The sequence below is a fragment of the Micromonospora sp. CA-249363 genome (assembly GCF_050950185.1).
Lineage (GTDB): Bacteria > Actinomycetota > Actinomycetes > Mycobacteriales > Micromonosporaceae > Micromonospora.
Genome location: NZ_CP192020.1, coordinates 733,338 through 791,008, shown reverse-complemented (window position 1 = coordinate 791,008; position 57,671 = coordinate 733,338). Strand labels below are relative to the sequence as shown.

52 protein-coding genes, 1 tRNA gene and 1 pseudogene (2 of these 54 cut by a window edge) are annotated in these 57,671 nt (G+C 71.4%); 23 read left to right on the top strand and 31 right to left on the bottom strand.

Going from position 1 to position 57,671, the window contains the following annotated elements; genetic code table 11:
- The 6 genes from ACQPZK_RS03825 to ACQPZK_RS03800 form a co-directional block, all read right to left on the bottom strand.
- A protein-coding gene (locus ACQPZK_RS03825; protein ID WP_433536966.1) for an ABC transporter ATP-binding protein crosses the window boundary here: on the bottom strand, positions 1–982 show its 5' portion. 593 nt of this gene lie to the left of the window's left edge; 982 of the gene's 1,575 nt are visible here — the first part of the coding sequence; its start codon is at positions 980–982; its stop codon lies beyond the left edge, outside the window.
- 262 nt (positions 983–1,244) lie between these two features.
- A complete protein-coding gene (locus ACQPZK_RS03820) occupies positions 1,245–2,312 on the bottom strand; it encodes a BMP family lipoprotein (protein ID WP_433539100.1) in 1,068 nt (355 codons plus the stop codon).
- Between the two features lie 277 nt (positions 2,313–2,589).
- Complete coding sequence (locus ACQPZK_RS03815; protein WP_405427415.1) at positions 2,590–2,937, bottom strand: hypothetical protein; 348 nt, start codon at positions 2,935–2,937, stop codon at positions 2,590–2,592.
- Positions 2,938–3,004: 67 nt separating this feature from the next.
- Positions 3,005–3,916, bottom strand: a complete 912-nt coding sequence (locus ACQPZK_RS03810; RefSeq protein WP_433536965.1) for a sugar ABC transporter permease — start codon at positions 3,914–3,916, stop codon at positions 3,005–3,007.
- Positions 3,913–5,553 carry an ABC transporter permease subunit gene (locus ACQPZK_RS03805; RefSeq protein WP_433536964.1) on the bottom strand — a complete coding sequence of 547 codons (1,641 nt, stop codon included), beginning with the start codon at positions 5,551–5,553 and terminating at the stop codon, positions 3,913–3,915. Before ACQPZK_RS03805 ends, ACQPZK_RS03810 begins: the two co-directional genes overlap by 4 nt.
- Entirely contained in the window at positions 5,553–6,803 is a 1,251-nt protein-coding gene (locus ACQPZK_RS03800) for a sugar ABC transporter substrate-binding protein (protein WP_433536963.1), read from the bottom strand. The genes ACQPZK_RS03805 and ACQPZK_RS03800 overlap by 1 nt, the downstream gene beginning before the upstream one ends.
- 178 nt (positions 6,804–6,981) lie before the next feature.
- On the opposite strand from ACQPZK_RS03800, the gene ACQPZK_RS03795 reads away from it, so the two are divergent.
- The 3 genes from ACQPZK_RS03795 to ACQPZK_RS03785 all read left to right on the top strand — a co-directional run bounded on the left by ACQPZK_RS03795 (position 6,982) and on the right by ACQPZK_RS03785 (position 10,298).
- Complete coding sequence (locus tag ACQPZK_RS03795; RefSeq protein WP_433536962.1) at positions 6,982–8,046, top strand: LacI family DNA-binding transcriptional regulator; 1,065 nt, start codon at positions 6,982–6,984, stop codon at positions 8,044–8,046.
- A gap of 73 nt (positions 8,047–8,119) precedes the next feature.
- A complete protein-coding gene (locus ACQPZK_RS03790) occupies positions 8,120–9,742 on the top strand; it encodes a glycoside hydrolase family 13 protein (protein WP_433536961.1) in 1,623 nt (540 codons plus the stop codon).
- Positions 9,743–9,926: 184 nt separating this feature from the next.
- On the top strand, positions 9,927–10,298 hold the full coding sequence (locus ACQPZK_RS03785; protein ID WP_433536960.1) for a VOC family protein: 372 nt from the start codon (positions 9,927–9,929) through the stop codon (positions 10,296–10,298).
- Positions 10,299–10,336: 38 nt separating this feature from the next.
- Here the strand turns inward: ACQPZK_RS03785 and ACQPZK_RS03780 are convergent, their stop codons facing one another.
- From ACQPZK_RS03780 to ACQPZK_RS03755, 6 genes and pseudogenes are all read right to left on the bottom strand, one after another.
- The gene (locus tag ACQPZK_RS03780; RefSeq protein WP_089017805.1) at positions 10,337–10,774 is read right to left on the bottom strand and encodes a hypothetical protein; all 438 of its coding nucleotides are present in this window, start codon (positions 10,772–10,774) and stop codon (positions 10,337–10,339) included.
- An 86-nt stretch (positions 10,775–10,860) separates the two neighbouring features.
- Positions 10,861–11,238, bottom strand: a complete 378-nt coding sequence (locus tag ACQPZK_RS03775) for a GntR family transcriptional regulator (RefSeq protein WP_433536959.1) — start codon at positions 11,236–11,238, stop codon at positions 10,861–10,863.
- An 8-nt stretch (positions 11,239–11,246) separates the two neighbouring features.
- Positions 11,247–12,170 carry a YhjD/YihY/BrkB family envelope integrity protein gene (locus ACQPZK_RS03770; RefSeq protein WP_433536958.1) on the bottom strand — a complete coding sequence of 308 codons (924 nt, stop codon included), beginning with the start codon at positions 12,168–12,170 and terminating at the stop codon, positions 11,247–11,249.
- 79 nt (positions 12,171–12,249) lie between these two features.
- Entirely contained in the window at positions 12,250–12,831 is a 582-nt protein-coding gene (locus ACQPZK_RS03765; protein ID WP_433536957.1) for a 2'-5' RNA ligase family protein, read from the bottom strand.
- 14 nt (positions 12,832–12,845) lie between these two features.
- Entirely contained in the window at positions 12,846–13,871 is a 1,026-nt protein-coding gene (trpS, locus tag ACQPZK_RS03760) for a tryptophan--tRNA ligase (RefSeq protein ID WP_433536956.1), read from the bottom strand.
- Between the two features lie 189 nt (positions 13,872–14,060).
- Positions 14,061–15,032: pseudogene (locus ACQPZK_RS03755) on the bottom strand (hemolysin family protein); the annotation flags it as partial.
- Positions 15,033–15,257: 225 nt separating this feature from the next.
- Here ACQPZK_RS03755 and galE point away from each other — a divergent pair.
- A complete protein-coding gene (galE, locus tag ACQPZK_RS03750; RefSeq protein WP_433539099.1) occupies positions 15,258–16,187 on the top strand; it encodes a UDP-glucose 4-epimerase GalE in 930 nt (309 codons plus the stop codon).
- A 54-nt stretch (positions 16,188–16,241) separates the two neighbouring features.
- Positions 16,242–17,411 (top strand): galactokinase, encoded by a 1,170-nt coding sequence (gene galK / locus ACQPZK_RS03745; protein ID WP_433536955.1) that lies wholly within the window; start codon positions 16,242–16,244, stop codon positions 17,409–17,411.
- A gap of 229 nt (positions 17,412–17,640) precedes the next feature.
- Here galK and ACQPZK_RS03740 read toward each other — a convergent pair whose 3' ends face one another.
- The 8 genes from ACQPZK_RS03740 to ACQPZK_RS03705 form a co-directional block, all read right to left on the bottom strand.
- Complete coding sequence (locus ACQPZK_RS03740) at positions 17,641–18,954, bottom strand: sulfate adenylyltransferase subunit 1 (protein ID WP_433536954.1); 1,314 nt, start codon at positions 18,952–18,954, stop codon at positions 17,641–17,643.
- Entirely contained in the window at positions 18,954–19,865 is a 912-nt protein-coding gene (gene cysD / locus ACQPZK_RS03735) for a sulfate adenylyltransferase subunit CysD (protein ID WP_433536953.1), read from the bottom strand. The genes ACQPZK_RS03740 and cysD overlap by 1 nt, the downstream gene beginning before the upstream one ends.
- A gap of 65 nt (positions 19,866–19,930) precedes the next feature.
- Positions 19,931–20,761: an inositol monophosphatase family protein gene (locus ACQPZK_RS03730; protein WP_433536952.1), complete on the bottom strand. Its 831-nt coding sequence runs from the start codon at positions 20,759–20,761 to the stop codon at positions 19,931–19,933.
- 135 nt (positions 20,762–20,896) lie between these two features.
- Positions 20,897–21,487 carry an aminoacyl-tRNA hydrolase gene (gene pth, locus ACQPZK_RS03725; RefSeq protein ID WP_433536951.1) on the bottom strand — a complete coding sequence of 197 codons (591 nt, stop codon included), beginning with the start codon at positions 21,485–21,487 and terminating at the stop codon, positions 20,897–20,899.
- Between the two features lie 88 nt (positions 21,488–21,575).
- Entirely contained in the window at positions 21,576–22,274 is a 699-nt protein-coding gene (locus tag ACQPZK_RS03720) for a 50S ribosomal protein L25/general stress protein Ctc (RefSeq protein ID WP_433536950.1), read from the bottom strand.
- Between the two features lie 311 nt (positions 22,275–22,585).
- A complete protein-coding gene (locus ACQPZK_RS03715; RefSeq protein WP_433536949.1) occupies positions 22,586–23,566 on the bottom strand; it encodes a ribose-phosphate diphosphokinase in 981 nt (326 codons plus the stop codon).
- Positions 23,567–23,623: 57 nt separating this feature from the next.
- Positions 23,624–25,186, bottom strand: a complete 1,563-nt coding sequence (glmU, locus tag ACQPZK_RS03710) for a bifunctional UDP-N-acetylglucosamine diphosphorylase/glucosamine-1-phosphate N-acetyltransferase GlmU (RefSeq protein ID WP_433539098.1) — start codon at positions 25,184–25,186, stop codon at positions 23,624–23,626.
- A gap of 107 nt (positions 25,187–25,293) precedes the next feature.
- A tRNA-Gln gene (locus ACQPZK_RS03705) sits at positions 25,294–25,365 on the bottom strand.
- A 343-nt stretch (positions 25,366–25,708) separates the two neighbouring features.
- On the opposite strand from ACQPZK_RS03705, the gene ACQPZK_RS03700 reads away from it, so the two are divergent.
- Complete coding sequence (locus ACQPZK_RS03700) at positions 25,709–26,674, top strand: acyl-CoA desaturase (protein ID WP_433536948.1); 966 nt, start codon at positions 25,709–25,711, stop codon at positions 26,672–26,674.
- Positions 26,675–26,896: 222 nt separating this feature from the next.
- A complete protein-coding gene (locus tag ACQPZK_RS03695) occupies positions 26,897–27,583 on the top strand; it encodes a TetR family transcriptional regulator (RefSeq protein ID WP_433539097.1) in 687 nt (228 codons plus the stop codon).
- 4 nt (positions 27,584–27,587) lie between these two features.
- Here the strand turns inward: ACQPZK_RS03695 and ACQPZK_RS03690 are convergent, their stop codons facing one another.
- From ACQPZK_RS03690 to ACQPZK_RS03665, 6 genes are all read right to left on the bottom strand, one after another.
- The gene (locus ACQPZK_RS03690) at positions 27,588–28,064 is read right to left on the bottom strand and encodes a DUF4383 domain-containing protein (RefSeq protein ID WP_433536947.1); all 477 of its coding nucleotides are present in this window, start codon (positions 28,062–28,064) and stop codon (positions 27,588–27,590) included.
- Between the two features lie 207 nt (positions 28,065–28,271).
- Positions 28,272–28,727 (bottom strand): DUF4383 domain-containing protein, encoded by a 456-nt coding sequence (locus ACQPZK_RS03685; RefSeq protein WP_433536946.1) that lies wholly within the window; start codon positions 28,725–28,727, stop codon positions 28,272–28,274.
- A 102-nt stretch (positions 28,728–28,829) separates the two neighbouring features.
- Positions 28,830–30,635 (bottom strand): ABC-F family ATP-binding cassette domain-containing protein, encoded by a 1,806-nt coding sequence (locus ACQPZK_RS03680; RefSeq protein WP_433536945.1) that lies wholly within the window; start codon positions 30,633–30,635, stop codon positions 28,830–28,832.
- Positions 30,636–30,753: 118 nt separating this feature from the next.
- Entirely contained in the window at positions 30,754–31,704 is a 951-nt protein-coding gene (locus tag ACQPZK_RS03675) for a 4-(cytidine 5'-diphospho)-2-C-methyl-D-erythritol kinase (protein WP_433536944.1), read from the bottom strand.
- An 86-nt stretch (positions 31,705–31,790) separates the two neighbouring features.
- On the bottom strand, positions 31,791–32,660 hold the full coding sequence (gene rsmA / locus ACQPZK_RS03670) for a 16S rRNA (adenine(1518)-N(6)/adenine(1519)-N(6))-dimethyltransferase RsmA (RefSeq protein ID WP_433536943.1): 870 nt from the start codon (positions 32,658–32,660) through the stop codon (positions 31,791–31,793).
- Positions 32,654–33,553, bottom strand: coding sequence for a TatD family hydrolase (locus tag ACQPZK_RS03665; protein ID WP_433536942.1), 900 nt, complete (start codon positions 33,551–33,553; stop codon positions 32,654–32,656). Before ACQPZK_RS03665 ends, rsmA begins: the two co-directional genes overlap by 7 nt.
- A 76-nt stretch (positions 33,554–33,629) precedes the next feature.
- Here ACQPZK_RS03665 and ACQPZK_RS03660 point away from each other — a divergent pair, with 76 nt between their 5' ends.
- Positions 33,630–34,877 (top strand): hypothetical protein, encoded by a 1,248-nt coding sequence (locus ACQPZK_RS03660; RefSeq protein ID WP_433536941.1) that lies wholly within the window; start codon positions 33,630–33,632, stop codon positions 34,875–34,877.
- A 45-nt stretch (positions 34,878–34,922) separates the two neighbouring features.
- On the opposite strand, the gene metG is transcribed toward ACQPZK_RS03660, so the two are convergent.
- Complete coding sequence (gene metG, locus ACQPZK_RS03655) at positions 34,923–36,725, bottom strand: methionine--tRNA ligase (RefSeq protein WP_433536940.1); 1,803 nt, start codon at positions 36,723–36,725, stop codon at positions 34,923–34,925.
- Between the two features lie 158 nt (positions 36,726–36,883).
- Between metG and ACQPZK_RS03650 the strand changes: the two genes are divergently transcribed.
- Positions 36,884–38,131 (top strand): hypothetical protein, encoded by a 1,248-nt coding sequence (locus ACQPZK_RS03650; protein WP_433536939.1) that lies wholly within the window; start codon positions 36,884–36,886, stop codon positions 38,129–38,131.
- A gap of 5 nt (positions 38,132–38,136) precedes the next feature.
- Here ACQPZK_RS03650 and rsmI read toward each other — a convergent pair whose 3' ends face one another.
- Entirely contained in the window at positions 38,137–38,976 is an 840-nt protein-coding gene (gene rsmI, locus ACQPZK_RS03645) for a 16S rRNA (cytidine(1402)-2'-O)-methyltransferase (RefSeq protein WP_433536938.1), read from the bottom strand.
- 210 nt (positions 38,977–39,186) lie between these two features.
- On the opposite strand from rsmI, the gene ACQPZK_RS03640 reads away from it, so the two are divergent.
- The 3 genes from ACQPZK_RS03640 (at position 39,187) to ACQPZK_RS03630 (ending at position 43,223) form a co-directional block, all read left to right on the top strand.
- Complete coding sequence (locus tag ACQPZK_RS03640) at positions 39,187–40,785, top strand: dolichyl-phosphate-mannose--protein mannosyltransferase (RefSeq protein WP_433539096.1); 1,599 nt, start codon at positions 39,187–39,189, stop codon at positions 40,783–40,785.
- Positions 40,786–41,145: 360 nt separating this feature from the next.
- Positions 41,146–42,441: a VWA domain-containing protein gene (locus ACQPZK_RS03635; RefSeq protein WP_433536937.1), complete on the top strand. Its 1,296-nt coding sequence runs from the start codon at positions 41,146–41,148 to the stop codon at positions 42,439–42,441.
- Positions 42,441–43,223: a peptidase gene (locus tag ACQPZK_RS03630; RefSeq protein WP_433536936.1), complete on the top strand. Its 783-nt coding sequence runs from the start codon at positions 42,441–42,443 to the stop codon at positions 43,221–43,223. The genes ACQPZK_RS03635 and ACQPZK_RS03630 overlap by 1 nt, the downstream gene beginning before the upstream one ends.
- Before the next feature lie 53 nt (positions 43,224–43,276).
- Here the strand turns inward: ACQPZK_RS03630 and ACQPZK_RS03625 are convergent, their stop codons facing one another.
- On the bottom strand, positions 43,277–43,546 hold the full coding sequence (locus ACQPZK_RS03625; protein ID WP_433536935.1) for a hypothetical protein: 270 nt from the start codon (positions 43,544–43,546) through the stop codon (positions 43,277–43,279).
- Between the two features lie 182 nt (positions 43,547–43,728).
- Between ACQPZK_RS03625 and ACQPZK_RS03620 the strand changes: the two genes are divergently transcribed.
- Both ACQPZK_RS03620 and ACQPZK_RS03615 read left to right on the top strand, forming a co-directional pair.
- Complete coding sequence (locus ACQPZK_RS03620; RefSeq protein ID WP_433536934.1) at positions 43,729–44,385, top strand: 4'-phosphopantetheinyl transferase family protein; 657 nt, start codon at positions 43,729–43,731, stop codon at positions 44,383–44,385.
- A gap of 139 nt (positions 44,386–44,524) precedes the next feature.
- A complete protein-coding gene (locus ACQPZK_RS03615; protein WP_433536933.1) occupies positions 44,525–45,367 on the top strand; it encodes a DUF4352 domain-containing protein in 843 nt (280 codons plus the stop codon).
- A 53-nt stretch (positions 45,368–45,420) separates the two neighbouring features.
- On the opposite strand, the gene ACQPZK_RS03610 is transcribed toward ACQPZK_RS03615, so the two are convergent.
- Positions 45,421–46,422, bottom strand: a complete 1,002-nt coding sequence (locus tag ACQPZK_RS03610) for a hypothetical protein (RefSeq protein WP_433536932.1) — start codon at positions 46,420–46,422, stop codon at positions 45,421–45,423.
- A gap of 199 nt (positions 46,423–46,621) precedes the next feature.
- On the opposite strand from ACQPZK_RS03610, the gene ACQPZK_RS03605 reads away from it, so the two are divergent.
- From ACQPZK_RS03605 to ACQPZK_RS03565, 9 genes are all read left to right on the top strand, one after another.
- Positions 46,622–47,317 (top strand): hypothetical protein, encoded by a 696-nt coding sequence (locus ACQPZK_RS03605; RefSeq protein WP_433536931.1) that lies wholly within the window; start codon positions 46,622–46,624, stop codon positions 47,315–47,317.
- 345 nt (positions 47,318–47,662) lie between these two features.
- On the top strand, positions 47,663–48,241 hold the full coding sequence (locus ACQPZK_RS03600) for a hypothetical protein (RefSeq protein ID WP_433536930.1): 579 nt from the start codon (positions 47,663–47,665) through the stop codon (positions 48,239–48,241).
- A gap of 145 nt (positions 48,242–48,386) precedes the next feature.
- A complete protein-coding gene (locus ACQPZK_RS03595; RefSeq protein ID WP_433536929.1) occupies positions 48,387–49,070 on the top strand; it encodes a lytic polysaccharide monooxygenase auxiliary activity family 9 protein in 684 nt (227 codons plus the stop codon).
- 766 nt (positions 49,071–49,836) lie between these two features.
- Complete coding sequence (locus tag ACQPZK_RS03590) at positions 49,837–50,877, top strand: iron-containing redox enzyme family protein (protein WP_433536928.1); 1,041 nt, start codon at positions 49,837–49,839, stop codon at positions 50,875–50,877.
- Positions 50,878–50,956: 79 nt separating this feature from the next.
- Positions 50,957–51,664, top strand: coding sequence for a 2OG-Fe dioxygenase family protein (locus ACQPZK_RS03585; RefSeq protein ID WP_433536927.1), 708 nt, complete (start codon positions 50,957–50,959; stop codon positions 51,662–51,664).
- Positions 51,665–51,822: 158 nt separating this feature from the next.
- Positions 51,823–52,722, top strand: coding sequence for a diaminopimelate epimerase (gene dapF / locus ACQPZK_RS03580; protein WP_433536926.1), 900 nt, complete (start codon positions 51,823–51,825; stop codon positions 52,720–52,722).
- The gene (locus tag ACQPZK_RS03575) at positions 52,719–54,800 is read left to right on the top strand and encodes a molybdopterin-containing oxidoreductase family protein (RefSeq protein ID WP_433536925.1); all 2,082 of its coding nucleotides are present in this window, start codon (positions 52,719–52,721) and stop codon (positions 54,798–54,800) included. Before dapF ends, ACQPZK_RS03575 begins: the two co-directional genes overlap by 4 nt.
- A 21-nt stretch (positions 54,801–54,821) precedes the next feature.
- Positions 54,822–55,811 (top strand): aldo/keto reductase family protein, encoded by a 990-nt coding sequence (locus tag ACQPZK_RS03570; protein WP_433536924.1) that lies wholly within the window; start codon positions 54,822–54,824, stop codon positions 55,809–55,811.
- A gap of 27 nt (positions 55,812–55,838) precedes the next feature.
- A complete protein-coding gene (locus ACQPZK_RS03565) occupies positions 55,839–56,984 on the top strand; it encodes an aminotransferase class I/II-fold pyridoxal phosphate-dependent enzyme (protein ID WP_433536923.1) in 1,146 nt (381 codons plus the stop codon).
- 69 nt (positions 56,985–57,053) lie between these two features.
- On the opposite strand, the gene ACQPZK_RS03560 is transcribed toward ACQPZK_RS03565, so the two are convergent.
- Positions 57,054–57,671, bottom strand: the 3' portion of a protein-coding gene (locus ACQPZK_RS03560) for a DMT family transporter (RefSeq protein ID WP_433536922.1). 357 nt of this gene lie beyond the right edge of the window; the window shows 618 of its 975 coding nt (coding positions 358–975); its start codon lies off the right edge, out of view — the gene reads right to left on this strand; its stop codon occupies positions 57,054–57,056.

Genomic DNA, 57,671 nt, shown 5'->3' with positions numbered 1-57,671 from the left:
CGCTGAACTCCTTGACCAGGCCGTCGACGCTGCGGTCCTCGGGCACGTAGCCGACCCCTGCGCGCAGGACCCGCTTGGTCGTCCAGCCGTCGATCCGGTCGCCGCCGAGGCTGACCGTGCCGGCGAGCACCGGGCGCAGACCCATGATCGCCTCGATCAGCTCCGTCTGGCCGTTGCCCTGCACGCCCGCCACGCCGAGCACCTCGCCCGCCCGTACGGTCAGGTCCACGCCGTCGACCGCCCGGATCTGCCGGTCGTCGTCGACGACCAGGCCGGCCACCTCGAGTACCGGCTCGCCCGGCGTGGCCGGCGACTTGTCGACCGTGAGCCGCACACTGCGGCCGACCATCAGCGCGGCCAACTCGTCGCGGGTGGTCTCCGGCGCGGCGGTGCCGACCGTCTTTCCGCGCCGGATCACCGTGATCCGGTCGGCGATCGCCTTGACCTCGCCCAGCTTGTGGGTGATGAAGACGATCGACTTACCGGCCGCCTTGAGCGACCGCATGACCGTCAACAGCTCGTCGGTCTCCTGCGGGGTGAGCACCGCGGTCGGCTCGTCCAGGATGAGCAGGTCGACGTCCCGGGTGAGGGCCTTGACGATCTCCACACGCTGCTGGATGCCGACCGGCAGGTCCTCGATCACCGCGTCCGGGTCGACCCGCAGGTTGTAGCGCTCGGACACCTCCGTGACCTCGCGTCGGGCCCGCCGCCGGTCCAGGAAGCCGGCGATGCCGCCCCGTACCTGCTCGGCGCCGAGCATGATGTTCTCGGCGACGGTGAACACCGGCACCAGCATGAAGTGCTGGTGCACCATGCCGATCCCGGCCGCGATGGCGTCCGACGGCCCCTTCAGGCGCAGCGGCGTGCCGTCCACCAGGATCTCGCCCTCGTCGGGCTGGTAGAGCCCGTAGAGCACGTTCATCAGGGTCGACTTGCCCGCGCCGTTCTCGCCGAGCAGGGCGTGAATCTCTCCAGGCTCCACCGTCAGGTCGATGTGGTCGTTGGCGACCAGATCACCGAACCGCTTGGTGATGCCGCGCAGTTCGAGTCTCAGCGCAACCTCCTGGAGTGTGAGCGATGGTGCAGCCTAGCTGCCGTCGAGCGGGCCGGAGCGGCCTGGCCGACGCGGTGCGCGATCGGCCGCTCCGACCCCCACGGTCACCCGCGGGGCCGAAGCGGCCGATCGGTCGTACCTGTGCCCCGTCGACCCTTCCGATGATCTCATCGGAGGAGCCGAGCGGTCGTCACTTGGTCGGCTGGGCCTTCGAGGTGACGGTGATGGTGCCGGCGGCGATGTCCGCCTTGATCTTGTCGACCTCGGTCTTCAGCTCGGCCGGAACCTTGCCGTCGAAGTCGTGGTACGGGGCGATCGAGACACCGGTGTTGGCCAGGGTGCCGACGAAGCCCGGGCTGGCCTGCAGCTTCTCGCCACCGGCAGCCTTGACCACGGCCTCCTTGACGGCCTCCGGGATGTTCTTGACCACGGTCGTGATGATCGCGGAGCAGTCCGGGGTGCTCTCGCAGCCGTCGACGTCCACCCAGATGGTGTTGTACTTGCCGCCCGAGGCCTTGGCCGCCGCGGTGGTGCCGAGGCCGGAGCCGCCGGCGACCGGCATGATGATGTCCGCGCCCTGGGCGACCAGCGCGTCGGAGACCTTCTTGCCCTCGTCCTGCTTGGCGAAGTCGTTGGTGAAGGAGCCCTTCTGGGTCTCCTTGTTCCAGCCGAGCGCCTGGACGTTCTTGCTCTTGGTCTTGTTGTAGTACGCCACGCCGTCGACGAAGCCGTCCATGAAGATCGTCACCGGCGGGATCGGCAGACCACCGTAGGTGCCCACCTTGCCGGACTTGCTCATCCCGGCGGCGAGGTAGCCGGCCTGGAAGGCAGCCTGGGCGGTGTCGAACTGCATCGGGTAGATGTTGGCGTCACCCGGGTTGGCGTCGACGATGCCGAACTGCTGGTTCGGGTTCGCCTTGGCGATCTTGGAGGTGGCGTTGGCCATCAGACCGCCGACGGCCAGGATGAAGTCGCACTTCTGGTTGACGTACTGCGTCAGGTTGGGCTCGTAGTCAGCCTCGGCCTTCGACGCGACGTACTTGATGTCGATGTTGTCGTTGGCGGCCTTGGCCTCCTGGAGGCCCTTCCAGGCCGAGGTGTTGAACGACTTGTCGTCGATGCCGCCGACGTCGGTCACCATGCAGGCGCTGAACTTCTTGGCACCGCTGCCGGCGTTGTTGTCATCATCGGGGGCCTCGCCACACGCGGCGGCGCTGAGCGCGAGCCCACCCACCGCGACGATCGAAGCGATCCGCATCCCACGCACCGAGCGCAAGACGTCTCCTTCCCATTGCACACCGCGCATAGTGCGGTGGCAGCCCATCAGCCGACCTGCGGGTGTGCCGCCGGCTGTCCCACGTTACGGACGGGAGCGTACGCCCGCGCCCACCCACCGGCCGACAATCGTGCACGACTGTTGAGTGCCTGTTACCCGGGTGTAACCCTTGCGTGGGGCACATCACTCTTCGTGCTGCTAATCGAGCGCCGAGGTGTCGTCGAAGTCCGGTTTCCGAGGAGCATCTCCCCCTCGGACGCTACCGCCAAAAGACCGCCACCGCCGCGTTGACCAGGGTCAGGCCGACGATCGCGAGGAAGTGGCCCCGGTTGACCACGTCCCGCTTCCGGGAGAAGAAGACCATGACGAAGATCAGCAGGGCGATCACCAACTTCGTCACAAGTTTTGCCGGGTTCGGCTCGTCGTCACCGCCGCCGCGCAGGGGCGCGGAGAGTCCGAGGCCGGTCAGCAACTGGATCACGGCGCCCCAGAGCATGGCGGAGTTGATCCGCAGCTTCCCGCTGACGTACTGGGCGATCGAACCGCCGAGCAGCAGGGCGAAGCCGATCAGATGGACATAGAGGAGGATGAGTCGCAGCGCTTCCACGCCGCCCATCCTCCCCCATCAACGACCGTTCGTAGTAGTGGGCCCGTCGATCGGCGCGCCGAAGGGCTCACCCCTTGACCGCTCCGGAGGTGAGGCCCGAGACGATGAAGCGCTGAAGGAACTGGAACACCAGCACGGTGGGGATCGCGGTGAGCAGGGTGCCGGCCGCGAAGATTCCGAAGTTGGTGTTCCGCTCGCCGCCCTGCAACATGCCCCGCATGCCGACCGCGAGGGTCTTGGCGTCCGTGTCGGTGAGGAAGACGCTCGCCATCAGGAACTCGTTGATGGTGTTGATGAAGGCGAGCAGTCCGGTCACCGCGAGGATCGGCGCCACCAACGGCAGCATGATCCGGAAGAAGACCTGGGCGTGTGAGGCGCCGTCCATGGTCGCGGACTCGTCCAACTCCCGGGGCAGGGTGTCGAAGAAGCCCTTCATCAGCCAGGTGTTCACGCCCAGCGCACCGCCCAGGTAGAGCAGCAGCAGACCCCACGGGGTGTTGAAGCCGACGGCCGGCCACAGGTCGGTGATCGTGCCGAAGATCAGGAAGATCGCCACGATCGCCAGGAACTGCGGAAACATCTGGATCAACAGCAACGACAGCAACCCCACCCGTCGACCCTGGAACCGCATCCGCGAGAAGGCGTACGCCGCGAGCGCCGAGAGGAACACCGAGGCGAACGAGGCGCCTCCGGCGATGAGCAGCGAGTTCAGGAACCAGTGCCCGAATCCGGTACGCGCGAACAGGTCCCCGAAGTTCTCGAACGACACCCCGCCGGTCGGCACCAACCCGGTGGACGAGAGGGTGCCGAGCGGGTTGAGCGCCGCCGAGACGACGAACACGAGCGGGAAGAGGCTGAACAGCACGCCGAGCAGGCCGACCAGGTGCCGCCAACCGACCTGGGCGAGCCAGCGGTTCCTCCGCCCTCTCGCCGGGCGGTCGACCGCGGTCGGGCGGTTCGGGTCGATGAGCGTGGTCACGCGTACACCTCCTCCTGTTGACGGGTCCGCCGGAAGCTGACCGCCGACACCACCGCCACGATCGCGAAGATGAACAGCGAGATCGCCGCGGCGAAGCCGAACTGTGCCGCCTGCCCACCGAACGCCAGCCGATAGGTGTAGGTGATCAGCAGGTCGGTGGCGCCGTTGCCGGGGTTGTCCGCCGGGAACGGCGCACCCTCGGTGGTCAGGTAGATCGCGTTGAAGTTGTTGAAGTTGAACGCGAACGACGAGATCAGCAGCGGCGACAGCGCGACCAGCAGCAGCGGCAGGGTGACCGCGCGGAAGGACTGCCAGGGCGAGGCCCCGTCGACCGAGGTGGCCTCGGTCAACTCTCGCGGGATGGCCTGGAGCGCGCCGGTGGCCACGAGGAACATGTACGGATAGCCGAGCCAGAGTTGCACCAGGATCACCGCGGCGCGGGCCGTCCAGTCCTGGCCGAACCAGTCGACGCCGAGCCCGAACAGGTTGTTGATCAGCCCGAAGTCGGTGTTGAACATGTCCCGCCAGACCAGCAGCATCGCGAACGACGGCATGGCGTACGGCAGGATCAGCAACATCCGGTAGAGGTTGGTGCCCCGCATCCGGGGCGAGTGCAGTGCCAGGGCGATCAGCAGACCGAGGATGAACGTGCCGCCGGTGGAGCCGATCGCGAAGGCGACGTTCCAGACCAGCGTGCCGAGGAACGGCCCGGAGATCCGCTCGTCGGTGAGTATCCGGGTGAAGTTGGCCAGCCCCACGTTCACCTTCCACCCCTGGGCCAGGCGCTCGCCGTCGGCGGCGACGAACGCGCCGGCCTCGCCGTCCGCCGTCCAGGTCCGGCCGCTGTCGCTGTCCCGGACGCAGTCGCAACCCGCGTCGTACGCCCGCACGGCCCTGCCCTCGTACGCCCGCGACAGGCCGGACGAGCGCAGCGCGCCGACGGCGGTCGGCACCACCAGATCGGTGATGTCCCTGCTGCGGGCGCTGGCCTGACCGACGTTGAGCACGGTGTAGCCGTCGGCCGCGGTGACCCTCCCGCCGGGGGCGACGGTGACCGTGCCGGGGTCGAGCGGACGCAGGCCGCCCCGGTCGCCGACGGAGACGGTGGCGGTCGCCGGGTCGGTGATCAGGAAGACCAGTGCGCCGGTGGCGGGATCGCCAGTGGTGGCGACGGACAGCGGGTACTGGGCGGAACCCGCGACCTGTCGCACCGAGCTGCTCTGGATCGCGACGATCGCGTCGTCCTTGCTGCCCCGATGGCCGTCACCGAAGTTGGTGAAGGCCGTGCTCGCGGTGTAGAGGACCGGCACGACCTGGAAGGCGATGAGGAAGAGCGTGCCCGGGACGAGGTACTTGGCCGGAACGTGCCGACGGCCCGCGTACAGGTAGAACAGCCCGGCGGTGGTCAGCGCCAGCACCGCCAGCCCGGTCCACTGCTCGGCCTCCACGAGCGGGAATGCCGCCCAGATCGGGATGCCGGCCACCAGACCGAGCAGGATCACCTTCGCGGCGAGGCCGGCCGCGGTGATCGGCGCGTGGTTCCGCGCGGTACGGGACGTGCGGGGGGACCCGGTGTCCACGGGCCCCCGGCCCGGGGTCTGCTGACCAGTCCCCGGGCCGGACAGCGGCGTACTCATTACTTGATCGAACCGGCGATCGTCCGGCCGGCCGCGGTGACCGTGCTGGTCGGGTCGGCGCCGCCGATGACGGCGGCCTCCGCCTTGCCGAACGGGTCCCAGATCGCGGCCATGGCCGGGATGGCCGGGAGCACCTGGCCGTTCCTGCCGGCCTCGATGAACTTGGCCAGGTCCGGGTCGCTGCCCTTGACCTGGTCCAGCGCGGCGGTCAACGCCGGCGGGCGCGGGTCGGCCTGGTAGAGCGCCACGGCCAGTTCCGGCTTGGCGACGTGGTTGACGACGAACTCCTGGGCGAGCGCCTTGTTCTTGCCCTTGGCGGCCACGTAGAAGGACTGGACGCCGATGAACGGAGCGGCCGCCTTGCCGCCGGCGAAGCCGGGAACGGCGGAGACGTCGTACGCGATGCCGGCCTTCTTCACGTCGGCGGTGGCCCACGGTCCGGAGACCAGGAAGGCGCACTTCCTGCTGGTGAAGGTGGCCGTCGCGTTGGTGTCGGCGATGGAACGCTTCAGCACGCCCTCGCCCTTCTCGCCGAGCGCGGCGATCTTCTTGAACGCGGCGATCGACTCCGGCTTGCCGACGCCGAGGTCCTTCGGGTCGTAGTCCCCGTTCGCCGTGGTGCCGAAGAGGTAACCGCCGGCAGAGGAGTACAGCGGGTAGATGTGGTACGCGTCGCCCTTCTGTCCGACCTGGAGGCAGAGCGTCTCGGTGACCTTCTTCTGCGCCTTGAGCTGCTTCCCGGTGGCGACCAGGTCCTCGATCGTCTTCGGCGCCTCGGGGGCCAGTTCGGTGTTGCGGATCAGCGCCAGGTTCTCCTGCGCGTACGGCACGCCGTAGAGCTGCCCGTTGAACGTGACGGCCTTGACGGCGCTCTCGCTGAAGGCGGCCTTCTGCTCCGCGGGCAGCTGCACCGGATCGATGGCGCCGTTCTGGACCAGGTTGCCGATCCAGTCGTGCGCGCCGATCACCACGTCCGGACCGCCGCCCTGGCTCGACACGGTCACGAAGTTGTTCTGCAGGTCCTCGTTCGGGACGGCCTGCACCTCGACGGTGACGCCGTTCTCCTGACCGAACTTCTCGGCGAACGGCTTGAGCGCCGCGGTCCGCTTGTCGTCGGCCCAGATCACCAGTTTGCCGCCGGCGGCCGTGGGGGTTTCCTTCGTGGCCGGCTCGTCGCTGTCGCCGCCGCAGCCCGAGGCGGCGAGCGCCAGGCCGAGAACGGCGACCACACCCGCGGTACGGATGCGCATCGGTACTCCTGTCGTCATGGCGGGTCCGCCGGGGGAAGGTCGCCCCGCCAGTGGAAAGCTGAAAGTTCTTGCTGATTGGCGCAGCGATCTGCGCTGCCGCCTTCGTATGTTGCGGGGACGTTAGCAAGGCGTTGCAAGTAATGGAAGGGCTTGCAGACAGCCTCGCAAGAACTTGCCAGTGGGCTACAGTGCCGCAATGCGCGCTCGACTGTCCGACATCGCCCAACAGGCCGAAGTCAGCGAGGCCACGGTGTCGCGGGTGCTGAACGACCGCCCCGGCGTGGCACCGGAGACCCGGCAGGCCGTTCTCACCGCCCTCGACGTGCTCGGCTACGAGCGACCGGCGCGACTGCGCAAACGCAGCGCCGGCCTGGTCGGCCTGGTGGTGCCCGAGCTGGACAATCCGATCTTCCCGGCGTTCGCGCAGGTCATCGAGTCGACACTGGCACAGAGTGGGTTCACTCCGGTGCTCTGCACGCAGACCGCCGGTGGCGTGACCGAGGACGAATACGTCGAGATGCTGCTGGACCGCCAGGTCTCCGGGATCGTCTTCGTCTCCGGCCTGCACGCCGACACCGCCGCCAACCACGACCGCTACCGGGCGCTGATCGCCCGGCCGCTGCCGGTCGTGATGATCAATGGGTACGTCCCCGAGGTCGCCGCGCCCTTCGTCTCCTCTGACGACCGGGAGGCCGCCGACCTGGCGGTGGCCCACCTCGTCGCCCTGGGACACCGGCGGATCGGCCTGATCACCGGTCCGGACCGGTTCGTGCCGGTGCAACGCAGAGTGGCCGGCTGGCGCGCGGCGATGACCCGGCTGGCCGGCGTCGCCGAGGCCGATCTCGGCCCCCTCGCGGAGCTGACACTGTTCGGTGTGGAGGGTGGCGAGGCGGCGGCCGGCCGGCTGCTCGACCGCGGTGTCACGGGACTGGTCTGCGGCTCCGACCTCATGGCGCTCGGCGCGGTGCGGGCGGCCCGGCAGCGCGGCCTGTCCGTCCCGGGTGACCTCTCGGTGGTCGGCTACGACGACTCGCCGCTGATGGCCTTCACCGACCCACCGCTGACCACCGTGCGGCAGCCGGTGACCGCGATGGCGGTAGCCGCGGTCCGGGCTCTGGTGGACGAGATCAACGGGCACGGCGCCCCGCACTCCGAGTACCTGTTCCGCCCCGAGCTGGTCGTCCGCGGCTCCACCGCGGTGGCCCCGGCCGCCGTGCGGTTTCCTTACGCAAGATCTGCTTGACTCTTGCAGGGACGGGCGGCATATTGCTCGCACAGCCACGCCCGAGCCTGCGACAGACGGGGAAATTCCACCCATGACCGTCAGCACCACCGCTTCACCCCGCACCGACGACGACTGGTGGCGCTCCGCGGTCGTCTACCAGGTCTACGTACGCAGCTTCGCCGACAGCAACGGTGACGGCGTCGGTGACCTGGAAGGCATCCGGGAGCGCCTGCCGTACCTGCGCGACCTCGGGGTGGACGCGCTCTGGCTGACCCCCTTCTACACCTCGCCCATGGTCGACGGCGGGTACGACGTCGCCGACTACCGGGACGTCGACCCGATGTTCGGCACACTCGCCGACTTCGACGCGATGATCACCGACGCGCACACCCTCGGCCTGCGGATCATCGTCGACCTGGTGCCCAACCACACGTCCAGCGCGCACCGCTGGTTCGTCGACGCCCTCGCCGCCGGCCCCGGCTCGCCCGAGCGGGCCCGCTACCTCTTCGCCGACGGGCGGGGCGCGCACGGCGAACTGGCCCCCAACGACTGGGAGAGCATCTTCGGTGGTCCCGCCTGGACCCGGGTCGCCGACGGCCAGTGGTACCTGCACCTGTTCGACCCGGCCCAGCCGGACCTGAACTGGCGTCACCCGGAGGTCCGCGCCGAGTTCGAGGACGTGCTGCGGTTCTGGCTGGACCGGGGCGTGGACGGCTTCCGCGTCGACGTGGCCCACGGCATGATCAAGGCCGAAGGGCTGCCGGACGTCGGCTTCAGCACGGCGACGACCGGGCAACGCCAGGTCGAACTGCTCGGCAAGGGCCGCCTGCCCTACTTCGACCAGGACGAGGTCCACGAGATCTACCGCACGTGGCGGCCCATCCTGGACAGCTACCCGGGCGGCCGGATGGCGGTCGCCGAGGCGTGGGCCGAGACGCCGCAGCGACTGGCCCGCTACATCGGCCCGGACGAACTGCACCAGGCGTTCAGCTTCGACTTCCTCGACGCCACCTGGTCGGCCGACTCGTTCCGCAAGGTGATCGACACCGCGCTCGCCGAAGCGATGGTGGTCGGCGCGCCCACCACGTGGGTGCTGTCCAACCACGACAAGCAGCGGCACGTCACCCGCTACGGCGACGGCCCCGAAGGGCTGCGCCGGGCCCGCGCCGCCAGCCTGCTGATGCTCGCCCTCCCCGGCTCCGCCTACCTCTACCAGGGTGAGGAGTTGGGTCTGCCCGAGGTCCTCGACCTCCCCGACGAGCTACGGCAGGACCCGGCGTTCCTGCGGACCGGTGAGAGCCGCGACGGCTGCCGGGTGCCGATTCCGTGGAGTGGAGAGCTGGCACCGTACGGCTTCGGGCCGGCCGGCAGCGAGCTGAGCTGGCTGCCCGCCCCGGCGACCTGGCGCGCCCTCTCGGTCACCACGCAGGCCGGCACCCCCGGCTCGACGCTGGAGCTGTACCGGACGGCCCTGCGTATCCGCCGCGAGCATCCGGCGCTGGCCGCGGACGCCGGCGACGTCACCTGGTTGCAGACCGAGCCGGGCGTCCTGGCGTTCTCCCGCAGCGCGGGTGACACCGTGCTGACCTGCGTCGTCAACCTCGGCTCAGCTCCCGTGGCGCTCGACGGGTACGGCACGCCCGTCGTCGCGAGCGCCCCGCTGACCGACCATCTGCTGCCCGTCGACGCGGCCGCCTGGTTGGAACGGCGCTGAGCGGGTAAGCCAATCTCGACCTGGTCGTCCGTCGTGCCCCGCGCCAACGGGCGACTGGGCTGCCGACCCCTTGTGGTGGGGGGTGAGGTGCACCGGCGCCACGCGGAACGGATTCCGCGCGGCGCCGGTGTTCGTGTGTGTTCCTCCGTCGCCCTGGGTACCGCCAGAAGACCGGAGGTGACCCATGACGGTACGAATGGCCCAGTACACGATCGACGTCGAGGACCTGGACGCCATGGTCGCGTTCTGGTCGGCGGCGCTCGGCTACGAGGTCGAGCAGGGCGATGACGGCAGCGCGAAGCTCTGGCCCCCGGGAGGGCCCTCCGCCGCCGCGCCCAGCATCTGGTTGCAGGGGTCCGGCACCGCCAAGCGGGGCAAGAACCGCGTACACCTCGACCTGGTCGCGGACGTCGACCCGCAGGCCGAGGTTCGGCGGCTGGTCGGCCTCGGCGCGCGGCCCGTCGACGTCGGCCAGACCGGCGACGAGCGGTTCACCGTGCTCGCCGATCCCGAAGGCAACGAGTTCTGCGTGCTGGACGGCCCGCCGAGGCGCTGACCCGCCGCGTCACGTGGCGGTGAGCCGACTCCGCCGCGTCACTTCGCGGTGAGCAGCGCCGCGATGCGGGTGAAGCCGGCGCGCACCTCGGCCTCGTCCGGCGGCTCGGCGGGCTCGCCGTGACCCGCCTCGTCGGCTGCGGCGTCCAACTCCTCGTCGATCACGTCCTCGAAGTCTCCGTACAGGTCGGCCCCCTCGACCTGCCGGGCCTCGTCCTCGGCGGCCACCTGCGCGGCGGCGATCTCGCTGCGGATCTCGTCGGCCGACAGCGCGGGCAGCAGCGGTTCCACCACGGCCATCAACTGCTCCTCGGCCACCACCGCCTCGGCCAGAGCCAACGCGTGCGGCCGCTCGTATGGCCCGCAGACCACCGGCTCCCACTCGTCCAGGTCACCGAGCGGCCCGAAGGTGATGATCCACGGCAGGCCGAGCATCGGCGAGTCGGCCGGCAGGTCCAGTGTCATGAGTGCGCCCACCGGCTCATCATGGTCCGCGAACGTGAGCGCCGGTGCCGTTCTGTTCAGTTACCGCCCGTCCGGCGGTCGACGAGGGACCGGTCGGCTCAGTCGTGTCGGGTGGCGTCGAGTGCGGCCCGCACGAGCGCGACAGCGCGGTCCGCGGACACACCGAGCCTCCGCGCCTCGGCGGCGTAGTCGACGGCGACCCGGTGCAGCCGGTCGACGGCGTCGTCCCGCCCGGGGGCGACGAAGGTGCCGTTGCGTCCCCGGGTCTGCAGCAGTCCGGCCGCCTCCAGCTCCCGGTAGGCCCGCGCCACCGTGTTCGCGGCCAGCCGCAGGTCGGCCGCGAGCTGCCGGACGGTGGGCAGGCGGCTGCCCACCGGCAACCGGCCGTCGCCGATCAGCTCGGCGAGCTGCACACGCACCTGCTCGTACGGCGGCACCGGCGAGTCCTGGTCGACGGTGATCAGCACGTCGGACATGTCCGCCCTCACCCCGCACCGCCCGGAGCGCCGGGATCGGTGTCCTCGTCGATGTCCACCACCGGGGCGCCCTCCGCCAGGTCCACCACACGTCCGTTGCGGCTGGTCGCGAGCAGCGCAGCCCCGAACAGCACCAGTTGGTTCAGCAGATAGAGGTAGAGCAGCAGACCGACCGCGCCGGCCACCACGGTGTACGCCGGGTTCCGCTCGGTACGCACCACGTAGTACCGCCCGACCGTGTTGAGCAGCGTGATGCCGACCGCCACCAGCAGCACCACCGGACGCAACCGGGACCGGCTCATCCGCAGCCGGGGCACCGCGAGCAGCAGCGCGGTGGCGAGGACGGCGTTGACCAGCACGCTGAGCACAGCGCTGACGGTGGTCAGGCCGACCGATCCAGTGCTGCGCAGCAGGAAGCGCAACAGTGATTCCAACGCGTCCACCGCCGCCACGGAGAGGCCGAGCAGCACGAAGACGCCGATCATCACCCCGAGGTCGACCAGCCGCCGGACCACGAGGTTGCCGGGCTGCTGGTTGAGCGCGTACATGAGCCGCTGGGAGGAGCGGATCGCCTCCACCCAGCCGATGCCGGTGAACACGAGGATGACCAGGCCGACCACACCGACCGTGCCGCTGGAGTTCGCGATCTGCTGCGCGTCCAGGAACGGGAGGTTCTCCTTCAGGAACCCGGCCGCCGCCTCGCTGACCTCGTCGTTGTCCTCCAGGATCGCGCCGAAGATGGAGTACGCGACCAGGGCGAGAGCGAAGACGGCGAAGAAGCCGTAGTACGCGATCGCCGCGGCGAGCCTTCCTGCCAACACGTCGGCGTAGAGCGTTCCGGCACGCCACACGTGGTCGAACAGACCGGACCGGGCACGCGCGGCACTCACCCAGCGGTCGATGCCCGCCTCGATCTGGCCGATCACGTTCACGCGATCATCCTCGCCGATCTCCGGCCGCCGTCCCGGCAACCAGCACAAGACCGCTCGCCATCCGGCGCGTCGCCGAACGTCAGTCGCCGAGGCGGAAGTCCCGGCGAGGTTGCCACCGGGCCTGCCCACTGTGCGAGAACAGGGTGAACCCGTCGACCTCGAACATCGCGGAGAAGTCGGCCAGATCCTCGTACACCTTGTCCAACGCCTCCGGAGCGACGTCCTGCGCGACGGTGACGTGCGGATGGTACGGGAAGCGGGTCTGACGGTGCAGGCCCGGCGCCGCCGCGATGGCAGCGGCCAGCAACTCGCACTCGCTGATGCCGGCGGCCACCGCGACGAACACCACCTGCGTCACCGGCCGGAACGTGCCGGTCCCCCGCAGGTGCAGGGTGAACGGCAGATGTGCGGCGGCCACGGCGGCCAGGTGCCGCTCGACGCCCGGCAGCACGTCGGTGGGGATCTCGGTGGGACCGAGCAGCGTCACGTGCGCGGGCACCGCGAGCGGATCACCCGCCTCGACTCGTCGCCGGGTGAGCTGCGCGCCCCACGGCTCCGGGATGTCCACCGCGATGCCGATCTGCACGGTGTCGCCCGACGACGGCACCCCGCCAGTGCGATCCACGCCCCGTGCCGCCACTTCGGCCACCGACTCGCCCACCCGTCCCCGCAGCGCTATTCGCCGCGCACCGGCGGGAAGAAACCGACCCGCTCGTACGCGGACCGCAGGGTCGCGCCGGCCACCGACCGGGCCTTCTCCGCGCCGGCGGCGAGCAGCTTGTCGAGTTGGGCCGGGTCGTCGAGGTACGTGCGCGTGCGCTCCTGGATCGGACGGACGAACTCCGCCACCACCTCGGCCAGCTCCTTCTTGAGGTCGCCGTAGCCGCGACCGGCGAACGCGGACACCAGGTCGTCGATGCCGCGCCCGCTGAGCGCCGAGTAGATGGTCAGCAGGTTGGACACGCCCGGCTTGGTCTCGGCGTCGAAGACGATCTCCCGACCGGTGTCGGTCACCGCGGAGCGGATCTTCTTCGCCGAGCGGGCCGGGTCGTCCAACAGGTCGATGATGCCGGCCGGCGAGGACGACGACTTCGACATCTTCGCCGTCGGGTCCTGCAGGTCGGTGATCTTCGCGGTGTCCTTGACGATGTGCGGCGCGGGCACCGTGAACGTCGCGCCGAACAGCGAGTTGAACCGCTGGGCCAGGTCGCGGGAGAGCTCCAGGTGCTGGCGCTGGTCCTCGCCGACCGGCACCGCGTTGGCCTGGTACAGCAGGATGTCGGCGGCCTGCAGGACCGGGTAGGTGAACAGCCCGACGCTGGCCCGCTCGTTGCCCTGCTTCTGCGACTTGTCCTTGAACTGGGTCATCCGGCTGGCCTCGCCGAAGCCGGTGATGCAACCGAGCACCCACGCCAACTGCGGGTGCTCAGGCACCTGCGACTGCACGAACAGCGTGCTGCGCTCCGGGTCGATGCCGACCGCGAAGAGCTGGGCGGCCGCCACCCTGGTCCGCTGGCGCAGCACCGCCGGATCGTGACCGGCGGTGATCGCGTGCAGGTCCACCACGCAGTAGAACGCGTCGTGGGTGTCCTGCAGCGCCACCCAGTGCCGCACGGCTCCCAGGTAGTTGCCGAGGTGGAACGAGTCGGCCGTCGGCTGGATGCCGGAGAAGACGCGGGGTCGCTCGGGAACGTCGGGCATGACGATAATTCTGTCAGCAAGCATGCGGGGCCGTCATGACGGGCCGGCGCGTCGGCCCCGGCCTGCCGGTGCCGGGGCGCTGACCTCGCGTGCCCCGCTCGTCCCCACCCGTCGGGCCGGCCCGACCGAACTGCCCCGCCGCTGTCCCGCCGCGCTCCGGTCCGCCTCGCGCTGATGGCCGACGGCCTGATCACGCCGCTGCTCCGCCGCCCGGGCCGCCGTCACCGCGAGCCGGGCGACCCGGCGTCCGTCCAGGGCCAGCACGCGCAGCAGCCAACCGTCCGCCGGGCCCGCCGGATCTCCGCCGCCGTCGGTCGGCTCGGCGGGCACCGGCACCTCGTCGCCGGTCAGCGGTAGGCGGCCCAGCACGGCCATCACGTACCCGCCGACGGTCTCGTACGGGCCGGCAGGCAGCGCCACCCCGGTCCGCTCGGCGAAGTCGGCGAGGTTGAGCCGGCCGTCGACCACGGCCGGCAGGCCGGCGTGGATCGGGTCGGGCGTCCTGTCGTACCCGTCGTGGATCTCTCCGACGAGTTCCTCGATCAGGTCCTCCAGCGTGACGATGCCGGCGGTTCCGCCGTACTCGTCGACCACCACCGCCAGGTGGTGCCCCTCCCGGCGCATCTCGGTCAGCGCGGCCAGGACCCGCTTGCTCCCCGGCACCTGCTTGACCTCGCGGGTCAGCTCGCCCACCGTGCGGCAGCAGTCGGCGTCCGGGCGAAGCAGCACGTCCCGCAGGTGCACGAACCCGACCACGTCGTCATAGGTGCCGTCGGTGACCGGGTAGCGGGAGTGCGTCTCGGCCCGTACCAGCCGGGCGGCCTCGGCGATGGTCAGCCGGGCCGGCAGGAAGACCACCTCGGTGCGGGGCATCATCACCTCGCGGACGAGGCTCGCGCCGGCCACCAGCACCTCGTCGATGATCCGCCGCTCGTCCGGGTCGAGGACCGTGTTGACCGCCACGAGGTCCCGCAGCTCGGCCTCGGAGATGCGTTCCCGTCCGGCCGCCGGGCCGGTACCGAGCAGATCCGTGACGATGCGGGTCGCGCCGTCGGCGGTGCGCACCAGCACCCGGGCGACGGCCCGGGCGAGCGGCCCGGGGTCACGGTGGGACCGTTTCCGCACGCGCCGCCGGAGCCCGGAACGGGCTGCTTCCCGCATGACAGAGATGGTAGACACCGGGTGCCCACCCCACCGGAGATGTGCGGCTCTGTTTAAACGTGAGAGCTTATGATGGAATGGCGTGCGGCGCGATCCACACCGCTCCCAGAGCGCCGCCGTAGGGTGATCACCAAGGGCCACGTCGCGGCGGGCCAGGCAGGAGGCAACGACGTGAAACTGCTCGTCACCGGGGGCGCCGGCTTCATCGGCAGCGTGGTGACCCGGATGCTGCTCGACGCCGGCCACCAGGTCGTCGTCCTGGACGACCTGCGCACCGGTCACCGCGAGGCGCTCGCTCCGGACGCGACGCACGTCGAGGCCTCCATCCACGACGCCGCCCAGGTCCTCACCCCCGACGCCGGCTTCGACGGAGTGCTGCACTTCGCCGCCCTCATCGCCGCCGGCGAGTCGATGGTGAAACCGGAGCTGTACTGGGAGAACAACACCATCGGCACGCTCGCCCTGATCAACGCGGTCCGCGCCGCCCGGGTGCCCCGGATGGTCTTCTCCTCCACCGCCGCCGTCTACGGCAACCCCACCGAGCTGCCGATTCCCGAGACCGCGGTCAAGGCGCCCACCAACACGTACGGCGCCACCAAGCTCGCGGTCGACATGGCGCTCACCTCCGAGGCCGTCGCGCACGGGCTGGCCGCCGTGTCCCTGCGCTACTTCAACGTGGCCGGAGCACACCTCGCCGGCGACGTCGCGCTCGGCGAGCGGCACGACCCGGAGACGCACCTCATCCCGATCGCCCTGGAGGTCGCCGCCGGCCGGCGGGAGAAGCTCCAACTCTTCGGCGACGACTACCCGACCGTGGACGGCACCTGCGTGCGCGACTACATCCACGTCGCCGACCTCGCCCGCGCGCACCTGCTCGCGATGGACGCCGCCACCGGAGGTCAGCACCGCATCTACAACCTCGGCAACGGAAACGGCTTCACCAACCGCCAGGTGGTCGACGTGGTCCGCGAGGTCACCGGTCACCAACTCCCGGTCGAGGTGGCGCCGCGCCGGGAAGGCGACCCGGCCGAGCTGGTCGCTTCCTCCGCGCTGGCCCGTGACGAACTGGGGTGGATACCGCGCAAGCCAACCCTGCACGACATGGTCGGCGACGCCTGGACCTTCTACCGGGCACACGTCCTGGAGCAGCCGTGAGCGCGAGGAGCGAGCCGGGTTCACGAGCCCCGCAGTCGCGAACAGGGAGGCACCATGACCAGCCCCACCGGTGACGTCGCCGAGCGGGCCAACGCCGGCTTCATCGACCAGTACGACGCCTCCGCCGCCGGCCTGTGGGCCGCACCCGGTCGGGTCAACCTGATCGGCGAGCACACCGACTACAACGACGGGTTCGTGCTGCCGTTCGCGCTGCCGATGCGTACCGTGGTCGCCGCCGACCGGCGTGACGACGAACGCTGGACGGTCTGGTCCGAGCTCTCCGGCGAGACGATCACCTTCGACGCGGACGACGTGGCCGAGCCCGGCCGGGTGACCGGCTGGGGCGCGTACGTGGCCGGGGTGGTCTGGGCGTTGCGCGACGCGGGCCACGCGGTGCCCGGCGCCCGGCTGGCCATCGCCTCCGACGTGCCGCTCGGCGCCGGGCTCTCCTCGTCGGCCGCGCTCGAGTCCGCCGTGCTCGCCGCCCTGCTCGACCTCGCGGGGCTGGAACTGCCCGCCGAACGGCAGCCCCGGCTGGCGCAGCGGGCGGAGAACGTCTACGTGGGCGCGCCGACCGGCATCATGGACCAGTCCGCGGCGATCCGCTGCCGCGCCGGGCGAGCGCTCTTCCTCGACTGCCGCGACGAGTCCGTCGAGCAGATCCCGTTCGACCTGGACGCCGCCGGGCTGACCGTGCTGGTCATCGACAGCCACGCGCCACACCGGCACGCCGACGGCGAGTACGCCGCCCGCCGCCGTTCCTGCGAGGCCGCCGCCAAGGCGCTCGGCGTCCCCGCGCTGCGCGACGTGACGGTCGACGAGCTCGACACCGCCCTGGCCCGGCTCGACGACCCCGAGACCCGCCGCCGGGTCCGGCACGTGGTCACCGAGGACCAGCGCGTGCTCGACACCGTCGCGCTGCTGCGTGCCGGCCGGGTCCGGGACATCGGCCCGCTGCTGACCGCCTCGCACGTCTCGATGCGCGACGACTTCGAGATCACCGTGCCGGAGATCGATACGGCGGTCGAGGCGGCACTGTCGGCCGGCGCGTTGGGTGCGCGGATGACCGGCGGCGGATTCGGTGGCTGCGTCCTCGCCCTGGTCAAGACCGACCGCGTCGAGGCGGTAGCCGACGCCGTCCGGGCCGCCTACGCCGAGCACGCCTACACCGCCCCCACCACCACCCCGGTCCTCCCCTCCCCCGGCGCAACCCGCCTGCGCTGACCCCCAGCCGTCCACCCCGACCGATTGACGCGGTGATCAAGAGGTTCGCGTCAGAATTCGCGCGATTCCTGACGCGAACCTCTTGATCACCGGCGAGGTCGGGGGTGGGGGACGGGATTTTCGTGCTTGTTCATGGAAGTAGTGGCCTTCCCGTTCGGGGAGGCCACTACTTCATGGATCGAGCGCGATCATGGCAGCGCGCGGCAGCCCGGCGCGCGGGCGCGGGCGGTTAGGCGGCTTCGACGATCATGGCGGCGCCCACCGTGCGGTTGGTGGTCTCGTCGATGATGACGAAGCCGCCGGTGGTGCGGTTGCGCCGGTACTCGTCGGCCAGCAGCGGCACCGTGGTGCGCAGCCGTACCCGACCGATCTCGTTGAGCCGCAGCTCGTCCGCCGACTCGTCACGGTGCAGCGAGTTGATGTCCAACCGGTAGTGCAGACCGCGCACGATCGCCCGAGCCGAGCGGGTGGTGTGCTTGATCGCGTACCGGCCGCCGACCCGCAGCGGGGCCGTCTCGTCCATCCAGCAGACCATCGCCTCGATGTCCTGGGCGACGGCAGGCGCGTTGTTCGGGCGGCAGATCATGTCGCCCCGGGAGATGTCGATCTCGTCGGCCAGCCGTACCGTCACCGACATGGGCGGGAACGCCTCCGCGACCGGCCCGTCGGCGGTCTCCACGGCGGCGATCCGGCTGGTGAAGCCGGACGGCAGCACCATCACCTCGTCGCCCGGCTTGAGCACACCCGAGGCGACCTGACCGGCGTAGCCGCGGTAGTCGGTGACAGTGGTGGACTGCGGACGGATCACGTACTGCACGGGGAACCGGACGTCGACCAGGTTGCGGTCACTGGCGATGTGCACCCGCTCCAGGTGGTGCAGCAGCGACGGGCCCTCGTACCACGGCATGTTCTCCGACCGGGAGACGATGTTGTCGCCCTGCAACGCGGAGACCGGCACCACGGTCAGGTCCGGTACGTCGAGCTTCGCGGCGAACGCCGTGAACTCGTCGGCGATCCGCTCGTAGACCTCCTGCGACCAGTCGACCAGGTCCATCTTGTTGACGCACAGGACCAGGTGCGGCACCCGCAGCAGCGAGCACAGGAACGCGTGCCGGCGGGACTGCTCGACCAGGCCCTTGCGGGCGTCCACCAGGATCAACGCCAGGTCGGCGGTGGACGCGCCGGTGACCATGTTCCGGGTGTACTGGATGTGCCCGGGGGTGTCCGCGATGATGAACTTGCGCCGGGGCGTGGCGAAGTAGCGATACGCCACATCGATCGTGATGCCCTGCTCCCGCTCGGCGCGCAGGCCGTCGGTGAGCAGCGCGAGGTTGGTGTACTCGTCGCCCCGGGCCGCGCTGACCGCCTCCACCGCGGCCAACTGGTCGGTGAAGAGCGACTTGGTGTCGTACAACAGTCGGCCGATCAGGGTCGACTTGCCGTCGTCCACGCTGCCGGCGGTCGCGAACCGCAGCAGGTCCATCGGCCGCGCCTCGGGCGCGGTCTCCGCGCCGGCGGCCGGGGCCAGGGTCTCGGTGCTCATCAGAAGTAGCCCTCCCGCTTACGGTCCTCCATGGCGGCCTCGCTGACCCGGTCGTCACCACGGGTCGCGCCCCGCTCGGTGATCCGGGTGGCCGCCACCTCCTCGATGACCTTCTCCACGGTGTCCGCGTCCGAGCGGACCGCCGCGGTGCAGGAGGCGTCGCCGACGGTGCGGTAACGCACCTGGGCCTTGAACCGCTCCTCGCCGGCGCGCGGGCGGAAGAACTCGTTGACCGCGTAGAGCATGCCCTCGCGCTCGATCACCTCGCGCTCGTGGGCGTAGTAGATCGACGGCAGCGGGATGCGCTCGCGGGCGATGTAGTGCCAGACGTCCAGCTCGGTCCAGTTGGACAGCGGGAAGACCCGGATCGACTCGCCCGGGTGGTGCCGGCCGTTGTAGAGCGACCACAGCTCCGGACGCTGGTTCTTCGGATCCCACTGGCCGAACTCGTCGCGGAAGCTGAACACCCGCTCCTTGGCCCGCGCCTTCTCCTCGTCCCGGCGGGCGCCACCGAACAGCGCGTCGAAACGGTGCTTCTCCACCGCGTCCAGCAGCACGGGCGTCTGGATCCGGTTGCGCATGCCGTCGCCGGACTCCCGGACCATGCCGCTGGCCAGGGCCTCCGGCACGCTCGCCACCACGAGCTGCAACCCCAGTTCGGTGACCCGCTGGTCGCGGTATTCCAGCACCTCGGGAAAGTTGTGCCCGGTGTCGACGTGCATCACGGGGAAGGGGATGTTGGCCGGGGCGAACGCCTTCTGCGCCAACCGCAGCATGACGATCGAGTCCTTGCCGCCGGAGAAGAGCAGCACCGGACGTTCCATCTCGGCGACAACCTCGCGCATCACGAAGATGCTCTCCGCCTCGAGAGCGTCCAGGTGGGAGACCCGGTAGGCCGCGGGGGAGGTCATGACACTCGCTCGCTCATCCGATTTCCAGACCTTTCCGGTCGGACATGTCAAGAAGTGCGCTCAGGCTACCCGGAATGCCTCTGCAGCGCTGCAAGCAACCGGCTGGCGAGATCCTTGCGACAGACCAGCAGGTCCGGCAGGCGCGGATCCGCCTCGTTGTATCGAAGCGCAGAACCGTCGATCCGGGAAGCGTGCAGTCCGGTGGCCGTCGCCACAGCCACCGGCGCCGCCGAGTCCCACTCGTACTGCCCGCCGGCATGGATGTACGCGTCCACCTCGCCGGTCACCACCGCAGCGATCTTCGCCCCGGCCGAACCCATCGGCACCAGGTGCGCGCCCACGTCCTCGGCCAGATCGGTGAGGAACACCGGCGGCCGACTCCGACTCGCCGCCAGGCGGATCTTGCGCTCACCGGCCGTCGCCGCCTCGACCGTCATCGGCGGGTACGCCGGCGGATAGTCGGTGCCCAGCACCCGGTGCTGCGCCGGCAACCCAACCGCCCCGGCGACCAGCCCGTGCGGGCTCGGCGCGTTGCGCGCCCAGAGCGCCACGTGCACCGCCCAGTCCGAGCGGCCCTCCTCGGCGAACTCCCGGGTGCCGTCCAACGGATCGATGATCCAGACGCGGTCCGCGGTGAGCCGGGACACCGCCCCCGCGTTCACCTCCGCCGCCCAGGCGAGCCGGGAGCCCTCGTCCTCCTCGGAGAGCACCGCGTCCCCCGGCCGCCACCGCGCCAACTCCGTGCGGATCAGGTCGTGCGACACCTTGTCGCCAGCCGACTTCAACGCCCCGGTGTCCGAGAAGCCCAGCTCCGTACGCAGGTCCAGCAGCGCCTGACCGGCCCGGGAGGCCAACCACCGGGCGAACGCCCCGTCGATCATCGGAGGACTGCCCATCTGCCCGCTCCCGTCGCCTCGCCGCGGCCCGTGCCCGCACGCACCGATCGGCCGCGACCCGCGTCGCCGGTCACGGCACGCCGAAAGGCGCAGACTACCGGCCCGGCGTTTCCGATCCGGTACGCACCGCCCGACTCAACTCCCGTGATACAGGTTCTGGGTCGGCTCCACGCCCTTGACGATCACCGACTCCACCACGTCGGCGGCCCGGTCCACCAGGAAATCCAGCTCCTTGCGCTCCGCCGCGCCGAAATCCGACAGCACGAAATCCGCCGGGTCCTGCCGTCCGGGCGGGCGACCCACCCCGAACCGCACCCGGACGTAGTCCTTCGTGCCCAACGACTTCGACATCGATCGCAGGCCGTTGTGCCCACCCTCGCCGCCGCCGAACTTGACCCGCACCTGGCCGAACTCGATGTCCAGCTCGTCGTGCACCGCGATCACCTGCGCCGGGGGCACCTTGTAGAACTGCGACAGCGCCGCCACCGGCCCACCGGAGAGGTTCATGTACGTCAGTGGCTTCGCCAGCACCAGCTTCGGGCCACCGAACCCGAGCCGCCCCTCCGCGACCTCGGCCACCGCCCGCTTGTGCCGACCGAACCGCGCGCCGACACGTTCCGCCAGCAGCTCGGCCACCATGAAACCGACATTGTGCCGGTTCCCGGCGTACTCCCGACCCGGGTTACCCAGGCCGACCACCAGCCACGGTCCTGCCTCGTCCGTCACGACCCGCCCCTCAACGTCTCTGCCGACTCCCGATACGCCGACAGGCGCCCCCGAAGCTCGGGAGCGCCTGTCGCACGGTACGAACCGATCAGGCCTCGGTGCGCGCCTCGGTGGACTCGTCGCCCTCGGCGGCCGGGGCGGCGTCCGCGCCCTCGGAGCCCTCGGTGGTCTCGCCGACCTCGGCCTCGGCCTCGTCGGTGGCCGTCTCGACCTCGGGCAGCGTGGCCTCGAGCTGCTCTGCGGTCGGCGCGGCGGTCACCGAGGCGACCGGCAGCTCCGAGTCGGCGGCCAGCTCCACACCGGAGGGCAGCTCGACGTCGGCGGCGGTGATCGTGGTGCCCGCCTCGGCGCCCTCGATCGACGCCTCCAGGTGGTCCGGCACCTTGGTGGCGTCGGCGGTCACCGAGAGGGTGTCGTGGTCGTGGACGATCAGGGTGTCCTTCGCGGCCTCACCGGTCAGCTGGACCGGGACCTCGACGGTGACCTTCTCGCCCCGGCGGACCAGCAGCAGGTCCACGTGCTCGAAGGTGTCCTTGATCGGGTCACGCTGGATCGCCTTCGGCAGCGCCAGCACCTGGGTGCCGTCGGTGATGTCGATCGCGAAGAGCTGGTTGGCGCCACCCTTGCGGATCGCGGCAGCGAACTCCCGCGACGGCAGCGCGATGTGCTTGGGCTTCTCGCCGTGGCCGTACAGCACGGCAGGCACCTTGCCGGCCCGGCGGGTACGACGGGCACCACCCTTGCCGAACTCGGTGCGGGGCTCGGCGCTGATCTTTACCTCGGACACGGGGAAACTCCTGATGCTTCGCTGCGGCGGCTTGTCGTCTGGCGGTGCTGGGGCGAGGGGCTCGCTGGGGCTCATGCGTCATGAACGACTGCCCGGAGCACCGCGTCGATGACGGTGCCTCCGTGCGGCGCTTTTCAGCGGCCCGCCGGGCACCCTCGCCGTGGCAACCGCACCAGTCTACCCGAGCCAATTCCCAGGTTTCCGGCAGTCCCCGATCACGGCTCCAGGCTGATCCGCCGGCGGTGTTTCCCGCCAGCGGATCAGCCCGTTTCGACCAGCTTGTCAGACTTGGCCGCCGAACGCGGCCACTCTCAGCTCAGGCCACCGAACAGGGTGGTCACGGAGCCGTCGTCGAACACCTCCCGGATCGCCCGCGCCAGCAGCGGCGCGATCGACAGCACGGTCAACTTGTCGAGCTGCTTCTCCGGCGGCAACGGCAGCGTGTTCGTCACCACGACCTCGCTGATCGGGCTGTTCTTCAACCGCTCCGTGGCCGGGTCGGACAACAGCGCGTGGGTGGAGGCCACCACGATCTCCGCCGCGCCCGACTCCTTGAGGATGTCCGCCGCCTTGGTGATCGTCCCACCCGTGTCGATCATGTCGTCGACGATCAGGCAGACCCGACCCTCCACCTCACCGACCACCCGGTTCGCCACCACCTGGTTCGGCTTCATCGGGTCACGGGTCTTGTGGATGAACGCCAACGGGCAACCGCCCAGCCGGTCGGTCCACCGCTCGGCCACCCGCACCCGGCCCGAATCCGGCGCCACCACGGTCATCGGCCGGCCCGCGTACTTGTGCTCCACGTACTCGGCGAGCACGTCCATCGCGAAGAGGTGATCCACCGGCCCGTCGAAGAAGCCCTGGATCTGCGCGGTGTGCAGGTCGACCGTGAGGATCCGGTTCGCACCGGCGGTCTTCAGCAGATCCGCCACCAGGCGGGCCGAGATCGGCTCCCGACCACGGTGCTTCTTGTCCTGCCGCGCGTACGGGTAGAACGGCAGCACCACGGTGATCCGCTTCGCCGATCCCCGCTTCAACGCGTCCACCATGATGAGGGTCTCCATGACCCAGGTGTTCACCCCGTGCGTCACGGACTGCACCACGAAGGCGTCCGAACCACGCACCGAATCCTTGAACCGTACGAAGATCTCACCGTTGGCGAACTCGTACGCGTCGGCCGGCGTCGGTGCCACGCCGAGCACCTCGCCGATCTCCTTGGCCAACTCCGGGAAACCCCGTCCGGAGAAGAGCATCAGGCTCTTGCGGTTTTCGGCGACGATGCTGCCCATGGGCCCGTCTGCTCCCGTTTGTCGGCGGTACCCGGCCCGGTGGTGGTGGGTCGGGGACTATTCGGTTGCAGTATCTCCCGCGCCGGACGCACCGCCCACCGTCTCGGCCCGCCCGTGGATTGCCTCACTGTCACTTGCGGTGCCGCCCGACTCCGACGCACCCTTCGCGTCGCCGGATCCCTGCACACCCTTCGCGTCGCGGGCACGCTGTGCGGCCTCGGCCGCCGCCGTACCGGCCCGCCGCAGCACCACCCAGCCCTCGATGTTGCGCTGCCGCGCCCGGGCGACACCCATCGCGCCCGGCGGCACGTTGTCGACGATCACCGAACCGGCCGCCGTGTACGCGCCGTCGCCCACCTCGACCGGCGCCACGAACATGTTGTCCGCGCCCGTCCGGGCGTGGCTGCCGATCACCGTGCGGTGCTTGTTGACCCCGTCGTAGTTCACGAAGACCGACGCGGCGCCGATGTTGCTCTGCTCGCCGATCGTCGCGTCGCCCACGTAGGTCAGGTGCGGCACCTTCGAGCCCGCCCCGATCTCGGAGTTCTTCACCTCGACGAACGTGCCGACCTTCGCCTTGTCGGCGAGACGCGCGGCGGGCCGCAGGTACGCGTACGGCCCCACGCTCGCGCCCGCGCCGACCTCGGCGCCGACCGCGTGGCTGCGCACCACCGACGCGCCCGGCCCGACGATCGTGTCGATCAGCGTGACGTCCGGCCCGACCAGCGCGCCCGCGCCGACCACGGTGGCGCCGCGCAGCTGGGTGTTCTGGTCGACCACCGCGTCACGGTCCAGAGCCACCGTCACGTCGATCCAGGTGGTCACCGGGTCGAGCAGACTCACCCCGGTACGCATCCACGCCTCGTTGACCCGGTCGCGCAGCAGCCGGCGCAGCGACGCCAACTCGACCCGGTCGTTGCAGCCCAGCGTCTCGACATGGTCGGCGGCCACGTGTACCGCTACCGGCTCGCCGGCCGAGCGGAGCAGGCCGAACACGTCGGTCAGGTACTCCTCGCCCTGGTCGTTGTCCGTGGACAGCTTGCCCAGCGCGTCGCGCAGCCGGACCGCGTCGAAGGCGTAGATGCCCGCGTTGATCTCGCGGATCGCGCGCTGCGCCGCGTCGGCGTCCCGCTCCTCGACGATCTGCTCCAGCCGACCGTCGGCGTCCCGGACGATCCGCCCCAGCCCGGTCGGGTCGGGCACCTCGGCGGCCAGCACGGTGGCCGCCGCGGCGGCCTCCTCGTGCGCGGTCACCAGCGCGCCCACCGTCTCCGGGCGCAGCAACGGCACGTCTCCGTTGATCACCACGACCGTGCCGGCGCCCTCCGGCACGGCGTCCAACGCGATCCGCACGGCGTGTCCGGTGCCGAGCTGCTCGGCCTGGAGCACGGGCGTGGCGTCGGGGGCGATCTCGGTGAGGTGCGCACGAACCTGGTCGGCGCCGTGACCCACCACGACGACGGTCCGGTCGGCGGCCAGTGGCGCTGCCGCGCTCAGCACGTGGCCCAGCAGGGTACGACCGAGCAGGGGGTGCAGCACCTTGGGCAGTGTCGACTTCATCCGCTTGCCCTCACCGGCGGCGAGCACGACGACGGTACGAAGGTGGGGCTGGGGCACGATGTGGCTCCCGTCGGGACGGCGGACACTCTCGCGGCCATGCTAACCACGGGGCCCGGCACGGTTCCCTCTTACCCCCAGGAGAACCCAAAGCGGACTTCTAGGGACAGCTCGGCCGCCAGGGTTCGAACCTGAAATACGGGTACCAAAGACCCGGGTGTTGCCAATTACACCACGGCCGATCGCATCGTCACGCAGGGCGACGCGGCAGGATGCGCATCCCGCCGCTACACCTTAACGCCCGACCCCGTCGGCGCCAGTACTCATATCCGTCATGATCCCCCGGCGGCGGGCGTCGGAGACGGTCGCGCCCGATGCCCGGCGGGCCTGGCTCCGCGCCACGGAGAACTATTCGACGGTGCGCAGACGGCGCACTCCGGCGGCCAGCAATACAGGTCATGACCAGCGGATCAGCACCTTCGTACGACGACTCTTCGAAAGTTCCTCGTGCGATCTACCGAGCCGTAAGTTACGGTGACGTAGGCGTAGGTTTGTGATCTTCCCCCGTCCCCTCTGCGAGGTGTCATGTCCACCACCGTGCTCGAACCCAAGACCACCGGCCCCGGCCCGAAACCGCTCACCGACGGCACCCAGTCCCCCGGGATCCTGGCAGCCCTGTGGGCGTTCGTCGTGATCCCCTTCGTCGCGCTGCTGGTCGCCGTGCCCGTCGCCTGGGGCGGTTGGCTGGGCTGGACGGACGTGATCATCGGTCTGGTCTGGTACGTGGTCTCCGGGCTCGGCATCACGGTGGGTTTCCACCGCTACTTCACGCACGGCTCGTTCAAGGCCAAGCGGTGGCTGCGGGTGACCCTGGCGGTCGCGGGTTCGCTGGCGGTGCAGGGCGAGATCATCCAGTGGGTGGCCGACCACCGGCGACACCACGCGTTCTCCGATCTGGAGGGTGACCCGCACTCGCCGTGGCGTTTCGGCACGAGCGTCTGGGCGCTGACCCGTGGCCTGTTCCACGCCCACGTCGGCTGGCTGTTCCGCCGCGAGTTGTCCAACCGGGAGCGTTTCGCTCCGGATCTGATCGCCGACCGGGACATCAGCCGGGTGGACCGGCTCTTCCCCGCGCTGGTGGCCATCTCGTTGCTCGGCCCGGCGCTGATGGGCGGTCTGCTGACCTGGTCGTGGCAGGGTGCGCTCACCGCGTTCTTCTGGGCCGGACTGGTCCGGGTCGGCCTTCTGCACCACGTCACCTGGGCCATCAACTCGGTCTGCCACGTGTACGGCGAGCGTCCGTTCGCGATGCGTCAGGGCGACCGCGCGTCGAACTTCTGGCCGCTGGCGATCCTGTCGTTCGGTGAGAGCTGGCACAACCTGCACCACGCCGACCCGACCAGCGCGCGGCACGGTGTGCTGCGGGGCCAGGTGGACATCTCGGCGCGGGTGATCTGGTTGTTCGAGAAGCTCGGCGCGGCGTCGCAGGTCCGCTGGCCGAAGCCCGAACGCCTCGCGGCCAAGCTCGTGAAGCCGGTCGCACCCCGGTAAACCGGGCGGTGCCACGGCGGGTCGCCTGGCAGGATGGCCGGATGACCGAGCGACGCGGGGGGACCGGACGGCTCGGCGGACGAGGGCCGGGCCCGATCCGGGTTTGGTCGCACGGCACGGCAGGGCGGTCGGGCCGCCCGCCAGTGAGGCGACGACGTGAACGGGCACAGCGGGGACACCATTCCACGGCAGGGCGTGACCGAGCGCCAGCGAGGCGGCGACATGCCCGAGGTGAGTGACGAGCCGGGCGCCCGGCGGCCGGCGCCGGCCGCCGCGGCGAAACCCAAGGCCACCTCCCGGGTACGCATGTCGGCCGCGCAGCGTCGGGAGCAGTTGATCGCGATCGGCCGGCAACTGTTCGCGGAGCGCGGTTTCGACGCCACCTCGATCGAGGAGGTGGCGGCCCGGGCCAAGGTCTCCAAGCCGGTCGTGTACGAGCACTTCGGTGGCAAGGAGGGGCTCTACGCCGTCGTGGTCGACCGGGAGGTTCGCGCCCTGCTGGACCGGATCACCACGGCGCTGACGGCCGGGCACCCGCGGGAGTTGTTGGAGCAGGCGGCGATGGCCCTGCTGGGCTACATCGAGGAGGAGACGAGCGGGTTCCGGGTGCTGGTCCGCGAGTCGCCGCTGATGTCCGGCACGGCCACTTTCAGCAGCGTGATGAACGACGTCGCGCACCAGGTCGAGCACATCCTGGGCGCCGAGTTCAAGAGCCGGGGGTACGACCCGAAGCTGGCCGAGCTCTACTCGCAGGCGCTCGTCGGCATGGTCGCGTTGACCGGCCGCTGGTGGCTCGAGGTGCGCAAGCCGCGCAAGGAGACGGTGGCGGCGCACCTGGTCAACATGGCCTGGAACGGGTTGTCGCACCTGGAGGCGAAGCCCACGCTGATCACCGCCCGCCGCCGCTGACCGGTCAGCGGCGGTGCGCGTCGGCCACCGGGTGTTTGCGGCGTTCCAGCTCCGCCTCGGCGTGCTCCGACGGGCCGACCTTGTCGTAGAGGCCGGTGCCGAGCAGGACCAGGCCGAACAGCATCGACACGATCACGGTCGACATCGAGAAGTTGAGGAAGTTCGCGTCGGTCTGCAGCACGGACATCATGAGGATGCTGGTCACCAGGAACACCGCGCCGGCGGTGAGGTTCATGTAGTGGCCGAGGTTGGTGCGCCGGGACGCCCCGATGATCAGGACGACTCCGAAGACCACGGAGGCGAGCGAGAAGGCCAGGTTGGTCCGTAGGCCGAGGGCCCAGGTGCTGCTACGGGCGAAGAGCGGGTCACCGATCGTCTCGGCGACACCCCAGACGCCGAAGACCAGGATGTAGACGCCGATCAGTCCGGAGAGGACGCGGTAGAGCGGCCGTGCCGGATGGTTCACCGGAAAGTGCGGCATACCCGAAACCCCCCTGACGCAACTGTTCAGGGGAATTGTCGCCCAAAGCAGACCCGACTGTCCGAAAAACCACAATGCCGGCAGGGTCCGCCGAATGGCTGGACCAGGTCAGGTTTTCGCCGGAGCCCGAGCTGCGCAGGGATCAAGCCTGACCGCCCGGAGCAGCTCGGGCTCCGGCGAAAACCCACGGCCGCAACCAGGAAAAGCTCAGAGAACGAGCCGAGCCTTCTGGAACGCCTCCGCCTCCTCGTCGGTGCCGACCTTGCCGTACATCCCGGCCATGAGCAGCACCAGGGAGGCCGACAGCACCACGATCACCGTGACGACGTTGACGTTGAAGATGTTGGCGTCGGTGCGGATGAACGCGAGAGCGCCGAGGCCGATCACCATCAGCGCGTACGCCAGCCACTGGTTGATCGCCACGTCGATGTTGCGGCCGAGCGCGGTGCCGACCAGCACGACGAGCCCGAGCAGGACGCAGAGCAGCGAGAAGCCGAGGTTGGTGCCCTGGCCGAGGACCTTCGTGTCGTCCTGCGCGAGGACCTCGTTGCCGGCGCTCGCGATGATGCCGAGCACACCGAAGACCACCAGGTACAGACCGGTCAGCCCGCCGATCGCCCGGTAGATCGGCCGCGCGGGGTGGTTGATGGGGGTGTGGGCCATGTCTGGGTCTCCAACGCCGTGGGGTGAGGTGTCGCCGATGATTGTCCCGCATGTGCCGGTGTGACGCCGCACACGGCCCCCGCGCCGACGTGCCCGGGCGGGTCAGCCCTCGGGCAGCTCCTCGGCCAGGGTCATCCAGCTCTCCTCGATCCGTTCCCGTTCGGCGCGCAGATCCTTGAGCTGGGTGTCCAGCTCGGCGACCCGCGCGTAGTCGGTGGCGTCCGCGGCGAGTTGGCCGAGCAGGGTCGCCTCGCGCTGGTCGAGCTTGCCGAGCTGCCGTTCGAGGCGGGTCAGTTCCTTGCGGGCCTGGCGCACCTCGGCGGCGGACATGCCGCTCGTGGCCGGTCCGCTGGTCGCGACGGTCGAGGTGCCACCGGCGCGACTCGGCCCGGCCCGCTCGGCGGCCCGGGCCAGGTACTCGTCGACTCCGCCGGGCAGGTGCACCAGCCGGCCGTCGCCGAACATCCCGTACGCGGTGTCGGTGACGCGTTCGATGAGGTAACGGTCGTGGCTGGCCACGATGATCGTGCCCGGCCACGAGTCGAGCAGGTCTTCGAGCGCGGCCAGGGTGTCGGTGTCCAGGTCGTTCGTGGGCTCGTCGAAGAGCAGCACGTTGGGCTCGCCGGCGAGCAGCCGCAGCATCTGCAGACGGCGTCGCTCACCGCCGGAGAGGTCGCTGACGGGCGTCCAGAGCCGGCGGTCGTCGAAGCCGAAGACCTCGGCGAGCTGCGCGGCGGAGACCTCCCGGTCGCCGAGCTGCACCCGACGGGCGACCTCCTCGACGGCTTCGAGGACCCGCAGGTGCCCGGGCAGCTCGGCGAGTTCCTGGGACAGGAACGCCGGTCGGACCGTGGAGCCGGTGGCGAGGTTGCCCCCGTCGGGGCGGGTGATGCCGGCGAGCATCCGCAGCAGGGTGGTCTTGCCGGCGCCGTTGGCGCCCAGGATGGCGATCCGGTCACCGGGGCCGACCAGCCAGGTGACGTCCCGCAGGATCTCCTTCGGCCCGGCGTGCAGCTCGACGTCCGTGAGCTCGTACACCTGCTTGCCGAGGCGGGAGACGGCCATGCGCTGCAACGACATGGTGTCGCGGGCCGGCGGCACGTCGGCGATCAGCGCGTTGGCGGCGTCGATGCGGAACTGCGGCTTGGAGGTGCGGGCGGGCGGACCACGACGCAGCCAGGCGATCTCCTTGCGGAGCAGATTCTGCCGGCGGGCCTCCACGGCGGCGGCCACGCGTTCCCGCTCCGCGCGGGCGAGGATCCAGGCGGCGAAGCCACCCTCGTACGCCCGGACGGTCTGGTCGGCGACCTCCCAGGTGGTGGTGCAGACGGCGTCCAGGAACCACCGGTCGTGGGTGACCACGACGAGGGCGCCCTTGCGGCCGACGAGGTGCCGGGCCAGCCAGTCGACACCACCGACGTCGAGGTGGTTGGTGGGCTCGTCGAGGATCAGCAGGTCCGAGTCGCGGACGAGCAGCGCGGCGAGCGCCACCCGTCGCCGTTCACCACCGGACATCGGGCCGACCGGCTGGTCGAGGCCGAGGTGCGGCATGCCGAGGCCGTCGAGGATGTTGCGGACGCCGGCGTCGCCGGCCCACTCGTGCTCGGCGCCCATGCCCTCGACCAGCCAGGCGGTGCCGAGCACGACGTCCCGGACGGTGGCGTCGGGGGCGAGGGTGAGCTGCTGCGGCAGCCAGAGCACGCGCAGGTCCCGGCGGTGGGTGACCCGGCCGTCGTCGGGCTCCTCCTGCTTGGTGAGCAGCCGCAGCAGGGTGGACTTGCCGGCGCCGTTGAGGCCGACCACACCGATCCGGTCGGCGTCGTCCAGGCCGAGTGAGACGTCCGTGAGGAGCCGCCCGGCGGCGCCGTACCCCTTGGACACCCGGTCCAGGTTGACGATGTTGGCCACGTTCCACCCTTCAAGATCAAGGCGTCCGGGTGCCGGCGGGCACCTCGGGACGCCTGACCCAAGGGTACGCGGACGTTCCGGCCGCCCGCGCCGCGCGGGCCGACCGGGGAGCGTGCCGTCAGCCGATCCGCGCGCCCGCCACCGGGCCGTGCGCGACCCGCGCCTCCCGGCACACGCCGGCGCTGGTCAGCTCGGCGGCGATCCGTTCGGCGTCCGCCGCGTCGGTGGCGAGGAAGACGCAGGTGGGGCCGGAGCCGGAGATGATGCCGGTGAGCGCGCCGGCGGCCTCGCCGGCCTTGAGGGTGTCGGCCAACGCGGGGCGCATCGCCAGCGCCGCGTCCTGGAGGTCGTTGCCGAGCGTACGGGCGAGGACCCGCGGGTCGCGCTGGCGCAGCGCGCCCAGCAACGCGTCCGTGCTGCCCAGCGGCGTACCGGCCGTGCCGGAGTCGCGGAGCCGGTCCAGTTCGCGGTACGCGGCCGGGGTGGAAAGGCCCCCGTCGGCGATGGCCACCACCCAGTGCCACGAGGTGGGTCGGGCCAGCACCGGGCTGACCGCCTCGCCGCGTCCGGTGCCCAGCGCGGTGCCGCCGTAGATGAGGAACGGCACGTCCGAGCCGAGATCGGCGGCTATCCCGGCCAACTCGTCGCGGGACAACCCGGTACCCCAGAGCGCGTCGCAGGCCACCAGCGCGGCAGCCGCGTCGGCGCTGCCGCCGGCCAGCCCACCGGCCAGGGGGATCTGCTTGCGCAGGTGCAGACGGGCGTGCGGCAGGACACCCGTGTACCCGGCCAGGGCGTGTGCCGCCCGGATCACCAGGTTGGAGTCGTCCAGCGCCAGCTCGCCGGTGCCCTCGCCCTCCATCGTCAGGGCGAGGGTGTCGCCCCGGCGGGCGGTCAGCTCGTCGTAGATGGAGATCGCGTGGTAGACGGTGTTCAGCTCGTGGTAGCCGTCGCGGCGCAGCGGACCGACCCCGAGGTGCAGGTTGACCTTCGCGGGCACCCGCACCCGTACCGGGCCGATGGCCCCCCGCCGCTCGTCCTCGTCGTCCGGTCGCCAGGCCTCGGTCACGGGGTCATGTCCCGTACGCGCAGGCGGATGTCGAACGGCTTGACCACAATCGGCTCCTCGGCGTCCTTGGCGGGCACGGCGCCAGCCTACTTCGCGGCCGGCGTACCGACCGGAGCCGACGCGGCGATGGCCGCGAACTGCTCCACGGTCAGCGACTCGCCGCGGGCGCCGGGGTCGACGCCGGCGGCGGTGAGGGCGGCCTCGGCCCGGTCCGGGCCGCCGGCCCAGCCGGCGAGCGCCGCGCGCAGGGTCTTGCGGCGTTGCGCGAACGCCGCGTCCACCACGGCGAAGACCCGCTCCCGGGGTACGTCGGGTCGGGGCGGCTCGTGACAGGTGAAGGCGACCAGACCGGAGTCGACGTTGGGGACCGGCCAGAACACGTTCGGCGGCACCCGGCCGGCGCTGCGTGCGGCGGCGTACCAGGCGAGCTTGACCGACGGGATGCCGTACACCTTGGAGCCGGGACCGGCGACGAGCCGGTCGGCGACCTCCTTCTGCACCATGACCAGGCCGTGCCGCAGACTGGGCAGCTCGGCGAGCAGGTGCAGCACCACGGGCACGGCGACGTTGTACGGCAGGTTCGCGACCAACGCGGTCGGCGGCGGGCCGCCCAGCTCGGCGGCGGTGACGCGCAGCGCGTCGGCGCGGTGCACGGTGAGCCGGTCGGCGTCCGCCTCGGCGTGCCGCGCGGCGGTCTCCGGGAGCGCGCCCGCGAGTGTGGGGTCGATCTCCACGGCGTGTACGTGCCCGGCGGCCGGCAGCAGCCCCAGGGTGAGCGAGCCGAGGCCGGGGCCGACCTCCAGGGCCACGTCGTCGGGCGTCAGGCCCGCGGCGGTGACGATCCGCCGGACGGTGTTCGGGTCGTGCACGAAATTCTGGCCCAGCTTCTTGGTGGGCGCGACGCCCAGCCGGGTGGCGAGTTCCCGGATCTCCGCCGGGCCGAGGAGACTCACCACGGACCGAAGGCCCGGTCGCCGTTGGCGGAGATGGCCGCGCACAAATCGTCCAGCTCGCTGCCGGTGGTCGCGGCGAGGGCGCGGACGGTCAGCGGGATCAGGTACGACGCGTTCGGCCGTCCCCGATGCGGCGTCGGGGTGAGGTAGGGGGCGTCGGTCTCCACCAGGATCTGGTCCAGCGGGGTGAGCGCGGCGGCCTCGCGCAGCGCGGCGGCGCTGCCGAAGGTGACGGTGCCGGCGAAGCTGAGCAGGTAGCCACGGCGCACGCACTCACGGGCGAACTCGGCGTCGCCGGAGAAGCAGTGCAGCACCACCGTCTCCGGCGCGCCCTCGTCGTCGAGGATCCGCAGCACGTCCGCGTGGGCGTCCCGGTCGTGGATGACCAGCGCCTTGCCGTACCGCTTGGCGATGGCGATGTGGGCCCGGAAGCTGGTCTCCTGCGCGGCGCGCCCCTCGTCGCCGGTACGGAAGAAGTCCATCCCGGTCTCGCCGATCCCACGGACCCGGTCGCGGGCGGCCAACGACTCGATCTCCCGCAGCGCCTCGTCGAGGTCCGGCAGTCGGGGCGCCTCGTTGGGGTGCAGCGCCACGGTGGCCAGCACCGCCTGGTACGCGTCCGCGGTGTCCGCACCCCAGCGGGAGGAGGCGACGTCCACCCCCACCTGGACCAACCGGTCCACCCCGACGGTGACGGCCAGGTCGACCGCCACGGCGACCGGATCGTCCGCCGGCCCACCACCCGGTACGCCGGCCTCACTGACCGTGATGTCCAGGTGGGTGTGGCTGTCCAGCACCGGCCGGGGCAGCGGCTCGGGGGCGGGCGGGAACTCTCCGGCCCGCCGGGCGGCACGCTCGCGGCGGGTTTCAGTCGGCTCGCTCATCAGCGACAGCATCACACACCGACGTCGTCCATCCGCCCGCCACCCGGCGTTCACCTCGACTACGCCGCGCGACTCTACCGTCGCGGCAATGACGGTCACACCCCACGCGAGCGACGCGGCCGGCGAACGGATCGGGCTGCGTGTGGCGTTCGGCGGGGACGTGTACCCCGCCGAGGAGATCGCCCGGGGCGCCGCGTACGAGTTGTTCAGCGCCGAGGAGGTCGCCGGCTTCGAACGGGCGCCCCGCCCGGGCAGCGCCCTTCCGTGGCATCGGTTCGTGCACGTCACCGAGGTGGACGCGGTGCACGGGGCCGTCGAGGCGGCCGAGGAGCCCGAGACGCCGCTGATGCTGCCGGCGCACCGGGAGCACGGCTGGTCCCACGTACACCAGCTCAGCCAGCAGCCGTCGGCAGCGGGTGACCCGGTGTTGGCCGCGGTGCGCGCATCGGCGGTGGTGCGGCGCGGGACGCGGATGGTCAAGATGCTCTCCGCGCGGCAGCTCGGCGGGTATGTGCGGGGCTGGCTGCCGCACGGCTTCTGCTACCGGGAGCACGACGTGGCGCACCTGCGCACGCCGGCAGCGACCACCGTGCTGCGCACCGACGGGGACGTCGGGCGGGACGGGTCGGACGTGGCGTACGCGCTGCGCTGGCGGGCGGCCGACCCGGGCGACTACGACGTGCCGGTGGGCGAGGCGCACCGGGGCCTGACCGCGCTCAGCCCCCGGGACCGCGTGGGCTCCTCGGTGCTGGGCACCGGTTTCCTGCCGAGCAACGGGCAGCTCATCCCGGAGTTCGTGACCCGGGACTTCGCCGACCTGCCGATGCCGGCGAACGCGACGCTGCTCGCGTACACGGCCGAGGGGGTGGAGGTGGTGCTCTACAGCTACCAGGCCGAGCAGCGCGCGTGGCTGCGGATGGTGGGACCGCAGTGGCGGCACCTGCTGGCCGCGGTGCCCGGCCTCTCCCCCGATCAGGAGTTCGTGCCGACCGGCGACGCCCCGCGATCCACCCAGCTCGTCGGCCTCTACAGCGACACGGAGTACGAGGCGGTGGCCGACCTGCCCGGTGGTTTCCGGGTACTGGCGATGACCCGGGCGGCCCGCTACCCGGTGGAGGCGGTGGCCCGCCGGCTCCGGTTCGCCACCTGGCGGGGCGTGCCGTGCCTGGTGTTGCGCGAGGAGGCCGGCTGGCTGCGGTTACGGCTGCGCCACCCCGACCCGGAGGCGGTGGTCGACACCGGCGCGCAGTGCCACGACCGGGGCGTCTACGAGACCTGGGCGCCGGGCGCCGAGGTCACCGAAGACCGGATCATGGACACCCGGTACGCGCTCTGACGGCACGCGGCGGCGGGACGTGCACCGCCGCGCGCCGTCCGGCGCTCAGCCGGCCAGGCGGGCCAGCTCCTCGTCGACGATCGACGGGTCGAGCTTGCGGAACACCGGCGTCGGCGCGGCCAGCGGCCGGCCGGTCTCGATCGGCACCGACTCCCAGCGCGCGCCCACCGTGTAGTCCCCGGTGAGCACCGGGTACGAGGGACCGCCGTCCAGGTCGTCGACCTGCTCGATGACGGGCATCGGCGCGTGCACGCCGGTGCCGCCGAGCAGCTCGTACACCTTCTGGGCGGAGTGCGGCAGGAACGGGGTGAGCAGCGTGTTGGCGTCGCTGACCACCTGGAGGGCGACGTGCAGGATGGTGCCCTGGCGGGGCTTGTCGGCCTCGGCCTTGAGCTTCCACGGGGCCTGCTCGGAGAGGTACTTGTTCGCCTCGGCGACCACCCGCATGGCCTCGCCGATGGCCTGCTTCTGCCGGTGCCGACCGATCAGGTCACCGACCGTCTCGAAGCCGGCGCGGGCGACGGCGAGCAGCGCCTCGTCGGCCTCGGTGAGCCCGGCCGGGTCGACCGGCGGGACGGCCCCGAAGTTCTTCGCGGCCATCGAGACGCACCGGTTGACCAGGTTGCCCCAGCCGGCGACCAGCTCGTCGTTGTTGCGGCGCAGGAACTCGGCCCAGGTGAAGTCGGTGTCGTTGCTCTCCGGGCCGGCGGCGGCGATGAAGTAGCGCAGCGCGTCGGCGTCGTACCGCTCCAGGAAGTCCCGGACGTAGATGACCACCTTGCGGGACGAGGAGAACTTCCGCCCCTCCATGGTCAGGTACTCGCTGGAGACCACCTCGGTGGGCAGGTTGAGCCGGCCCAGCTCGCCCGGCTCACCGTCGCGCGAGCCCTCTCCCGAGTAGCCGGAGAGCAGCGCCGGCCAGATCACCGAGTGGAAGACGATGTTGTCCTTGCCCATGAAGTAGTAGGACTGGGAATCCTTGCCTTGGCCGTCGGCGGACCACCACCTGCGCCATGCCTCCGGGTCGCCGGAGCGGCGGGCCCACTCGATCGAGGCGGACAGGTAGCCGATCACGGCGTCGAACCAGACGTAGATCCGCTTGTCGGGGCGGTCGCGCCAGTCGTCGAGCGGGATCGGCACGCCCCACTCCAGGTCGCGGGTGATCGCCCGGGGCTGGAGGTCGTCGAGCAGGTTGCGGGAGAACCGCAGCACGTTGGGCCGCCACCCCTGGCGGGTGTCCAGCCATTGGCGCAGCACGTCGGCCAGGGCGGGCAGGTCCAGGAAGAAGTGCTCGGTCTCGACGAACTTCGGGGTCTCGCCGTTGATCCGCGACTTCGGGTCGATCAGGTCGATCGGATCGAGCTGGTTGCCGCAGTTGTCGCACTGGTCGCCGCGGGCGCTGTCGTACCCACAGATCGGGCAGGTGCCCTCGATGTACCGGTCGGGCAGGGTGCGCCCGGTCGACGGAGAGATCGCGCCCATGGTGGTCTTGGGCACGATGTAGCCGTTGCGGTACATCCCCTCGAACAGCTCCTGCACCACGGCGTAGTGGTTGCGGGTGGTGGTACGGGTGAACAGGTCGTAGGAGAGGCCGAGGCCGTGCAGGTCCTCCACGATCACCCTGTTATACCGGTCGGCCAGCTCGCGCGGGGTGACCCCGTCGGCGTCGGCCTGCACCTGGATGGGGGTGCCGTGCTCGTCGGTGCCGGAGACCATGAGCACGTCGTGGCCGGCCATCCGCATGTACCGGGCGAAGACGTCGGAGGGAACGCCGAAACCGGAGACGTGGCCGATGTGGCGGGGGCCGTTGGCGTACGGCCAGGCCACTGCCGCGAGAACGTGACTCATGAGCAGCAAGCCTAGTGACCCGTCCGGCGGGCCCGCGAACCAATAGGGGGTGACAGGTCGACGGACCGGGGCGTCCCCCTCGGCCTTTGGTCCGATTTGTCGCCGACACGCGGTCGAGCTGCCCGTTCGGCCCCCGCTGCCGGTGTGCAATGAACCTCGTGACTGGCAGACGAGCGGCTCGGGACCATGACGAGCGTCCCACCGGGCCGGCGGTCGACGACGAGCCCGGCAGGGTGTCCGAGGCGCCCCGGGGCGGCTCGGTGGCGCCCCAGCCCCGGCCGGAACCCGCCGTCGACCCGGCTACCGCTCCCCGCCCGGACCCCGCGCCGAGCGCGGCACCACAGCCGGTTGCCGCGCCCACCCCCGCGTCACGCGCCGGTGCCGGCTCGCGGCCGAGCCCCACCCCGCGGCCGCCGACGCCTGCGCGCCCCAGCCCGACGGCGCCCACGCCCAGCCCGGCCCGACCGCACCCGCCGGGCCAGTCCGCCGGGAGGCCGCCGACCGGCTCGTCCGCCGAGACGCCGCCGGTCGGTTCGTCCGCCGAGACGCCGCCGACCGGGTCGTCCGCCGGGACGCCGCCAGCAGGGACGCCGGCGACCGGCTCGTCCGTCGGGACGGCGGCGGCCGGGAGCACGCTGCGCGCGGGTGGCGAGCCGGGCGGAGCGGCGACGGTCGAGGTGGAGCCGACCACCGGGGCGCCGGTGGACGCGGTGCCGCGTCGGGTGCCGGTCCGTCAGCAGAGCCGCAGCCGGGACGCGTCCCGACCCGACGGGACGCAACCGCCGGATGACGACGGTGTCTTCTGGGCGCCGATCGAGGAGGTGCACTGGGACGGCACCCCGATCCGGAAGGACCCCGCCCCCCGGCTCCGCGCCCCGGCGACGGCTCGCCGCGCCACCGCGCGGACGACCGCACTGCCCGACCCTCTCGCCGGACTGACCGTGCTGGTGCTGTTGAGCCTGGTCACCGCCTTCTTCGCCTGGGTCAGCGCGGGGCCGTTCTGGCTCGCCGTCGGGCACGCGCGCGACGGCAGCGTGGTGATCGACTCCTGCACCGGCGGTGGACTCACCCAGCGGTGCCGGGGGATCTTCACCGCGGACGAGGGACGGTTCCTGGCACACGGCGTACGCGTCAGCGGCGTGCCCGCCGGAGGTGGCGCCCCGGGGACCGTGCACCGCGCCCGGATGACCGGACCGGACGGCGGCACCGCGTACGCCGACACCGGCGCGAGCCGGCATCTGCGCTGGCTGCCCGGGTTGGTGGTGGTGCTCGGCTGCGCCGCCGGCATCGTCCGGTGGACCGGGTCGGCCCGGCTGCCCGGCCGGCGACAGCGCAGATGGGCGGTGGCCGCCGCGCTCGCCGGCCCGACGCTGATCACCCTCGGCTTCCTGGTCGCCGCCTGGTGAGCGGGTCAGCTGTGCACGATCGTGTAGACCTCGCGGCGGCGCAGGGCGTATTCGGTGGCGACATCGGTGACGGCGTCCCGCCGGGACCGTCCGGCGGCCTCGCGCTCGGCGACGGCGGCGCGCAGGGTCTCGTCGTCGGGGCGTTCCGCGGCGGTCACCGGCGCGCCGGCCACCACCAGGGTGATCTCCCCGCGCGGCTCGGTCTCCGAGGCCCATCGGGCCAGCTCACCGAGGGGACGGCGGAGGACCTCCTCGTACGTCTTGGTCAGCTCCCGGCAGAGCGCGGCCGGCCGGTCCGCGCCGAACGTCTCGGCCAGGTCGGTGAGCGCCGCCCCGATCCGGTGCGGCGCCTCGAAGAAGACGAGGGTGCGCTCCTCGGCGGCGAGCGCGCGCAGCCGGGACCGGCGGGCGCCTCCGGCCCGGGGTAGGAATCCCTCGAAGCAGAACCGGTCGCAGGGCAGCCCGGAGACGGCGAGGGCGGTGGTCACCGCGCTGGGCCCGGGGGCGACGGTGACCGGCGCACCGGCGTCCAGCGCGGCACGGACCAGCCGGTATCCGGGGTCGGAGACGCTCGGCATGCCCCCGTCGGTCACCAGTGCCACCGCGTACCCGCCGAGGATGACCTCGACCAGTTCGGGCGTCCGCCGTTCCTCGTTGCCCTCGAAGTAGGAGACGATGCGGCCTCCGACGGTGATGTCGAGGTCGCGGGCCAGCCGGGTGAGGCGGCGGGTGTCCTCGGCGGCCACCACGTCGGCGCTCGCCAGCACCTCGCGGAACCGGACCGAGGCGTCGGCGGGGTTGCCGAGCGGGGCACCGAGCAGGATCAGGCGCCCAGCTTCGGACATTTCACCCACGACATCGTCTCCTTCATCGACAGCGGATACCGGTATCAGGGACGACGGGCGCCACAGGACACCCTGGCAGCCTACGATCGCCGGGTGACGAGTGCGTCGACAGCGCAGAGCCCGAGCGTCGAGCCGGCAGGAACGGTCGAGGTGTCCGGCGAGCCCAGCCCCCATCAGGAAGCGGCGACGCCGCCTGCCGACGGCGCAGGTGTGTCCGCCGTGGTCCGTCGCCGGTTCGCCACCGTCGACACCCGGGTGGACCGGTATTCGTGGCTCGCCACCGCCGTGGTCGTGGCGATCGCGGCGATCCTACGCTTCGTCGGTCTGTCCAGCCCCAAGGGCAAGATCTTCGACGAGACGTACTACGCGAAGGACGCGTACGGGCTGATCAGCCGTGGCGTCGAGTGGAACTACAAGGACAACGTCCCGTCGTACGTGGTGCACCCGCCGCTGGGCAAGTGGCTCATCGGCATCGGCGAGTGGGCCTTCGGCTACCAGGACGCAGAGTCGAAGGTCTCCGTCGGCGGGCACCTGTTCACCACCGCGCCGGAGTTCGGCTGGCGGTTCTCGGCGGCCCTGATCGGCACGCTGTCGGTGCTGCTGCTGGTCCGCATCGGTCGGCGGCTGTTCCGCTCGACGGTGCTCGGCTGCGCGGCCGGCCTGCTGCTCGCGCTGGACGGGTTCCACCTGGTGCTGTCCCGTGCCGCGCTGCTCGACATCTTCCTGCTGTTCTTCGTGCTGGCGGCCTTCGGCGCGCTCGTGCTGGACCGGGACGCCCGGCGTCGGCGCTGGGCACGCGCGCTCGACGACGGCCTCGATCCCAGCCTGCCCGGGCGCGCGGGCCGGCCGTCGACCGGCTGGCGGACGTGGCCGTGGTGGCGGCTGGCCGCCGGCGTGCTGATCGGCTGCGCCTGCGCGGTCAAGTGGAGCGCGCTGTACTTCGTACCGGTGTTCGCCCTCTTCGTGGTCCTCTGGGAGGTCGGGCTCCGCCGGTCGGCGGGCGTGCGCCGGCCGTGGCGGGACACTCTCCTCGACGAGGTGCCCTGGCTGGTGCTGGCGGGGGTGCTGATGGTCGGCACCTACCTGGCGACCTGGTCGGGGTGGCTGCTCAGCGACGACGGCTACTACCGGCTGGCGTCGTCGACGGCGTACCCGACCGGGTCGCTCAGCGACACGCCGGTGATCGGCGCGCTGGTCAACCTCTTCGAGTACCACCGCGCCGCGTACGGTTTCCACGCCCAGCTCGACGACCCGCACAAGTACCAGTCGTGGCCGTGGCAGTGGCTGCTGCTCGGCCGCCCGGTCGCCTTCCACTGGTCGGGGGACGGCGCCTGCGGCGCGCCGACCTGCGCCTCGGAGATCCTGCTGCTGGGCACCCCGCTGCTGTGGTGGTCGTTCCTGCCCGCTCTGGTGGCGCTCGTCTGGCTGGGCGTCGCCCGCCGGGACTGGCGGGCCGGCGCGATCCTGCTCACCGTGGCCGCGGGTCTGCTGCCCTGGTTCTGGTTCGCCCTCGACGGTCGGACGATGTTCTCGTTCTACGCGGCCCCGGCGCTGCCCTTCCTGGTGCTCGCCGTGGTGTACGTGCTGGGTGCGCTGATCGCCCCGGCCGAGGGTGACGTGGGCGAGACGAAGGCCCTGGTGCCCGGCGACGCCGGCTACGAACGGCGGTTGGTGGGCAGCATCGCGGCCGGGGCGTACGTGCTGCTGGTGGGGCTGTGCTTCGCCTACTTCTATCCGATCTTCGTGGGCAAACTGATCCCGTACTCGGACTGGCTGGCCCGGATGTGGCTCGACGGTCGCTGGATATAAGCACCGGCAGGCGACGCGCCGCACAGCGCGAAGGAGATCGGGCCCGTACGCGTGATGCGTACGGGCCCGATCTTTGCGTCCCAAGCTGTACACAAAGACGCGCGCCCCGATCGCCTGCCACGGGGGAAGCGGGCGATTGGGGCGCGCATGAAGAGCTTAACCACCGCGCGCCACCGGCACAACGGGTCAACTTGGGTCGGATTTCCGACCGATTCCGGCCGGGCCGAGGACTATCCTCCGGCCGTTGACCGAGGGTGACCTGACGTGGACCCAGAGCACCACAAAGGGGACGCTCCGGCCGGCCGGGACGACCAACCACCCCGGCGGCCATCCAAAGTGGATCTCACTACACTGCGGGCCGTGATCAACTTCAGACGATCGGCGGCCGTCCTACTCGGACTGCTGGCGACCACCGCGCTGACCGGGCCGGTCCCGGCGGCGGCCGACGAGGAGCAGGTGGCCGAGCCACCCCGGGTCGAGCTGGTGCTCGACGTCAGCGGCTCGATGCGGGCGGCGGACATCGACGGACGCAGCCGGATCTCCGTGGCCCAACAGGCGTTCAACGACGTGGTGGACGCGCTGCCGGAGGAGACCCAGCTCGGCATCCGGGTGCTCGGCGCGACCTACAAGGGCAAGGACAAGAAGGTCGGCTGCCAGGACACCCAACAGATCGTGCCGGTCGGGCCGGTCGACCGGAGCGCGGCCAAGGCAGCGGTGGCGACACTGCGGCCGACCGGCTTCACGCCGGTCGGGCTGGCGTTGCGCTCCGCCGCACAGGACCTGGGCGCCGGGACCACCACCCGTCGGATCGTTCTGATCACCGACGGGGAGGACACCTGCGCCCCGCCGGACCCGTGCCAGGTGGCCCGGGAACTGGCCGCGCAGGGCACCAGCCTGGTCGTCGACACGCTCGGCCTCGCACCCGACGAGAAGGTACGCCGGCAGTTGCTGTGCATCGCCGGGGCGACCGGCGGCACGTACACCGCGGCGCAGAGCGCCGACGAGCTGACGGGCCGGATCAAGCAGCTCGTCGAGCGGGCCGGCGACACCCACACCCGGGCGCCGACCGTGGTCGGCGGCACGGACGCCTGCGACTCCGCACCGCTGCTCGCCCCCGGGGTGTACGCCGACCGGGAGTCGTTCTCCGAGCACCGCTACTACCGGGTGCCCGTACGCCCCGGACAGGAGCTGCGCGCGTCGGTGAGCATGGCGCTGGACCGGCCGGTGAACCGGGACTACGGGGTGCTGCTGCGGGCCACCGCGGCGGACGGACGGGAACTGGTCCGGGGCGCGGACGCCGGCAGCGGCCGTGCCGACGTGCTCTCGGCCGGTCTGCGCTGGTCGGCCACCGCCGACGACGAGGACACCACCGACGACGAGGACACCACCGGGACGAGCCCGACGCCGGCCGTCGAGCCCACCACCGTCTGCCTGGTGGTCAGCAACTCGTTCGCCGCACGCCCGGGCACCGCGGCGACGCCCGGCATGCCGGTGGAGCTGACCATCTACGTGGTCGCCGCCGCCGGTGCCCCGGACGGCCCCGATCTCGGCCGTGGCTGGGTACTGCTCGCCCTGCTCACCGTGGCGGGCCTGCTCACCGGCCTGATCGCCGGCCTGCTCACCCGCTGGTGGGTCGCCACCTGGAGGGAGAACTGATGCGTACCGCACTGTTCCGGTCGTTGGCGGCGCTGCTCGCCGCCGGCGGGGTCGCGTTACTGCCCGCGGCGGCCGTGGCCGCCCCCAGCCCGTCGCCGGGCGCCACTCCGGTGACCCGGGCCGGCACCTCGTTCCTCACCGCCACGCCGATCACCGCCGGTCAGCCGGTACGCGTGGACGCCTCCGTCGGGGATCACCTGTACTGGTCGTTCACCGCGACGGCCGGGCAGGTCCACGAGATCAGCGCGACCGTCACCTTCCCGAAGGCCCGCAGCGGCGCCTCCACGTGGACGATCGACGTGTTCGACGGTCTGCGCCGACGGCAGGCGTGCACCGCCGGGGCGCAGACGCCGACGGTGGACGGCAAGGCGTCAAGTGTGGCGTTGGGCTGCACCCTTCGCGAGGTCCGCCCCTGGGCGGAACCGTGGTCGGCCGACCCGCTGCCCGGCACCTACATCGTCCGGCTCTCGGTCACCGACCTGCCCGAGCCGGACCTGGGCGCGCCCATCGACGTGGACCTGCTGGTCGGCGTCGTCACCGACCGGGGCGCCTCGGCCGATGACGGTGAGCTGGCCGCGCCGCTGGTGCCGAACACGAAGGCGGGCACGGTGCTCAACGCCGTACCGACGCCGGAGCCGGAGGCCGACGACGAGGGTGGCTCGCTGACGGGCTGGCTGCCGGATCTCGGCTCGCGCTGGATCTGGACCGGCATCGGCGGCGTGCTCGCCGCGGTGGCCGGGGTGGTCGGCTTCGCTCTGACCCGGCGCCCCCGGCGGCCCTGAGCCGGTCGTGTCCGCCGGTGGCCCCGCCCGATGGGGGCGGGGCCACCGGCGGTTCAGCTTCGTCGCGTCCCGCGCGGTAGCCAGCCGATGAACCGGTCCTGCAACGACATCACCGGCGCGGCGCGCAGATCCTCGGCGGCGGCGGCGAGACAGGAGCCCAGGTAGACGCTGAGCATCGCCCGATCACCCCCGTACTCCGCCAACAGCCGACCGCGTTTCGTCGCGCACGGCCACTCGTCGCCGCAGGAGCCGCAACTCCAGCCCGGGGTCGTCGGTGCGTGGTCGTCGGCCCGACCCCCTGGCCGTTCGGCGCCATCGCTCATCGCAACTCCTTCAGATGCTCACGGGACTTGCAGCTGTTGATGGTGGTCCCCCCGGAGCCATCATGGAGAGCGCGACGCGTCCCTCCGGTGTTACATCTTTGCGGTACGTTCTCCGGTCGTGGGAGTCGGAAATTTGACGGTCGATCGAACGCCTGCTCAGTACCCGTCGGTAGGGCTCCGCTGTGCGTGACCTCTTGCCGCCGACCGTCGCCGTGGCCGTCGCCGCGCCCGACGACTGGACCGGCGACCTCCTCGACGCGGAGCAGGCGTGTCTCAGCGACCAGGCGGTACAGACCCGTCGACGGGACTTCACCGCCGGCCGGGTGTGTGCCCGCCGGGCCATGGCCGGCCTCGGCCTGCCGGCGGTGGCCGTGCCCAGCGCCGCCAACCGCGCGCCGGTGTGGCCGGCGGGCGTGGTGGGCGCCATCACCCACACCGCCGGCTACTGCGCCGCCGCGGCGGCGCGCACCACCGACGTGCGGTCCGTCGGTATGGACGCCGAGCAGCACCGCGAAGTCAATGCGGGGGTACGCCGACTCGTGCTGCTGCCCGAGGAGGAGGAGAGCTGCGCGCGACTGCCCTCCGGCATCCTGTGGCCGATCCTGCTGTTCAGTGCCAAGGAGACCGTCTACAAGGTCTGGCACCCGGTGGTCGGGTCCTGGCTGGACTTCCACGACGCCCGGCTGGAGATCGACCCGGACGCCGGCACGTTCACCGCTCGGATCGCACCGAAGCGGGTGGACGCGGCGCAGGTCGCCGACCCGCCGCGCACGATCCACGGCCGATTCGTGGTCGCCGACGGCCTGGTACGCACCGCTGCCGTCCTCGCACCCCGCTGACGACCACCGTCCATGCTGGCCACCGCGGCGCGGCTCCCGGGGTCCTGGGAAGCAGGCCGGAGCGCCGACCGGCCGCCGGACGCCGCGAGGTAGCGTCGGCGGGTTCCCGAACCGCACGCACGAGGCGTCAAGGAGTACGGTGACCCACCCCCAGCCCTCCGTCGGACCGCAGGACCTTCAGCAGCCGAGTCCGGAGCCGCCGCTCCCGGCGACACCGCGGCAGTCCACCGCAGATCCGACGGTTCCTCCGGCGACGCCCAGCCCCTGGTCGGCTGCGGGCAACGGGCCGGTCCCGCCGCCGTACTCCGGTGCCGCGTACCCGCAGGCCGCCGGGCCGGGGCAGCCGCTCACGATGCCGCCGCCCGGGAAGCCGACGACGTCACAGCGCACCGTGGTCGCCGTCGCGGTGACGACGGCCGTGCTCGCCCTGCTGTTCTGCGCCGGCGGCATCGTGGCCGTCGTCATCGGCGCGAAGCACGCCGCCAACCAGGTGACCGAGGCGCTGCCCACCCCCGGCGTCACCGGCGACGTCCGGCAGCCGGCCGCCGGGGCGATGCCCTCGCCCGTACCGTCCGTCGACGGCAAGGCCCGGAACATGTCCGTCGGGGACACCCTCGTCATCGACGACAACGGCGGCACCGTCGAGATCACCGTGACGAAGTTCCACACCGCCACCAAGCCCTGCAAGACGTACGGCCTGAAGCCCGACGAGGGCATGTTCGTGATCGCGGACGTGACGGTGACGGTGACCAAGGGCACCGGCTCGGCCAACCCGCTCTTCTTCCAGTGGGTCGCCGCCGACGGCACCGAGACCAACGCGGTCACGGGCGCCTTCTCCGGCTGCGGCAAGCCGATCCCGACCGGCAACGACCTGACCGCGGGCAGCCGGCGTACCGGCAGCGTGGTGTTCGACGTGCACGACACGTCAGGAGTACTGGAGTACCAGCACCGGTTCGCGACCGCCGGCTACTGGAAGCCCTGACGCGGCTGTGGGGCCGGCCCGATGATCGGACCGGCCCCGTCGCGTGCGACAGATCAGCAGCCCGTCCACCGGACCGGGGTCACCCGGTCGGCGTTACGGAAGCCGACGATGGCGCCCGTGTCGGCGATGGCCTTCGCGCCGACGTTGCTGCCGCCCGGCAGGACCCGGGAGGTGGCGCCCCGGGTGACCAGGGCACCGCCCACCACGACGCCCTTGGCGTTGACGTCGTCGAGCCCCGCCTCCGGGTCGAGGATCGTGTGCGATCCGTTGCGGAGGTCCCACCGGACCTTCGCCGGGTTGTCACCGCCGAGCCAGACCTGGCCGATCGCCCAATGGCCCGCGGCGGCGTTGACCACCGTCGACCCACCACCGGAAACCGCGAGCGGCTTGACCTTGCCGTTCGGACGGCGGACCCATCCGGTCCAGTCGCCGAAGGGTCCCGCCTGACCGACGATGGTCCCGTTCGCCGTGATGCCGGTCGGCTGGGCGTTGGCCGGGGCGTCGAGCACCTCGACCGTGCCCGGCCGGGCGGCCGGCCAGCGCAGGGCGCTGTACTCGCCGGGGACGATGTCCGAGCCGTAGCCGACGATGTCACCGGCGGAGTTGATGCCGGTGACGACGATGCCGGTCGACGGCAGCACCGGCAACTGCTCGAGCTTCCCGTTGCGGTACGTCCACGGCCGGGCGATGCCGTTCTCCGCCCAGCCGTTGGCGATCACGGTGCCGCTCTCGTTGACGTCGACCGGGTCTAGTCCGTTCCGCGGCGTCACGGTCTCGGTGAGCTGCTGCCCGTCCCAGACCAGCAGCAGGTACTGGTTGTCGCTCGCACCGACCCGCAGGGCCGTGCCGGCGACGAAGCGACCCGACGGGTCGATCGCGCTCGCGTCGGCACGGTAGGTGTCCGTCGGGTAGGGCAACGTGCTGATCGTGCAGGCGCTGGCGGTGGTCCTCGCGGGCGCGGCCGTCGCCGTCGAGGACAGGGCGACGCCGAGAGAGGCGGTCAGCAGTCCGGCGGCGGTGCCGGCGAGCATCCTGCGTCGAGCGGTGTACGTCATCTCTTCTCCCCGTGTGGAGCCCGGCGATCCCGGGCGTCGACTGATGCCAGATGCACACCTGAAGCCGTCTCGGGGTTGCGGCCTGTCCGATGAGCGACGTGATCGATCCACGCGGCCTGCCGTCTGCTATGGACGGCCGCTGCCCGGCGCGGGTGGACGGCTCTTGCCCGGAGTCGGCCGTGGCCCCAGGATCGGACGGGTGATCATCGAACCACGTTCGGGCCGCACGCTGGACTACCACCTGGTCCTGCCCGCGCCGGGCGGTCACGACGGGGAGGGCATCCTCGTCGAGGAGTTCACCCGCCGGGACGACTTCTGTGCCACCGGCCTGCACAGCGCGAGTTGGACGCCGGGCGGCGGCTGGTGCAGTTCCGCCTCGCTGAGCCGCGGCCTGCGGGTCGACCCCGCCGTACTCGCCCGGGTCGTCCCGACCGGGCACGCCGAGGCGGCGCACGCCTACCGCCGCCTCGGCGGTGGCGAGTTGCCGTCCGAGGTCGTGCTGCGGACGTACTTCCGCGACCATCAACCGATCCCGACGGCCGCGCCACTGCGACTCGGCCCGAGCCGGCCGCCGGAGGGCTTTCACGAGCGCCGGGTGTACCGCGTCCTGTTCGCGAAGGACCTGCGGGCCGACCAGGTGGCAGCCCTGCGGAGCCGCTGGCGCACGACGGGTGGCGGCGCCGCCGGGTCGGTCGCCGACGGTCGTCGCGAGAGCGGGGGCGCCCGGTTCACCTGGGACCTGCGACGGGTCGGCCACACCCTCGCCTGGTGCCTCGACGTGACGGTCCTGATGCGAAGCGGCGGGGCGGAGGCGGTGTCCGCGACCCTGACCGACCTCACGAATCTGCTGCGCCAGCACGGCCTGGTCACCGTGACGACCGAACGGTTCGCCTAGCGACGGTGCCGATTTTGCAATGATGTACGTCGATGTTGCCAGAGTGGTGCCAGACGTGTTGGAATGGCTCGTATCGCCGCAGCGCGGGGGCAACCGCGCTGGGAACGGCCAGCGCGGGAGCAGCGCAGTGCCGGCAGCGCGCCGCTTGGGCAGACGCTCGCCTGTCGCACAGCCGGGCCATCTCCGTGACGACGGACAGCTCGCCGCTTGGCGACCGCGCCCGTCGCACGCATCCCCGACACGTGCCCCCGACGGCCCGACGCGTTCGACGTCGCACCCGCCGGGGCGTCCGGTCCGGTCCGGTCCACCAGGACTCCGGAACCGGCGACGAGGTGAGAGGCAACGATGACTTCCCCAGAGAATGCCGCCCGGTGGTACCGGAACCGCCTGGCGTGGGTGGCGGCGATCCTGCTGGCGGTGTCGGCCGGCGCGGTCGTACTGCTCCGGCAGGCGGACGAGGACGCGAAGCCGGCGGACCTGCAGGCCCAGATCACCGCTCGGATGCGGACGACGCTCGAACAGGCGGACCCGGGGCAGCACAACCATGCCGGCCACGGCGCCCAGCAGGTGGCCACCGAGGGTAAGCCGCCGGTGATCTGCGGGGTCCGTGTCTACGGGTACGAGCCGACCGACGCCGCCGCGCTGGCCGACGTGCGGACGGTCTACGGCTTCCACCTGTGCGGAGTCGCCGAGAAGAAGCGTCCCTGGGACGTGGCGGTCAAGCTGGGCGGCCCGTTGATCATGGACATGTCGACCAACCCTCCCGGCATCCAGGTGGTCGAGGCGACCGCCGACGTCATGTTCGTCGACCGGCTCCGGCAGATGTTCCCGGACAAGTACGAGGAGTTGGCGCTCAAGGAGGCGTTGACCCAGTCGGAGATGGCCGACCAGCGTCGCCGGTACGACGCCGCAGCCGGCCTCTGATCACGTACCCCCGGTCGGTGGCAACCATCCTGGCCACCTCATATCCCCCTTTAGATAGATCAGCATTGATATTTGGACACATGGATGTAACAGTGGGTTTGGGAGCGTTCCCACCCCGATGATCCCGAAGAACGGAGGATGAACCGTGCGTTCACCCAAGTCCGATCAATCCGGCGGACGACCCCGGTCAACCGTCCGTCGGTCGCTCCAGGCGCTGGTCCTGGTGTTCGCCATGGTGGCCGGCGCACTGCCCTCGGTCGGCGCGGCCCAGGCCCACGGCACCGTCATCAACCCGGCGACTCGCGCGTACCAGTGTTGGAAGACCTGGGGCAATCAGCACACGAACCCGGCCATGCAGCAGCAGGACCCGATGTGCTACCGGGCGTTCCAGGCCAACCCCGACACCATGTGGAACTGGATGAGCCAGCTGCGCGACGGTCTCGGCGGCCAGTTCCAGGCCCGCACCCCGGACGGGCAGCTGTGCAGCAACGCCCTCTCCCGGAACGACTCGCTCAACCAGCCGGGAGCGTGGAAGTCGACGCCCGTCAGCCGCAACCTGACGGTCCAGATGTACGACCAGGCCAGCCACGGCGCTGACTACTTCCAGGTGTACGTCTCGAAGCAGGGGTTCAACCCGGCCACCCAGAAACTCGGGTGGGGCAACCTGGACCTGATCGCGACGACCGGCCGCTACGCGCCGGCGCAGAACATCTCGTTCAACGTCTCGATCCCGTCCTCGCGTAGCGGGAACCACATCCTGTTCGTGCTGTGGAAGGCGTCGCACATGGACCAGACGTACATGTGGTGCAGCGACATCACCGTCAGCTGACGGCAGGACTCGGCAGCCACGGCAGGCGGCAAAGGCGGTTCCCGGTGACCCGGGAACCGCCTTTGCGGTCTTCGGGGGTTGACGGGCGCCGGCGTCCCAACGGCCCGGCCCGCGCGGCAGTCCGGGTCGGATGCGGATGTAAACATGAATGCAAGAATTGCAACAGCGTATTCATCGCCGACGTTGCTCAGCTGCGAACTCCCTGGGAATTTCCGGCGTCGAGGCGCTGGCCGGGGCCCAGACGTTCCCCCCGGAGTGGACGCCGGGTACCAGATTCTGAGACACCATTTCCACCCCCACAACACCCGCTGAGCACGAATTACCCGCTCCTCAGACGGCCCCCAGGCCACCCTCTCGACAATATTTTCCCGAAACTCACCTCGACAGCGGTCTATGTCCTCAGTAGGGTGACTCCTTGTGATCGGGGGACCACTCCTCGACGCATGCGCGGGGAGTGTCGTCAACGGGGCCGTCCTCTCGCGTTCTGCGACTGCCGGTCCAGACCATCCCGAAGCCGCGGCCACGCCACCGGACCGCCCGGTGGCCGGTACGCCGTGCCGCCTTGTCGGATGCGCCGTCCTCACCACTCGCCGGTCCGCCGCCACCCCCGGTGCGCGGGGTGACCTGGCGCGTCGGTCCGGGATGCGTGCCGGCGTACGGCGGGTCGGGATGCGGGCGCGGCAGCGCGGCGGGACCCGTCGTCCCACGCACACGCAAGGTCGCGAACACCGTTTACGTGGCCTGACCAGCACCAGGGGGAGGTTCAGTGCCCATCGTCAGTGACCGGCTCCGGTTCGCCGCCGGGCCGACATCGGCAGCCGATGTGGTGGAACAGATCAGTTCGTGGTTCGCGGTTCCCGCGGACAAGGTCGACGAGGACCTACGGCACGACCGGGAGCGCATCCTGTCGGCCGTTCGTACGATCAACGACCGCGCCGCGGCCAACGAGCCCGACGCTCTGTACCACCAGCAACTGCTGCTCGCCCGGATCTACGCCCTGATCACCGCGCTGCCCGACGGCGCGACGGCCGAGGGTTCGGTGATCATCCACGAGGTGACCCGCCTGCTGGAGCAGGCCACCATCGAGGCCGAGGACAGCTGGATCGAACCGGCTGTCTACGACGCCATGCCCGGCCCGGGCCAGCCGTTCCTGTCCTGGTTGAAGGGGGTCGCGCGGCAGCACCCGGTGTTCAAGCACCCGTACTACGTCGACTTCATCAACCACCGGGCCAGCTCCGCCGACCTGCGCACGTACGTCATCCAGGAGTCCCTGGTCGACGGACGGTTCGACGACCTGCTCGCGATGATGCAGGTCGGCACGAGCGGCGCGGCCAAGATGGAGATCGCGGAGAACTTCTGGGACGAGATGGGCAACGGCAACCCGGCCGAGGTCCACACCCACCTGTTCAACAAGATCTACGACGTGTTCGACATCTCCGACGAGGAGTTGGAGAGCGCGATGACCGCCAACGACCTGCTGGCCGGAAACCTCGCGGTGCTGCTCTGCCGGTACCGGCAGTTCTACCCGGAGGCGGTCGGCTTCCTCGGCATGACCGAGTGGCTGGTGCCGGACCGGTTCCAGAACGTCGTCCGGGCCTGGGAGCGCCTGGGCCTGCCCGAGGTCGGCATCACCTACCACCGCCTGCACATCACGATCGATTCCAAGCACGCCGCCGGCTGGTTCCACAACATCGTCGTCCCGGCGAGCGAGTCACCGCAGATGCGCCGGGGGATCGCCCGGGGTTCGCTCTGGCGGATGAACTCGTCCGCCCGGCACCTCGACGAGCGGCTGGCCCGCGCGGCCTGACCTGGTGATCGGGGCGCCGACCGCGCCCCCGCCACCAGCACCTGCGGCGACACCCGTACCCGAAGCGAAGGGGAACGACATGCCAATCACCGACGAAGGGTTCAAGCTCGTCGAGATTCCTCCGGTCACCGAGGATGTCCTGGCCAGCTACGACCGCTGCCCGCCCGACCCGTACATGGGCAACCTGACCCGCTACAAGCGGTTCTCCCAGTACCGCGTGTCGCACAGGGGCGACGACGGGTGGCACTTCGAGAAGCTGCCGCACCGCGCGTACACCGCGTTCAAGAAGTTCAACTCGATCGGCGGCGGAATGCGGCGGCCGTACGAGCCGCTGGAGGTTGACCTGACCCCGTGGGCCAGGTTCGGCGTGGAGTCGATCCCGCTCGACCCCTCCGAGGACTGGCAGCTCAACGTGCACCAGAACCGCAGCCGGGCGACGCTGGAGAAGCCGGGCCAGCTCACCCCGGAGGGCATCCACCAGGACGGCCACGAGTACGTCATGATCGCCATCCTGCGCCGGCACAATGTCGTCGGGGGCGAGACGCGGCTGTGGCGGCCGGACGCCACCGAGCCGTTCTGGACCGGCACCCTCGATCCCGGTCAGGCCCTGCTGCTCGACGACCGGGCGATCCTGCACGACGTCACCGACATCGAGCCCGAGAACGGCCAGCCCGGCCACCGGGACATCCTGATCGTCGCCTTCTCCCGCTGGCGGGAGAAGTGGTACGGCGAGGAGCACGACGCCGCCGTGCTGGCCGACGGCGAGCCGGTCGTCTCGGCGATGTGAGCGCGTCCGCCGGGTGAGACCGTCCGCCGTGGTCCGGTCACGCACCGGGCCACGGCGGCCCGCCGGGCAGGCGAATCAACCACGCGGCGTGCCCACCGCACTAACCCGCCGGCGGGCAGGCGAACCACCGGCTCGCCGCCGGACAGACGGGAGCGAGGATGAGCGACTTCGTCAAGTACCACGCGCTCGGCAACGACTACCTGGTCGTCGACCCCCGACGGCTGGACATCGCCCGGACCGGCGACACCGCCCGCCTGCTGTGCGACCGCCGGTACGGGGTCGGCGCCGACGGCCTGCTCGTCGGCCCGGTCGGCCCGGTCGTCCCGGGTGAACCCGTCGACCTGCTGATCTTCAACGCGGACGGCAGCCCGTGCGGCCGCAGCGGCAACGGCATCCGGATCTTCGCCAGTCACCTGCTCGACCGGGAACCACAACTCGGTCGCGGCCCGGCCGGCAACCAGGTCACCGTCCGCACCGGCGGCGGCACGTCCCGGGTGGAGATCCGCGATCCGGGTACCGGCACGGTCCGGATCGCCACCGGCGCGCCGACCTTCACCGTGGCCGACCCGAGCGCGACGGACCCCGCCGCCCGGCTGCTCCGCCCACTTGTCGTCGGTCACCGCACCCTGTCCGTGGTCGCCCTCGACGACGGCAACCCGCACCTGGTGGTGCCGCTGCCGGCGGTGGACCGGGCGATCGCCGGGGCGCTCGGCGAGCCGATCGCCGGCCACCCGGAGTTTCCCGGCCGGACCAACGTGGAGTTCCTGCGGGTCCTGGACCGCTCCACCATCGAGATCGAGATCTGGGAGCGCGGGGCCGGTTACACCACCGCGTCGGGCAGCGGCGCCTGCGCCGCCGCCGGTGCGGCCCACGCGCTCGGCCTGGTCGACGACCAGGTTGTCGTACACATGCCGGGCGGCACGGTCGAGGTCGGCATCGACGCCGACGGCACGGTCACCCTCACCGGACCGGTCCGCGAGGTGTTCACCGGTGAGCTGAGTGGCGACCTGATCGCCCGGGTCACCGCCGAGGAACGGGAAACGGAGCGGATCGGATGACGGACACGCGTGAGGTCGTCGGGGGATGCCCGCTGGACTGTCCGGACGGATGTAGCTGGAAGGTCACCGTGACCGACGGGAAGGCTGTCCGGCTGCGCGGCAACCCGGACCATCCGTACACGCGGGGCACGCTCTGCGTGAAGGTCAACCAGTACCTCGACCACGTCGCCTCCCCGAACCGGCTGCTGTACCCGATGCGCCGGACCGGTCCCAAGGGCTCCGGCCGGTTCACCCGGATCGGTTGGGACGAGGCGTTGAGCGAGATCGCCGACCAGCTCAACCGGATCGTGCGGGAGAGCGGCGGCGAAGCCATCTGGCCCTACCAGGGCACCGGCAACCTGGGCTTCCTCCAGGGTTTGCAGGGCCGGGCCGGTGCTCGACTGTGGCATGTGCTCGGCGCGTCCCGGCACAACATGACCATCTGTTCGATCGCCGGGCTGCACGGCACCACGTACGCCACCGGAACCAGCCGGGGCATCGATCCGGAGTCGATGGCGCACGCCCGGCTGATCCTGCTCTGGGGCGCCAACACCCTCACCACCAGCCATCACCTGTGGCGCTTCATCGACCAGGCCCGCCGCGCCGGTGCGCACGTGGTGGTCATCGACCCGGTGCGGACCCGGACCGCACGGCAGGCCGACGAGCACATCGCCCCGCTGCCCGGCACCGACGCGGCTCTCGCTCTGGGCCTGCTGCACGTGGTGCTCGCCGAGGGCGCCGAGGACCACGACTACCTGGAGCGCCACACCCTCGGCTGGCCGGCGTTCCGGGACCGGATCCTGGAGTACCCGCCGGACCGGGTCGCCGGGATCACCGGCCTCACCGAGGAACAGATCGTCACCCTCGGCCGGCGGCTGGCTCACACCCGACCCACCGCGATCCGGGCCGGCATCGGGGTGCAGCGGCACGCCGGTGGCGGCGAGGTGCTGCGGATGCTGGCCTGCCTGGTCGGCGTCACCGGCGACTGGCGGTACCCGGGCGGCGGGCTGGCGTTCTCGACCGACGGCTACTTCGGCGGCGACCGGGACGCCCTGGCCCGCCCGGACCTGCTCACCCGGCCGGTCCGCAGCCTGTCCATGACCCGGCTCGCGGAAACCCTGCTCGACGTGGACGACCCACCGGTGCGGGCGCTCGTCGTGTACGGCTCCAACCCGGTCGCCAGCGCACCCGACCAGAACCGGATCCGCCGGGCGCTGACCCGGCCGGACCTGTTCACGGTGGTCGTCGACCACTTCCCGACCGACACCGTCGACTACGCCGACATCGTGCTGCCGGCCACCATGCAGACCGAACACCTGGACGTGCTCGACGGGTACGGGCACATGTACATCACCTGGAACGAGCCGGCGGTGCCGCCGCCCGGGGAGTGCCTGTCCACCACCGAGACGTTCCGCCGGCTGGCCCGGCACCTCGGGCTGACCGAACCCAGCCTGTACGACTCCGACGAGGAGCTGGCCGGGCAACTGCTGGCCAGCGACGATCCGTCACTGGCCGGGATCAGCATGGAACGGCTGCGTACCGAGGGCTGGGCCCGGCTGAACTACGAGCCGGCGTTCCTGCCGTTCGCGGACGGCTTTCCCACCCCGTCCGGCCGGCTGGAGTTCTACTCCGAGCGCGCCGCCGCGGACGGGCTCGACCCGCTGGTCGGGTACGTCCCGCCGAAGGAGCCGAACGACCCGGACCTGTCCCGCCGCTTCCCGCTGACCCTGATCGCCGGTGCCGGACACTTCTTCATCAACACGGTCTTCGGCAACAAGCCGGAACTCGTCCGGCGGGCCGGCGAGCCCCGGATCGTCCTGCACCCGGACGACGCCGGGCCGCGCGGGCTCGTCGACGGCGGCCAGGCGCGGATCTTCAACGACCGGGGCGCATTCACCGCGAGGGTGAGCGTGGACGCGGACCACGTCCGGCCCGGGGTGGCGGCGACGACAAAGGGCTACTGGCTCAAGCTCACCGGCGGCGCCGGGGTGAACGCCACGGTGGACGAGCGTGAGTCGGACATGGGCGGCGGCGCCGTCTTCCACGACAACCGGGTGCAGATCGAACCCGTCGTACCCGGGGACGTCGAACCATCGTGACCAGAGAACAGGAGACCGTCCATGGAGTTCCGCCCACTCGGTCGCAGCGGCCTTCGGGTCAGCGAGATCGCGTACGGCAACTGGCTGACCCACGGCTCGCAGATCGACGTCGACACCGCGCGAACGTGCGTGGAGACGGCGCTCGGCGAGGGGATCACCACCTTCGACACGGCCGACGTGTACGCGGGTACCCGGGCCGAGGCGGTGCTCGGTGAGGCGCTGACCGGCGTACGCCGGGAGTCGCTGGTGCTGTGCACCAAGGTGTACTTCCCGACCGGCCCAGGCCCCAACGACCAGGGACTGTCCCGCAAGCACATCGTCGAGTCGCTGCACGCCTCGCTGCGCCGGCTGCGTACCGACTACGTGGACGTCTACTACGCACACCGGTTCGACCACGCCACCCCACTCGTCGAGACGCTGCGCGCATTCGACGATCTGGTCCGCCAGGGCAAGGTGCTCTACCTCGGGGTGTCCGAGTGGACCGCGGAGCAGATCGTCACCGCCCGGCGGCTCGCCGAGGACCTGGGCCTGACCGCGTTCGTCGCGAACCAGCCGCAGTACAACATGCTGTGGCGGGTGATCGAGGGCGAGGTGGTACCGGCCTGCGAGAAGGCCGGCATGAGCCAGGTCGTCTTCTCGCCGCTGGCTCAGGGCGTGCTCAGCGGCAAGTACCGGTCCGACGGGCCGCCGCCGGAGGGCTCCCGCGCGCTGGACGCCAACGGCGCCGACTGGGTCGGCCCGTACCTGCGGCCGGAGGTGCTGGAGCGGGTGGCGGCGCTACGTCCGCTGGCCGCCGAGGCCGGGCTGACCACGGCCCAGCTCGCGGTCGCGTGGACGTTGAACAATCCGAACGTGGCGGCGGCGGTGATCGGGGCGTCCCGGCCGGAGCAGATCCGGGAGAACGTCGCGGCGGTCGGGGTACGGCTCGACCCGGAGCTGCTCCGGCGGATCGACGAGACCCTCGGCGACGTGGTCGAGCGTGATCCCGGCAGGACGGAGAGCGCCGCCTGACCGGCCGCCGAGGAGAATCGAGGCCACATGAGTTTCGAACCGTTCGCGCTGGTCGAGTGGCAGTCCCGGTACGAGCCCACGGTCGAGTACACGCTGGCGGACAGCAGCTGCCAGCCGGTACGGCTGCGGGAGTTCCTGGCCGAGGCGGACGCCGACCGGCTGCTCGACGGCCGCCAGCACTACCCGTCCGTGCGTGGTACCCCGGCGCTACGCGAGCTGATCGCCGACTGGCAGGGCTGCCGGCCGGAGGAGGTACTGGTCACCGTCGGCGCGGCCGAGGCGAACACCCTGATCATGGACGCGCTGGTCGGGCTGGACGACCACGTGGTGCTGATGGAACCCGGTTACCGCCAGGTGTGGGGGCTGGCCCGCAACAGCGGCGCGAAGATCGACACCTGCGCGCTGGACGAGGAACGCGCATGGCGGATCGACCTGGCCGCGCTGGAGAGCCTTGTCCGGCCGGACACCAGGGCGATCGTCGTCACCAACCCGAACAACCCGACCGGCTCGGTGCTGTCCGCACCGGAACGGGCGGCCCTGGTCGCGGTCGCCGCGCGCAACGGCGCCTGGCTGGTCGTGGACGAGGTGCACCGGGGTACCGAACTCGACGTCGACACGGTCACCCCGACCCTGTGGGGCGGGTACGACCGGCTGATCTGTGTCGGCAGCCTGTCGAAGGCCTTCGCCCTGCCGGGGCTGCGGGTGGGCTGGATCGTCGCGCCGGCGGAGTTCCTCACCCGGGTGTGGCGCCGGCACGAGTATCTGACGGTCAGCACCGGAATGCTCGCCATGCAGGTCGGCGAGTTGGCCCTCGCCCCTGCGACCCGGGACCGGCTGCTGGACCGCAACCGGCGGCTGATGCGCGCCGGCCGGTCCCTGCTGGTCGACTGGGTGGAGGCGCACCCGGAGCTGGTGTCGATCGTCCCGCCGACCGCGACCGCGCTCGGTTTCGTCCGGTACCGCGCGCCGATGACCAGCCTGGAGGTGGCGAACGCGCTGCGGGTGCGGGGTGGGGTGCTGGTCGGGGCCGGCGCCCACTTCGGCTGGGAGGGGCACTTCCGGGTGATCCACTCGCTCGATCCGGGGTACGTCTCGGCGGCGCTGGACCGGGTGGCGACGGTGCTGGCCGAGGGCGTCACGGGTGTGCTGCCGGAGGAGGTGGGACCCGGCTGACACCGGTCGGCGCCGCGGACGCGGGGTCCGCCCGGTCGGATGTCCAGCCGGACGGGCCCCGCGTCCGGCTCAGCCGGTCCGGGCCGGCGACGGCCGCCGGTCGGCGTCGGTCGCGTTCGCCGGCTCTGCCCCGTTGGCCCGCCGCTCGCCGAGCGTCAGCGCGACCACGGCACCGAGCAGCACCACCGAGCCGGCGGTGGCGGCCACGGTGAGCCGTTCGTCGAACCAGAGCACGGCGATCACGGCGGCGGTGACCGGCTCGATCAACGCGATCACCGACGCCGTCGTCGCCCGGACCGTGGCCAGCCCGACGAAGAACAAGCTGTACGCCAGCGCCGTCGGCGCGAACCCCAGGTAGAAGACCAGGCCCAGCGTCTGACCGACGTCCCCCGAGGTGGGCAGCAGCCCTTCGAGCAGGGCCAGCGGGAGCAGGAACACCATTCCGACGGTGAACCCGCCCAGTGCCATCACCTGCGGGCTGCCGCCGCTGTCCCGGCCCAACTTGCGATTGAGCAGTGTGACCCCGGCGTACCCGGCGGCGGACAGCAGCGCGCAGGCGAGCCCCAGCGCTGGCGCCGAGGCGGTGCTGGCGCTCCCGCCGCCGACCAGCAGAAGCAGCCCGACCAGGGCCATCGCCACGGTGGCGGCCCCAGCCCGGCCGAGCCGTTCACCCATCAGGACGTGGGA

Coding starts and splice junctions, on each gene's coding strand:
- galE (WP_433539099.1), top strand. CDS start 15,258: ATGCTGCTCGACGCCGGCCACCAGGTCGTCGTCCTGGACGACCTGCGC.
- ACQPZK_RS03715 (WP_433536949.1), bottom strand. CDS start 23,566: ATGGGCAGCATCGTCGCCGAAAACCGCAAGAGCCTGATGCTCTTCTCC.
- ACQPZK_RS03805 (WP_433536964.1), bottom strand. CDS start 5,553: ATGAGTACGCCGCTGTCCGGCCCGGGGACTGGTCAGCAGACCCCGGGC.
- ACQPZK_RS03685 (WP_433536946.1), bottom strand. CDS start 28,727: ATGGCCCACACCCCCATCAACCACCCCGCGCGGCCGATCTACCGGGCG.
- trpS (WP_433536956.1), bottom strand. CDS start 13,871: ATGCCCGACGTTCCCGAGCGACCCCGCGTCTTCTCCGGCATCCAGCCG.
- rsmI (WP_433536938.1), bottom strand. CDS start 38,976: ATGTCCGAAGCTGGGCGCCTGATCCTGCTCGGTGCCCCGCTCGGCAAC.
- ACQPZK_RS03700 (WP_433536948.1), top strand. CDS start 25,709: ATGTCCACCACCGTGCTCGAACCCAAGACCACCGGCCCCGGCCCGAAA.
- ACQPZK_RS03625 (WP_433536935.1), bottom strand. CDS start 43,546: ATGAGCGATGGCGCCGAACGGCCAGGGGGTCGGGCCGACGACCACGCA.
- ACQPZK_RS03690 (WP_433536947.1), bottom strand. CDS start 28,064: ATGCCGCACTTTCCGGTGAACCATCCGGCACGGCCGCTCTACCGCGTC.
- metG (WP_433536940.1), bottom strand. CDS start 36,725: ATGAGTCACGTTCTCGCGGCAGTGGCCTGGCCGTACGCCAACGGCCCC.
- ACQPZK_RS03630 (WP_433536936.1), top strand. CDS start 42,441: ATGCGTACCGCACTGTTCCGGTCGTTGGCGGCGCTGCTCGCCGCCGGC.
- ACQPZK_RS03575 (WP_433536925.1), top strand. CDS start 52,719: ATGACGGACACGCGTGAGGTCGTCGGGGGATGCCCGCTGGACTGTCCG.
- ACQPZK_RS03600 (WP_433536930.1), top strand. CDS start 47,663: ATGACTTCCCCAGAGAATGCCGCCCGGTGGTACCGGAACCGCCTGGCG.
- dapF (WP_433536926.1), top strand. CDS start 51,823: ATGAGCGACTTCGTCAAGTACCACGCGCTCGGCAACGACTACCTGGTC.
- ACQPZK_RS03585 (WP_433536927.1), top strand. CDS start 50,957: ATGCCAATCACCGACGAAGGGTTCAAGCTCGTCGAGATTCCTCCGGTC.
- ACQPZK_RS03610 (WP_433536932.1), bottom strand. CDS start 46,422: ATGACGTACACCGCTCGACGCAGGATGCTCGCCGGCACCGCCGCCGGA.
- ACQPZK_RS03665 (WP_433536942.1), bottom strand. CDS start 33,553: ATGCTGTCGCTGATGAGCGAGCCGACTGAAACCCGCCGCGAGCGTGCC.
- ACQPZK_RS03800 (WP_433536963.1), bottom strand. CDS start 6,803: ATGCGCATCCGTACCGCGGGTGTGGTCGCCGTTCTCGGCCTGGCGCTC.
- ACQPZK_RS03565 (WP_433536923.1), top strand. CDS start 55,839: ATGAGTTTCGAACCGTTCGCGCTGGTCGAGTGGCAGTCCCGGTACGAG.
- ACQPZK_RS03695 (WP_433539097.1), top strand. CDS start 26,897: ATGCCCGAGGTGAGTGACGAGCCGGGCGCCCGGCGGCCGGCGCCGGCC.
- cysD (WP_433536953.1), bottom strand. CDS start 19,865: ATGACCTCCCCCGCGGCCTACCGGGTCTCCCACCTGGACGCTCTCGAG.
- ACQPZK_RS03790 (WP_433536961.1), top strand. CDS start 8,120: ATGACCGTCAGCACCACCGCTTCACCCCGCACCGACGACGACTGGTGG.
- ACQPZK_RS03570 (WP_433536924.1), top strand. CDS start 54,822: ATGGAGTTCCGCCCACTCGGTCGCAGCGGCCTTCGGGTCAGCGAGATC.
- ACQPZK_RS03740 (WP_433536954.1), bottom strand. CDS start 18,954: ATGAGCACCGAGACCCTGGCCCCGGCCGCCGGCGCGGAGACCGCGCCC.
- ACQPZK_RS03820 (WP_433539100.1), bottom strand. CDS start 2,312: ATGCGGATCGCTTCGATCGTCGCGGTGGGTGGGCTCGCGCTCAGCGCC.
- ACQPZK_RS03660 (WP_433536941.1), top strand. CDS start 33,630: ATGACGGTCACACCCCACGCGAGCGACGCGGCCGGCGAACGGATCGGG.
- galK (WP_433536955.1), top strand. CDS start 16,242: ATGACCAGCCCCACCGGTGACGTCGCCGAGCGGGCCAACGCCGGCTTC.
- ACQPZK_RS03785 (WP_433536960.1), top strand. CDS start 9,927: ATGACGGTACGAATGGCCCAGTACACGATCGACGTCGAGGACCTGGAC.
- ACQPZK_RS03730 (WP_433536952.1), bottom strand. CDS start 20,761: ATGGGCAGTCCTCCGATGATCGACGGGGCGTTCGCCCGGTGGTTGGCC.
- ACQPZK_RS03775 (WP_433536959.1), bottom strand. CDS start 11,238: ATGTCCGACGTGCTGATCACCGTCGACCAGGACTCGCCGGTGCCGCCG.